This window comes from Photobacterium indicum, from assembly GCF_003026215.1.
In the GTDB taxonomy this organism is placed as follows: Bacteria; Pseudomonadota; Gammaproteobacteria; order Enterobacterales; family Vibrionaceae; genus Photobacterium; species Photobacterium indicum.
Genome location: NZ_PYOC01000012.1, coordinates 1 through 57,671, shown reverse-complemented (window position 1 = coordinate 57,671; position 57,671 = coordinate 1). Strand labels below are relative to the sequence as shown.

The 57,671-nt window shown below is 42.3% G+C and carries 52 protein-coding genes, 1 tRNA gene, 2 rRNA genes and 1 riboswitch (1 of these 56 running past the window's edge); of the genes, 33 read left to right on the top strand and 22 right to left on the bottom strand.

Features of this window, described 5'->3' with window-relative positions:
• On the bottom strand, nucleotides 1-430 hold the beginning of the coding sequence (locus C9J47_RS22245) for an efflux RND transporter periplasmic adaptor subunit (RefSeq protein WP_006228366.1). Its footprint begins 914 nt before the window's first position; only the first 430 of its 1,344 coding nucleotides appear in the window; its start codon is at nucleotides 428-430; its stop codon lies beyond the left edge, outside the window.
• Nucleotides 427-1,071 (bottom strand): TetR/AcrR family transcriptional regulator, encoded by a 645-nt coding sequence (locus tag C9J47_RS22240; RefSeq protein ID WP_006228367.1) that lies wholly within the window; start codon nucleotides 1,069-1,071, stop codon nucleotides 427-429. The genes C9J47_RS22245 and C9J47_RS22240 overlap by 4 nt, the downstream gene beginning before the upstream one ends.
• 650 nt (nucleotides 1,072-1,721) lie before the next feature.
• On the opposite strand from C9J47_RS22240, the gene leuA reads away from it, so the two are divergent.
• The 8 genes from leuA to thiQ all read left to right on the top strand — a co-directional run bounded on the left by leuA (nucleotide 1,722) and on the right by thiQ (nucleotide 11,276).
• Nucleotides 1,722-3,272, top strand: coding sequence for a 2-isopropylmalate synthase (leuA, locus tag C9J47_RS22235; RefSeq protein WP_107255461.1), 1,551 nt, complete (start codon nucleotides 1,722-1,724; stop codon nucleotides 3,270-3,272).
• A 2-nt stretch (nucleotides 3,273-3,274) separates the two neighbouring features.
• A complete protein-coding gene (leuB, locus tag C9J47_RS22230; protein WP_107255460.1) occupies nucleotides 3,275-4,363 on the top strand; it encodes a 3-isopropylmalate dehydrogenase in 1,089 nt (362 codons plus the stop codon).
• A gap of 96 nt (nucleotides 4,364-4,459) precedes the next feature.
• Nucleotides 4,460-5,890, top strand: a complete 1,431-nt coding sequence (gene leuC / locus C9J47_RS22225; RefSeq protein ID WP_107255459.1) for a 3-isopropylmalate dehydratase large subunit — start codon at nucleotides 4,460-4,462, stop codon at nucleotides 5,888-5,890.
• Nucleotides 5,891-5,907: 17 nt separating this feature from the next.
• Entirely contained in the window at nucleotides 5,908-6,510 is a 603-nt protein-coding gene (gene leuD, locus C9J47_RS22220) for a 3-isopropylmalate dehydratase small subunit (protein ID WP_107255458.1), read from the top strand.
• A gap of 172 nt (nucleotides 6,511-6,682) precedes the next feature.
• Entirely contained in the window at nucleotides 6,683-7,465 is a 783-nt protein-coding gene (locus C9J47_RS22215; protein ID WP_107255457.1) for a DUF547 domain-containing protein, read from the top strand.
• Nucleotides 7,466-7,620: 155 nt separating this feature from the next.
• Nucleotides 7,621-7,750: riboswitch (TPP riboswitch) on the top strand.
• A 200-nt stretch (nucleotides 7,751-7,950) separates the two neighbouring features.
• A complete protein-coding gene (gene thiB / locus C9J47_RS22210; RefSeq protein ID WP_425440614.1) occupies nucleotides 7,951-8,895 on the top strand; it encodes a thiamine ABC transporter substrate binding subunit in 945 nt (314 codons plus the stop codon).
• Nucleotides 8,895-10,538 (top strand): thiamine/thiamine pyrophosphate ABC transporter permease ThiP, encoded by a 1,644-nt coding sequence (thiP, locus tag C9J47_RS22205; protein ID WP_107255535.1) that lies wholly within the window; start codon nucleotides 8,895-8,897, stop codon nucleotides 10,536-10,538. The genes thiB and thiP overlap by 1 nt, the downstream gene beginning before the upstream one ends.
• A gap of 12 nt (nucleotides 10,539-10,550) precedes the next feature.
• Entirely contained in the window at nucleotides 10,551-11,276 is a 726-nt protein-coding gene (gene thiQ, locus C9J47_RS22200; protein WP_211321786.1) for a thiamine ABC transporter ATP-binding protein, read from the top strand.
• Between the two features lie 19 nt (nucleotides 11,277-11,295).
• Here thiQ and C9J47_RS22195 read toward each other — a convergent pair whose 3' ends face one another.
• Nucleotides 11,296-12,672 (bottom strand): PhoH family protein, encoded by a 1,377-nt coding sequence (locus C9J47_RS22195; protein WP_107255454.1) that lies wholly within the window; start codon nucleotides 12,670-12,672, stop codon nucleotides 11,296-11,298.
• A 319-nt stretch (nucleotides 12,673-12,991) separates the two neighbouring features.
• Between C9J47_RS22195 and rapA the strand changes: the two genes are divergently transcribed.
• The 3 genes from rapA (at nucleotide 12,992) to C9J47_RS22180 (ending at nucleotide 17,809) form a co-directional block, all read left to right on the top strand.
• Nucleotides 12,992-15,910, top strand: a complete 2,919-nt coding sequence (gene rapA / locus C9J47_RS22190) for an RNA polymerase-associated protein RapA (protein ID WP_107255453.1) — start codon at nucleotides 12,992-12,994, stop codon at nucleotides 15,908-15,910.
• 92 nt (nucleotides 15,911-16,002) lie between these two features.
• Entirely contained in the window at nucleotides 16,003-16,722 is a 720-nt protein-coding gene (gene rluA, locus C9J47_RS22185) for a bifunctional tRNA pseudouridine(32) synthase/23S rRNA pseudouridine(746) synthase RluA (protein ID WP_107255452.1), read from the top strand.
• An 82-nt stretch (nucleotides 16,723-16,804) separates the two neighbouring features.
• Complete coding sequence (locus C9J47_RS22180) at nucleotides 16,805-17,809, top strand: D-2-hydroxyacid dehydrogenase (protein WP_107255451.1); 1,005 nt, start codon at nucleotides 16,805-16,807, stop codon at nucleotides 17,807-17,809.
• Nucleotides 17,810-17,925: 116 nt separating this feature from the next.
• Here the strand turns inward: C9J47_RS22180 and djlA are convergent, their stop codons facing one another.
• Entirely contained in the window at nucleotides 17,926-18,765 is an 840-nt protein-coding gene (gene djlA / locus C9J47_RS22175) for a co-chaperone DjlA (protein WP_107255450.1), read from the bottom strand.
• 173 nt (nucleotides 18,766-18,938) lie between these two features.
• Here djlA and lptD point away from each other — a divergent pair, with 173 nt between their 5' ends.
• The 6 genes from lptD (at nucleotide 18,939) to C9J47_RS22145 (ending at nucleotide 25,811) form a co-directional block, all read left to right on the top strand.
• Entirely contained in the window at nucleotides 18,939-21,305 is a 2,367-nt protein-coding gene (lptD, locus tag C9J47_RS22170) for an LPS assembly protein LptD (RefSeq protein WP_107255449.1), read from the top strand.
• Nucleotides 21,306-21,351: 46 nt separating this feature from the next.
• Nucleotides 21,352-22,656, top strand: coding sequence for a peptidylprolyl isomerase SurA (surA, locus tag C9J47_RS22165; RefSeq protein WP_107255448.1), 1,305 nt, complete (start codon nucleotides 21,352-21,354; stop codon nucleotides 22,654-22,656).
• Nucleotides 22,643-23,635: a 4-hydroxythreonine-4-phosphate dehydrogenase PdxA gene (gene pdxA, locus C9J47_RS22160; protein WP_107255447.1), complete on the top strand. Its 993-nt coding sequence runs from the start codon at nucleotides 22,643-22,645 to the stop codon at nucleotides 23,633-23,635. The genes surA and pdxA overlap by 14 nt, the downstream gene beginning before the upstream one ends.
• On the top strand, nucleotides 23,632-24,447 hold the full coding sequence (gene rsmA, locus C9J47_RS22155; protein WP_107255446.1) for a 16S rRNA (adenine(1518)-N(6)/adenine(1519)-N(6))-dimethyltransferase RsmA: 816 nt from the start codon (nucleotides 23,632-23,634) through the stop codon (nucleotides 24,445-24,447). The genes pdxA and rsmA overlap by 4 nt, the downstream gene beginning before the upstream one ends.
• A 150-nt stretch (nucleotides 24,448-24,597) precedes the next feature.
• Complete coding sequence (gene apaG, locus C9J47_RS22150; RefSeq protein WP_107255445.1) at nucleotides 24,598-24,981, top strand: Co2+/Mg2+ efflux protein ApaG; 384 nt, start codon at nucleotides 24,598-24,600, stop codon at nucleotides 24,979-24,981.
• An 8-nt stretch (nucleotides 24,982-24,989) separates the two neighbouring features.
• Nucleotides 24,990-25,811 (top strand): symmetrical bis(5'-nucleosyl)-tetraphosphatase, encoded by an 822-nt coding sequence (locus C9J47_RS22145; RefSeq protein WP_107255444.1) that lies wholly within the window; start codon nucleotides 24,990-24,992, stop codon nucleotides 25,809-25,811.
• A gap of 84 nt (nucleotides 25,812-25,895) precedes the next feature.
• On the opposite strand, the gene folA is transcribed toward C9J47_RS22145, so the two are convergent.
• The 7 genes from folA to rplU form a co-directional block, all read right to left on the bottom strand.
• The gene (gene folA / locus C9J47_RS22140) at nucleotides 25,896-26,381 is read right to left on the bottom strand and encodes a type 3 dihydrofolate reductase (RefSeq protein ID WP_107255443.1); all 486 of its coding nucleotides are present in this window, start codon (nucleotides 26,379-26,381) and stop codon (nucleotides 25,896-25,898) included.
• A gap of 32 nt (nucleotides 26,382-26,413) precedes the next feature.
• Nucleotides 26,414-26,887 (bottom strand): threonine/serine exporter family protein, encoded by a 474-nt coding sequence (locus tag C9J47_RS22135; RefSeq protein WP_006228388.1) that lies wholly within the window; start codon nucleotides 26,885-26,887, stop codon nucleotides 26,414-26,416.
• Nucleotides 26,884-27,675 (bottom strand): threonine/serine exporter family protein, encoded by a 792-nt coding sequence (locus C9J47_RS22130; protein WP_107255442.1) that lies wholly within the window; start codon nucleotides 27,673-27,675, stop codon nucleotides 26,884-26,886. Before C9J47_RS22130 ends, C9J47_RS22135 begins: the two co-directional genes overlap by 4 nt.
• Nucleotides 27,676-27,860: 185 nt before the next feature.
• Entirely contained in the window at nucleotides 27,861-29,036 is a 1,176-nt protein-coding gene (cgtA, locus tag C9J47_RS22125; protein ID WP_107255441.1) for an Obg family GTPase CgtA, read from the bottom strand.
• Nucleotides 29,037-29,140: 104 nt separating this feature from the next.
• Nucleotides 29,141-30,067 (bottom strand): DMT family transporter, encoded by a 927-nt coding sequence (locus tag C9J47_RS22120; protein ID WP_107255440.1) that lies wholly within the window; start codon nucleotides 30,065-30,067, stop codon nucleotides 29,141-29,143.
• Between the two features lie 64 nt (nucleotides 30,068-30,131).
• Nucleotides 30,132-30,389, bottom strand: a complete 258-nt coding sequence (gene rpmA / locus C9J47_RS22115) for a 50S ribosomal protein L27 (protein ID WP_006228392.1) — start codon at nucleotides 30,387-30,389, stop codon at nucleotides 30,132-30,134.
• Between the two features lie 19 nt (nucleotides 30,390-30,408).
• Nucleotides 30,409-30,720 (bottom strand): 50S ribosomal protein L21, encoded by a 312-nt coding sequence (gene rplU / locus C9J47_RS22110; RefSeq protein WP_006228393.1) that lies wholly within the window; start codon nucleotides 30,718-30,720, stop codon nucleotides 30,409-30,411.
• Between the two features lie 278 nt (nucleotides 30,721-30,998).
• Between rplU and ispB the strand changes: the two genes are divergently transcribed.
• A complete protein-coding gene (ispB, locus tag C9J47_RS22105; protein ID WP_107255439.1) occupies nucleotides 30,999-31,970 on the top strand; it encodes an octaprenyl diphosphate synthase in 972 nt (323 codons plus the stop codon).
• A gap of 144 nt (nucleotides 31,971-32,114) precedes the next feature.
• Entirely contained in the window at nucleotides 32,115-32,306 is a 192-nt protein-coding gene (locus C9J47_RS22100; protein ID WP_107255438.1) for a hypothetical protein, read from the top strand.
• 96 nt (nucleotides 32,307-32,402) lie between these two features.
• Here the strand turns inward: C9J47_RS22100 and mdh are convergent, their stop codons facing one another.
• Nucleotides 32,403-33,341, bottom strand: coding sequence for a malate dehydrogenase (gene mdh, locus C9J47_RS22095; RefSeq protein ID WP_107255437.1), 939 nt, complete (start codon nucleotides 33,339-33,341; stop codon nucleotides 32,403-32,405).
• 352 nt (nucleotides 33,342-33,693) lie between these two features.
• Here mdh and argR point away from each other — a divergent pair, with 352 nt between their 5' ends.
• From argR to C9J47_RS22075, 4 genes are all read left to right on the top strand, one after another.
• On the top strand, nucleotides 33,694-34,164 hold the full coding sequence (gene argR / locus C9J47_RS22090; RefSeq protein ID WP_107255436.1) for a transcriptional regulator ArgR: 471 nt from the start codon (nucleotides 33,694-33,696) through the stop codon (nucleotides 34,162-34,164).
• 291 nt (nucleotides 34,165-34,455) lie between these two features.
• Nucleotides 34,456-35,427 (top strand): TAXI family TRAP transporter solute-binding subunit, encoded by a 972-nt coding sequence (locus C9J47_RS22085; protein WP_107255435.1) that lies wholly within the window; start codon nucleotides 34,456-34,458, stop codon nucleotides 35,425-35,427.
• Nucleotides 35,428-35,533: 106 nt separating this feature from the next.
• Nucleotides 35,534-38,110: a TRAP transporter permease gene (locus tag C9J47_RS22080; RefSeq protein WP_107255434.1), complete on the top strand. Its 2,577-nt coding sequence runs from the start codon at nucleotides 35,534-35,536 to the stop codon at nucleotides 38,108-38,110.
• Nucleotides 38,111-38,183: 73 nt separating this feature from the next.
• Nucleotides 38,184-38,630, top strand: a complete 447-nt coding sequence (locus C9J47_RS22075; protein ID WP_107255433.1) for a universal stress protein — start codon at nucleotides 38,184-38,186, stop codon at nucleotides 38,628-38,630.
• A gap of 56 nt (nucleotides 38,631-38,686) precedes the next feature.
• Here C9J47_RS22075 and C9J47_RS22070 read toward each other — a convergent pair whose 3' ends face one another.
• Nucleotides 38,687-39,307, bottom strand: a complete 621-nt coding sequence (locus tag C9J47_RS22070; RefSeq protein ID WP_107255432.1) for a flavin prenyltransferase UbiX — start codon at nucleotides 39,305-39,307, stop codon at nucleotides 38,687-38,689.
• A gap of 21 nt (nucleotides 39,308-39,328) precedes the next feature.
• Nucleotides 39,329-40,687, bottom strand: coding sequence for a UDP-N-acetylmuramate:L-alanyl-gamma-D-glutamyl-meso-diaminopimelate ligase (gene mpl / locus C9J47_RS22065; RefSeq protein ID WP_107255431.1), 1,359 nt, complete (start codon nucleotides 40,685-40,687; stop codon nucleotides 39,329-39,331).
• Between the two features lie 194 nt (nucleotides 40,688-40,881).
• Here mpl and fbp point away from each other — a divergent pair, with 194 nt between their 5' ends.
• From fbp to C9J47_RS22050, 3 genes are all read left to right on the top strand, one after another.
• Nucleotides 40,882-41,898 carry a class 1 fructose-bisphosphatase gene (gene fbp, locus C9J47_RS22060; RefSeq protein WP_107255430.1) on the top strand — a complete coding sequence of 339 codons (1,017 nt, stop codon included), beginning with the start codon at nucleotides 40,882-40,884 and terminating at the stop codon, nucleotides 41,896-41,898.
• Between the two features lie 219 nt (nucleotides 41,899-42,117).
• The gene (gene ppa, locus C9J47_RS22055; protein ID WP_107255429.1) at nucleotides 42,118-42,648 is read left to right on the top strand and encodes an inorganic diphosphatase; all 531 of its coding nucleotides are present in this window, start codon (nucleotides 42,118-42,120) and stop codon (nucleotides 42,646-42,648) included.
• An 80-nt stretch (nucleotides 42,649-42,728) separates the two neighbouring features.
• Nucleotides 42,729-43,118 (top strand): rhodanese-like domain-containing protein, encoded by a 390-nt coding sequence (locus tag C9J47_RS22050; RefSeq protein WP_245903585.1) that lies wholly within the window; start codon nucleotides 42,729-42,731, stop codon nucleotides 43,116-43,118.
• Nucleotides 43,119-43,184: 66 nt separating this feature from the next.
• Here C9J47_RS22050 and C9J47_RS22045 read toward each other — a convergent pair whose 3' ends face one another.
• The 3 genes from C9J47_RS22045 to tamA are packed head-to-tail and all read right to left on the bottom strand — an operon-like array spanning nucleotide 43,185 to nucleotide 49,066.
• On the bottom strand, nucleotides 43,185-43,553 hold the full coding sequence (locus C9J47_RS22045; protein ID WP_107255428.1) for a gamma-glutamylcyclotransferase family protein: 369 nt from the start codon (nucleotides 43,551-43,553) through the stop codon (nucleotides 43,185-43,187).
• 24 nt (nucleotides 43,554-43,577) lie between these two features.
• Nucleotides 43,578-47,333 (bottom strand): autotransporter assembly complex protein TamB, encoded by a 3,756-nt coding sequence (tamB, locus tag C9J47_RS22040; RefSeq protein WP_107255427.1) that lies wholly within the window; start codon nucleotides 47,331-47,333, stop codon nucleotides 43,578-43,580.
• Nucleotides 47,330-49,066: an autotransporter assembly complex protein TamA gene (gene tamA, locus C9J47_RS22035; protein ID WP_107255426.1), complete on the bottom strand. Its 1,737-nt coding sequence runs from the start codon at nucleotides 49,064-49,066 to the stop codon at nucleotides 47,330-47,332. Before tamA ends, tamB begins: the two co-directional genes overlap by 4 nt.
• Before the next feature lie 168 nt (nucleotides 49,067-49,234).
• Between tamA and msrA the strand changes: the two genes are divergently transcribed.
• Entirely contained in the window at nucleotides 49,235-49,870 is a 636-nt protein-coding gene (gene msrA / locus C9J47_RS22030; protein WP_107255425.1) for a peptide-methionine (S)-S-oxide reductase MsrA, read from the top strand.
• Between the two features lie 43 nt (nucleotides 49,871-49,913).
• Here msrA and C9J47_RS22025 read toward each other — a convergent pair whose 3' ends face one another.
• On the bottom strand, nucleotides 49,914-50,126 hold the full coding sequence (locus C9J47_RS22025; RefSeq protein WP_107255424.1) for a DUF1107 domain-containing protein: 213 nt from the start codon (nucleotides 50,124-50,126) through the stop codon (nucleotides 49,914-49,916).
• Nucleotides 50,127-50,438: 312 nt separating this feature from the next.
• Between C9J47_RS22025 and C9J47_RS22020 the strand changes: the two genes are divergently transcribed.
• From C9J47_RS22020 to C9J47_RS21990, 6 genes are all read left to right on the top strand, one after another.
• A complete protein-coding gene (locus C9J47_RS22020; protein ID WP_107255423.1) occupies nucleotides 50,439-50,993 on the top strand; it encodes a YtfJ family protein in 555 nt (184 codons plus the stop codon).
• A gap of 425 nt (nucleotides 50,994-51,418) precedes the next feature.
• Nucleotides 51,419-52,327 (top strand): zinc uptake protein ZrgA, encoded by a 909-nt coding sequence (gene zrgA / locus C9J47_RS22010; protein WP_107255422.1) that lies wholly within the window; start codon nucleotides 51,419-51,421, stop codon nucleotides 52,325-52,327.
• A 47-nt stretch (nucleotides 52,328-52,374) separates the two neighbouring features.
• Nucleotides 52,375-53,061 (top strand): ATP-binding cassette domain-containing protein, encoded by a 687-nt coding sequence (locus tag C9J47_RS22005; RefSeq protein WP_107255421.1) that lies wholly within the window; start codon nucleotides 52,375-52,377, stop codon nucleotides 53,059-53,061.
• Entirely contained in the window at nucleotides 53,058-54,317 is a 1,260-nt protein-coding gene (locus tag C9J47_RS22000) for an ABC transporter permease (RefSeq protein WP_107255420.1), read from the top strand. The genes C9J47_RS22005 and C9J47_RS22000 overlap by 4 nt, the downstream gene beginning before the upstream one ends.
• Nucleotides 54,318-54,328: 11 nt before the next feature.
• Nucleotides 54,329-54,814, top strand: coding sequence for a DUF3299 domain-containing protein (locus C9J47_RS21995; RefSeq protein WP_107255419.1), 486 nt, complete (start codon nucleotides 54,329-54,331; stop codon nucleotides 54,812-54,814).
• 260 nt (nucleotides 54,815-55,074) lie between these two features.
• Nucleotides 55,075-55,941 (top strand): TIGR03899 family protein, encoded by an 867-nt coding sequence (locus tag C9J47_RS21990; protein WP_107255418.1) that lies wholly within the window; start codon nucleotides 55,075-55,077, stop codon nucleotides 55,939-55,941.
• Nucleotides 55,942-55,986: 45 nt separating this feature from the next.
• Here the strand turns inward: C9J47_RS21990 and metA are convergent, their stop codons facing one another.
• From metA to rrf (C9J47_RS21970), 4 genes are all read right to left on the bottom strand, one after another.
• Complete coding sequence (metA, locus tag C9J47_RS21985) at nucleotides 55,987-56,931, bottom strand: homoserine O-acetyltransferase MetA (RefSeq protein ID WP_107255417.1); 945 nt, start codon at nucleotides 56,929-56,931, stop codon at nucleotides 55,987-55,989.
• Between the two features lie 383 nt (nucleotides 56,932-57,314).
• Nucleotides 57,315-57,430 (bottom strand): 5S ribosomal RNA (gene rrf / locus C9J47_RS21980).
• 7 nt (nucleotides 57,431-57,437) lie between these two features.
• A tRNA-Thr gene (locus C9J47_RS21975) sits at nucleotides 57,438-57,513 on the bottom strand.
• Nucleotides 57,514-57,556: 43 nt separating this feature from the next.
• A 5S ribosomal RNA gene (gene rrf / locus C9J47_RS21970) occupies nucleotides 57,557-57,671 on the bottom strand.

The following is a 57,671-nucleotide window of genomic DNA, read 5'->3' as shown; positions in this document are numbered from 1 at the left end:
AACGATTTTTTTCAATTTTTAACGTGGATTTTAAGTTCACTTCCTCTTGCATCAGCTTGGCTAATTGCGCTTGGCTAGAACGTAAATCAGCCTCTGCTTGTGCTAATGTCAATTCATAATCAAGGGGATCAATTTTTACAATCACCGTTCCCGCATCCATCACTCGACCTTTTTCTAGGTTAGGGTGGCGATAAATTACTTTTCCGGTGACCTCAGCAATAGCTTGCCATTCAACTTTAGGCTTTATTCGTCCAAAACCACTGACTAAAGGCGCCATTGGTTGTTGTTGTAATTGGATAACATCGACAGCACGTTCTCGACTAGCTGCCGCTTTTACAGAAGGGGATGGACGCAACTTTATTGCCAACACTAAAACCATGATGCCAAATAAGATGGCTGGAACTAACAGTAACTTCCTGTTTAATTTCATGCTGAACTGTCCTCTATTTCAGCTAAGATCCCTTGCGTTAATACTCTTACATTATGGTCTGCTAATTCCATTAAGTACGCTTCATCTAATTTAATACCTTGCAATTCAAGCATGGCGGGAGGCGCTACAAATGGAAAGACCATCATGCTAATAAACGTCATTCTGGCTTTATCAGGGTTAATACCTTCTCGCAATTGCCCTTTCAACTTCATAGGCTTAAACATCAATTCCGTTGCCGAATCTGCAATATTACTAAACATATTTTCAATCGTTTGCCGCTGCAATGCACCGGGCTCCATCATCATGGCGCGAGAGATCAACTTAGGCAGGTCTGGGTTTGGTGCCATAATGCGGTAATAAGTTCGCATTAATTCACCAATACTTTCTATGTCTCCCTTGTTTAACACCTTTGCAAATTGACTTTGAATAGGCTCAACAGTTTCACGTAGCATGGTTTCAAACAACCCTGCTTTGTTACCGAAGTAATAACGGATGAGAGCCACATTAACATCAGCACGGGTTGCGATCATACGCGTAGACACTTTACTGTATGGCAGTGCGACAAACAGTATCCTCGCTTGATGAATCAAGCGCTGTCTTGCATCAGACTCTCCCGTCGGACGTCCAGCCTTTCCTGCCATAATCTTTTATCTACCTTTTTGATACTCAAATGCATCAGTCGTTTATGATATCGATATCACACCATAAAAGGACGCCCCTGAATTTATTAATCACTTGATTAATAATTTACTCGATCAGCTGTAATTTCGTTCACTTATTTATTCACTCCAATTTAATCAAATGATTAATTAATGACTGTGACTCCCTTTGCACCCTGAAGATTCCTCACCACTTTCATCACTCAACTGTTACAAGAATGGAAACAATAAAATAAGGTCTTCGTATCAAACTCGGATTCCGATTCATTAAAGTAATACCATGTCAAAATAACCACCTGGTCAAACCTGAATTAAAAACACATTAAAATCATAAGATTAATCATAATCGATAAATAAACAATCAATTAATGGTTGACGACCGTCCTGTCTATTTGGTATTCATTTGTTAATCAATTTTGTGGAAGTCATTTAAAAAATGAAAAATCGTTTCTCTTTACTCTTAAGCCTCCTCCTTATCGTGAATAATTCGCGCGGGTAGCTTATAGGTGAGAAACACCACATAAGAATCTAAAAACCCGCGCAGTCTGCGCGGGTTTTTGCATATTACAGAGCCAGCGCAAGCGGATGCAGACTAAGCCTTACACAGGCAGGCCAATAAAAAGGAAGTAGCAATGAAAGATCAGGTCATTATTTTCGATACCACTCTACGCGACGGTGAACAGGCTCTATCCGCTAGCTTAACGGTAAAAGAGAAACTACAAATTGCCTATGCGCTAGAGCGTTTAGGGGTTGATGTTATCGAAGCCGGCTTCCCTATTTCATCGCCAGGTGATTTTGAGTCGGTACAAACCATTGCCAAGCACATTAAAAACAGCCGCGTATGTGCGCTGTCTCGTGCAGTTGCAAAAGATATTGATGTTGCCGCTGAATCGCTAAAAGTGGCAGAAGCTTTCCGTATCCATACTTTCATTTCTACTTCTACTATCCACGTACAAGACAAACTACGCCGCAGCTATGACGATGTTATCGAAATGGGTATTGCAGCCGTGAAACGTGCGCGTAACTATACCGATGATGTAGAATTTTCTTGTGAAGATGCAGGCCGCACGCCTATAGATAATCTGTGTCGTATGGTTGAAGCGGCAATCAATGCCGGTGCTCGTACCATTAATATTCCTGATACGGTTGGCTACACCCTACCAAATGAATTTGGCGGTATCGTCGCGCAACTATTTGACCGTGTTCCGAATATCGATAAAGCCATTATCTCAGTGCATTGTCATGATGACCTAGGGATGTCTGTTGCCAACTCAATGGCTGCGGTACAAGCTGGTGCCCGCCAGGTAGAAGGGACGATCAATGGCTTGGGTGAACGTGCAGGTAACTGTTCATTAGAAGAAATTGCGATGATCATTAAGACGCGTTCTGATTTCTTGGGTGTCGAAACCAACATCAAGCACGAAGAAATTCACCGTACCAGCAAAATGGTTAGCCAACTGTGTAACATGCCAATTCAAGCCAACAAGGCAATTGTCGGTGCCAATGCTTTTAGCCACTCATCAGGCATTCACCAAGATGGCATTATTAAAAATAAGAACACCTACGAGATCATGACCCCCGAGTCGATTGGTCTTAAAAATCAAGCCTTGAATCTAACCAGCCGCTCTGGCCGTGCAGCAGTGAAGAACCACATGGATACACTGGGTTATATCGATGGTGATTATAATCTAGATACCTTGTATGCCGATTTCTTGAAGCTTGCCGATCGTAAAGGGCAGGTTTTTGATTACGACTTAGAAGCACTGATGTACTTCGCCAATCTACGTGATGAAGATGACCACTTTAAGTTGAACTACCTAAGCGTTCAATCTGGCAGCATCATGGCGACCACCAGCATTAAATTACAGTGCGGTAACGAAGAGAAATGTGAAGCTGCTGTTGGCAATGGTCCTGTCGACGCGTTATACCAATGTATCTACCGTCTAACTGGTTATGAAATTGCGCTAGATAAATTCGACCTTACCGCCAAAGGTGAAGGCGAAGATGGCTTAGGCCAAGCAGACATTATTGCCAACTACAAAGGTTGCAAGTACCACGGTACCGGTTTAGCCACAGATATCGTTGAAGCCTCAGGCCAAGCACTGCTTCACGTCATCAATAGCATTTACCGCGCAGAACAAATTGCAGAAATTAAACAGAAATCAAAAATGGAGACAGTATAACCATGGCAGGTACATATAAAATTGCCGTTTTACCGGGTGACGGTATTGGTCCAGAAGTCATGTTACAGGCGCATAAAGTATTGGATGCGGTTGAAGAGAAGTTCGGTTTTACCCTAGAACGTTCTGAGCACGACGTCGGCGGTATTGCGATTGATAACCATGGTTGTCCATTACCAGAATCAACAATGAAAGGCTGTGAAGAATCGGATGCGATCCTATTTGGCTCGGTCGGTGGCCCCAAGTGGGAACACCTAGCGCCTAATGATCAACCAGAGCGTGGTGCGCTATTGCCACTGCGTAAGCACTTCCAGCTATTTTGTAACCTACGCCCAGCACAAATCCACAGTGGCTTAGAGAGTTTCTCACCACTACGTGCCGATATTTCTGAGCGTGGTTTCGATATCGTAGTGGTTCGCGAACTAACAGGTGGCATTTACTTTGGCCAACCTAAAGGACGTGAAGGCGAAGGCCCGCAAGAGAAAGCATACGATACTGAAATCTACCACCGTTACGAAATCGAACGTATTGCACGTATTGCCTTTGAATCTGCGATGCTGCGTGAAAAGAACGTGTATTCAATTGATAAAGCGAACGTTCTACAAAGCTCGATCTTATGGCGCGAAGTGGTTGAGGAAGTGGCTAAAGACTACCCAGAAGTCACGCTGAACCACATGTACATTGATAACGCGACCATGCAGCTGATCAAAGATCCCTCTCAGTTTGATGTGATGCTGTGTTCTAACATCTTTGGTGACATTATCTCTGATGAATGCGCCATGATCACAGGTTCAATGGGCATGCTGCCTTCAGCGAGCCTTAACCAAGACAAATTTGGAATGTATGAACCAGCAGGTGGTTCAGCACCAGACATTGCAGGCAAAAACATTGCTAACCCTGTGGCACAGATCCTGTCTGCAGCGTTAATGCTACGTTACAGCCTTGATGAAGAAAAAGCCGCACGCGCTATAGAACAAGCCGTATCCCAAGCGCTAGAAGCAGGCGAACTAACCGCTGATCTAGCTGGCAAAGGTGCCGCACTAAGCACTAGCGAAATGGGCGATAAAATCGCAGCTTATATTCGTCAAGCTTAAAGCTTATAGCGAAGTACTCGATATCAATTGTATCTGTCGTTAAACACGCTTCTAAAAAGTGAAACGACAGGTATTAATGACAAGGAACATCGAACAATGTCAGTAAAAACCGGAACATCAAAAACACTGTATGAAAAAGTCTACGATGCCCACGTCGCGGTAGCTGCAGAAGGTGAAAACCCAATACTGTACATTGACCGCCACTTGGTGCACGAAGTGACATCGCCGCAAGCCTTTGATGGTTTGCGTGAGAAAGGCCGTAAGGTTCGCCAAATAGGTAAGACCTTCGCCACCATGGATCACAACGTTTCAACCCAAACCAAAGATATTAATGCATCGGGTGAAATGGCACGTATTCAAATGGAAACCCTAGCAAAAAACTGTGAAGAGTTTGGCGTCACCCTATATGACCTAAACCATAAATATCAGGGTATTGTGCATGTAATGGGGCCAGAGCTTGGCATCACTTTACCGGGTATGACCATTGTTTGTGGTGATTCACACACTGCCACTCATGGTGCATTTGGTTCGTTGGCATTCGGTATTGGTACCTCAGAAGTCGAACATGTACTTGCAACGCAAACACTGAAGCAAGCACGTGCAAAAACCATGAAAATCGAAGTGGTTGGTAAAGTTGCAAAAGGCATTACCGCTAAAGATATCGTACTAGCAATCATTGGCAAAACAACAGCTGCAGGCGGAACAGGTTATGTGGTTGAATTCTGTGGTGAAGCCATTACCGATCTAACGATGGAAGGCCGTATGACCGTCTGTAATATGGCGATCGAGTTAGGTGCTAAAGCTGGCCTTATTGCCCCAGACCAAACGACTTACGACTACATTAAAGATCGTAAATTCTCGCCGACAGATGCAAATTTTGACGCTGCCGTCGAATACTGGAACACGCTGAAAACCGATGATGGCGCCACGTTTGATGCCGTTGTTACACTAGACGCTAAAAGCATCAAACCGCAAGTCACTTGGGGCACAAACCCAGGTCAAGTTATTGCTATTGATGAATTAATTCCTGGCCCTGATAACTTCAGCGAGCAAGTTGATAAAACATCAGCTGAAAAAGCACTGGCCTATATGGGGTTAGAAGCAGGCAAGAAATTATCTGATTTCGATATTGATAAAGTCTTTATCGGCTCTTGCACCAACTCGCGTATCGAAGACATGCGTGCAGCCGCTGCGATTGCCAAAGGGCGTAAAGTTGCAGCAAATGTTCAGGCATTGGTTGTTCCAGGATCTGAGCAAGTAAAAGCACAAGCTGAAAAAGAAGGATTAGATAAGATCTTCATTGAGGCGGGTTTTGAATGGCGCCTACCGGGTTGTTCAATGTGTCTAGCGATGAATAATGACCGCTTAGGGCCTAAAGAGCGCTGTGCTTCAACAAGTAACCGTAACTTCGAAGGTCGTCAAGGTCGTGATGGTCGTACTCACTTAGTCAGCCCTGCGATGGCAGCAGCAGCAGCATGTGCTGGTCACTTTGTTGATATTCGCGATTTAGATAGCACAACGGCTTAATCAGGAAGGAACGAACAATGACAGGTTTTAAACAACACACAGGGTTAGTGGTTCCACTTGATACCGCCAATATTGATACTGATGCCATCATTCCTAAGCAGTTTCTGCAGAAAGTGACACGTACAGGCTTTGGTCAGCACCTTTTCAATGACTGGCGTTTCCTTGACGATGCTGGACAACAAAAAAACCCCGACTTCATAATGAATGCACCCCGCTATCAAGGTGCGAGTATTTTGCTGGCACGTGAAAACTTCGGTTGTGGCTCATCGCGTGAACACGCACCGTGGGCACTGGCTGATTACGGCATTCAGGTGATGATAGCACCAAGCTTTGCAGACATTTTTTACGGCAACTCAATCAATAATCAAATGGTTCCGGTTCGTCTAACCGATCAAGAAGTTGATGAGCTGTTCCAATATGTTGAAGCTAACGAAGGTGCCAAGATCACCGTTGATCTTGAAACGATGCAAGTCACGGCAAATGATAAAACTTATTCATTTGAGATCGATGAATTCCGTCGTCACTGTCTATTAAATGGGTTAGATAACATTGGCTTAACGCTACAACATGCAGACAAGATTGCAGATTATGAAGCGAAAATTCCTGCATTTTTGGTTTAACCATTTTGCTCGAAATACACTAAGCTAATTTCTATAATGAAAAATGAATAACAAAAAAGCACTTCTTAATCGAAGTGCTTTTTTTATACTTCACATTTTTATGCAATATAATCTTCTTATACAAGGTCTTATCAATAACTACTCGACGATGTTTATTAAAAAGAGAACGACAATGCGCTCACTTATTTCTATCGCCTTATTACTGTTTTCAACCCTGACTTTAGCAGCCCCCAAAGCTGAATTATGGGCATATTGGCAACCCAGTAATAACGCTAATTCAGCTCAAATCTCTCATGCTCATTGGCAACAGATATTAGATAAATACTTAATTACTGAGGCTAAACAAACTCTGTTTCGCTACAATGCTGTTACTACAGATGACAAAGACAACCTTGACCTATACCTGCGCGATCTTGCCAGAATCGATCCTCGCCAATACAGTAAAAATGAACAATTTGCCTATTGGGTGAATTTATACAACGCCCTTACTGTACAACTGATCCTTGATAATTATCCGGTAAAATCCATCACTAAACTCGGTGGGTTCTTTAGCTTTGGTCCGTGGGATGACACGTTAATCACCATTGCTAGTCAGCAATTAACTCTCAATGACATTGAACATCGGATTTTACGCCCGATTTGGCGTGATCCTCGCATTCATTACGCGGTGAATTGTGCCAGCTTTGGCTGCCCAAACTTATTAAATACCGCGTTTAATGGGCAAAATAAAAATGCCCTGCTCGAACAAGCAGCGACTGATTTCATTAATAGCAGCAAAGGCGTGAGTATTACAGGAAACCAAGTACGCCTTTCATCAATATATGATTGGTTTAACAGCGACTTTGGTAATCAATCTGAATTACAAACGCATTTAAACCAATATCGAAAAGGACACGACATCCAATTAAATTCGGTAAGTTATGGTTATGATTGGTCACTTAACCAAGCGAAATAAACAAGAAAATAACGATATAACCTAGCAAAGTAATCCAGAAAAATCGTACGATTAAACATCCATTTATCGCACTTTCACACTCATGTAGACGGTGCGATCTCATCATTCCGATGCAATCTACTAGCAACTGCTTACTTGCACGATTACAATAACAACCGTTCTCATTGGGGAGCCCGTATTTATACAGATGCACGTAGCAACTAGAGTACAGGCTGAGATTGCACCGCAGAACCCACAGAACCTGAACCAGGTCATGCTGGCGTAGGAATTGAGAAAAGAAGGTCGCTTCACTTTTTTAGTGCGTGTTTTATGGCTTATCGTATTAAGCATAAAATACACACTTAAAATAATCATACGTAAGAGCATGATGCTCATACCTTCTCATACCTACGCGCATTTGAAATATTTCCCCTCGCAGGATGCAAGGGCATCAGGAGCGTATCTTGAAAAAATCACTACCACTATTATCTCTAGCGTTAATCGCAATGCCAGCGTTAGCAAATGACAACACCCTAACGGTATACACCTACAGCTCATTTGCATCTGATTGGGGCCCAGGGCCTACGATCAAAAAAGCATTTGAAGCCCAATGCGACTGTACTATCGATTTTGTCGCACTGGATGATGGTGTTTCAATATTAAATCGCGTACGTCTGGAAGGTAAGAACACCAAGGCAGATGTGTTATTAGGCTTAGATAATAACTTAATGGCCGAGGCTAAAAAGACAGGGTTATTGGCTGAACATAACATCGATACCAGTAAGGTGAATCTGCCTAATGGCTGGACAGATAAAACATTTGTGCCTTATGACTATGGCTACTTTGCATTTGTCTACGATTCTGAAAAGCTAGCGAATCCACCCAAAAGCTTAGCTGAATTAGTAAAGCGGGATGATATTAGTGTGATCTACCAAGATCCTCGCACCTCGACACCCGGCCAAGGTTTGATGTTATGGATGAAATCAGTATACGGTGATAAAGCCCCAGCAGCATGGCAACAGCTGGCAAAAAATACCGTAACAGTCACCAAAGGTTGGTCTGAAGCATATAATATGTTTCTTAAAGGTGAATCTGACATGGTGCTGTCTTACACCACCTCACCGGCTTACCACATCATTGCAGAAAAAGACGCGAAATATAAAGCGGCTAATTTTAGCGAGGGTCATTATATGCAAGTGGAAGTCGCGGCTAAGCTAAAAGCGACAAACAATCCGAAACTTGCCGATCAATTTATGGCATTCATTTTGAGTGATGATTTTCAATCAGCCATGCCAACGGGTAACTGGATGTACCCCGTTACCAAGCAAGCACTGCCAGATGGTTTCAATCAATTAACCGTGCCAGCACAAGCACTTGAGTTCAATGCAGATGAAGTTGCAGCACAGCGTCGCTCGTGGATCCGTGAATGGCAGCAAGCATTAACCCAATGATGAATAACCGTTTTAGCACCACACTTCCCGGCGTATTCAGCGCCGGGTTGATTCTTCTGTTGGTGATCAGTGCTATTGCAGCATTGATCAGCCAAGCATCCGAGTTGAACCCTTTTCTTATTTGGCAGGATCCTTATCTTCGACATGTCACTGTATTCAGTTTTACTCAGGCATTTCTCTCTACAGTATTAAGCCTGATCCCTGCCATACCCATTGCTTATGCCTTATCACGTCGCCAATTTGTTGGGCGTAACTTGTTGCTCCGTTTATTTGCGATGACCTTAGTTCTTCCCGTATTGGTAGCAGTCTTTGGCTTGCTCGCCATTTACGGGAAAAGTGGCTTACTGGCTGAACTTTTTGGTTTAATCGACCAACCACTTCCTTTTAGTATTTATGGCTTAAACGGTATTTTACTTGCACATGTTTTCTTAAATTTACCGCTAGCAACCCGTTTATTATTACAAAGCCTTGAAGGAATACCGGCCGAACAACATAAACTTGCCGCCCATTTAGGCTTAACAGGTTGGAATAAATTCCGTTTCATTGCTTGGCCGCGTTTACGTCAGCAAATGCCCCATGTAATAGGCTTAGTGTTCATGCTGTGCTTTACCAGCTTCGCCGTTATTATGTCGCTGGGTGGTGGGCCCAAAGCCACCACCATTGAGCTCGCCATTTATCAAGCATTACGCTACGACTTTGATTTAGCCGCTGGCGCTATTCTTGCCATCTGGCAAATGTTGATTTGCTGTAGCTTAGTCTTGTTTACTCAACGCTTTACTAAACCCCTTTCGACTCTGTCAGGCTCAATAGAACAATCGCCACAAAATTACACCGATAGTAAACATGAAAAAATCTGGGATGGCTTCTGGATTAGCTGCATTTTATTGTTGGTGATCCCGCCTCTTTTGGCCGTTATTGGGGCTGGCTTAAATAGCCAACTACTTCAACAATTAAGCCAGCCAGCATTGTGGCAAGCTGTGACTAATTCATTAAAAATTGCCATGCTGGCGTGTTTTTTCGCAACCTCTGCGGGTATCGCTATTTTATTAGCCAGCCGACATTGGCGAATCCAACAACAAAAATTTAAAGCTGATGGTATAGAGTTGCTCGGCACTATGATTTTAGTCACACCCAGTCTGGTGTTGAGTACGGGAATATTTCTTTTGCTACGCCAATATACCGATGTCTTTGCGACAGCATTCTGGGTAGTAGTTACAGTGAATGCGTTGATGGCACTACCCTATGTGATTAAAACCTTAAGCCAACCCATGCTGCACGTTGCTCAACAATATAATCCTTTATGCCACAGCCTTGGGATGAGCGGTCTATCACGCCTGAAGTTGGTCGAATGGAGAGCCTTGCGTAAACCCATCGCGCAGACACTAGCCATTGGTTTTGTTTTATCATTAGGTGATTTAGGGGCAATCGCTTTGTTTGGTAGCCAAGATTTCCAAACGTTGCCCTTGTATTTATTTCAGCTACTGGGTAGTTATCAAATGGACGCTGCGGCTGTTGCTGCTTTGCTATTACTACTGCTGAGCTTAGGATTATTTAGCCTCGTCGAACACGTATTGATAAGCAGCCCTAAAGCACAGAACTCTCACCGTAATCCGTTTAAAAGCACTAAATCAGGACATCGATAAGTGAATACGACCATGATACAGCTCGATCAACTAAATCATTGCTATACCCATCAGGGGAATGGCTCTCACAATGAATCATTATTGATGTCTTTCGATCTTATCGCCAATAAAGGCGATATCATCGCGTTAATCGGCCCAAGTGGCTCAGGTAAAAGTTCATTGCTTGCTATGATTGCAGGTTTTCTTAAACCAGATAGCGGTGAACTGCACCTCAATGGCGATCTCATCACCACACAAGCACCAGCCGAACGTCCGTTATCGATGTTATTTCAAGAACATAATTTATTCCCACACTTAACAGTATTTGAAAATATTGGTCTTGGTATTCATCCTGGATTAAAGCTATCACGCCAAGAGAAAGAGAATATTGTGGTGGCAGCCTCAAGAGTCGGGGTGAATAAGTACCTTGTTCGCCTACCAGAACAACTTTCTGGCGGTCAAAAGCAACGTGTCGCATTAGCGCGTTGTTTAATTCGTCAGCGCCCGTTGTTATTACTGGATGAACCTTTTTCGGCGTTAGATCCCGCGTTGAGAAAAGAAATGCTGGAGTTAGTCAAGCATATTGCACAAGAACAAAAAATCACTGTCTTAATGATCACTCATAGCCCAGAAGATGCGCTAAAAATATCCAATAAATGTGCTTTTATTCATAATGGCCAAATACGTGTGTTTGGCTCAACCCAACAAGTGCTGGGTGAGCCAAAAGATGAAGCTTTAACGCAATATTTAGGATGTTAAATAAAAAACGTTGAGAACATTAAAGATTTTCTTCCGCAAATTCAGCAAGGCGACTGCGGACGACCCCATTAAGGTAGATATTGGCACTACCTTCAAAATTCTTAAAGCGTTCAACAATATAAGTAAGACCCGAGGTGACGGGTGAAAGATAACTGGAGTCGATCTGCGCTAAATTCCCCGAGCAGACCAACTTGGTGCCTTCACCACATCGGGTGATGATGGTTTTAATTTGAGAGGCCGTTAAATTCTGGCATTCATCCAGCAATACAAACGCATTCTGAATAGAACGACCACGCATGAAGTTTATCGATTTGAACTGAATATTGGCTTTATCAAAAATATATTTCATTGAGCCATCAGTACACACATCGTTTTTATGCAATGCTTCCATAGTATCGGTTACCGCCGCTAACCATGGCATCATTTTTTCTTCTTCTGTTCCAGGCAAGAAACCAATCGATTCGGCGATTTCAGGCGTATTACGTGTAACAATTATCTTGTCATACATGCCTTTTTCAATGACCTGTTCAAGCGCGGCCGCCATCGCCAAGATGGTTTTACCACAGCCCGCCGGACCAGTAAGGATCACTAAATCAATATCGGGATCTAACATCGCATCAAGCGCCATACCTTGATACACATTTTTAGGGTGAAGACCCCATGCTTGACGATGCATCAACCGATCATGACCAATATCTTTAACGGTAACGCTATCATCATCAATACTTTGAATTCGACCAGTGAAATCACCACCATCATCTAATAAGTATTGATTAATAAACGGCGTTTCAAATAGGCTTCTCGGTAACGTATGTACCGTTGAACGTCCTCTATTTTCAGAATGGCACTCTGCAACACCTTCCCAAAAAGGCCCTTCAAAGCGATGAAAACCTTTCGTCAGTAACTTAATATCATCAATTAACTGATCGGAACGATAATCATCCACATAACACACACCCGCACCTTTGGCACGTAAGCGCATGTTTATGTCTTTCGTTACGAGCACAACATCACGAGGGGCATGCTGCTCCTGTAAATATAAAACACCATTAAGAATACGGTTATCGCCCGCTTTATCAGAAAAAGCCTGAACCGTTTGTTTTATTTCATAATCAGCAAATATCGCAACCGTGCCTTTTTTGCCTACTTGGTTAGTGAATGGAATACCGGCCGATATTTGTTCTGGGGTTGCGTCGTGGAAAATATCTTCTAATGCCCGAATGGCAACACGAGCATCACGAGAAACATCTCGCTTACTGTCTTTGATGCGGTCTAACTCTTCCAGCACTGTCATTGGAATGACAACATCGTGTTCTTGAAATGAATAAATAGCGAGAGGTTCGTGAAGTAGAATATTCGTATCTAGTACAAAGATTTTCCGTTCATAATCGTCCATAAGCACCTCCTTGGTAACAGTCTGATAGCAATCAAATTACTATCACTCTTAAAGCGTAAGTCAAAATGACTATTGTTAATAATCTAAATTTTGTAGTTACTATTAAAGACCGGAGATTTTAAATAAATGTGACAATAAAAACTGTAAGGCGGATTGATCACTTTCACCGTGACCTTAATCACATCATGCAGTACCATTACTTCCCTTTTTTACCGTGGCGGATTCTGGCTTACACTTAATACCAGTGTAGACCAAAAAAAAATCCGTGCCGGGTTACACATTCTCCTGTATATCAGATAATTAGAAGGCTTTTACTACTATGCCATTTACTTTGGGCCAACGTTGGATCAGTGATACTGAAAGTGATTTAGGTTTAGGTACCGTTGTTGCTGAAGATAAGCGAACAGTTTCCATAATGTTCTCCGCCTGTGAAGAGAGCCGCCTGTATGCACGAAGTGATGCTCCAGTTACCCGTGTAATGTTTAATGTTGGTGATGTAGTTGAAAGCCATGACGGCTGGTCACTAGAGGTAAAAATCGTCGAAGAAAATGGCGGCCTTTTTACTTATATTGGAACACGTACGGACACTGATGAAGAAAACGTAAAGTTACGTGAAATCTTCCTAAGTCACCAAATCCGCTTTAACAAACCACAAGATAAATTATTTGCGGGTCAAATCGATCGTATGGATCGTTTTGCCTTACGCTACCGCGCTCTTACCAATCAATATGAACAACATAAGAGCCCATTACGTGGCCTGTGTGGTATGCGTGCAGGTTTAATTCCTCACCAGTTATTCATCGCGCATGAAGTGGGTCGACGTTACGCACCTCGTGTATTACTCGCTGATGAAGTAGGTTTAGGTAAAACGATTGAAGCCGGTATGATCATCCACCAGCAAGTGCTTGCGGGGCGTGCTGAACGCATTCTGATTGTTGTGCCTGAAACACTTCAACATCAATGGCTTGTAGAAATGATGCGTCGTTTCAACTTACACTTCTCTATTTTTGATGAAGAACGTTGCGTCGAGTCACTTGCTGATGCAACTAACCCATTTGAGACTGCTCAATACGTATTATGTTCGTTAGATTTCTTGCGTAAAAGTCGCCGTCGTTTCGAACAAGCACAAGATGCCGATTGGGATTTATTAGTTGTCGATGAAGCACACCATTTAGAGTGGAGTGAAGATAAGCCAAGCCGCCAGTACCAAGTAGTTGAAGCATTAGCGGAAGCAACACCCGGCGTCTTACTGCTAACGGCAACACCAGAACAACTCGGTCGTGAAAGCCACTTTGCTCGTTTACGTTTACTCGATCCTGACCGTTTTTATGATTACGAAACCTTTGTTGAAGAAGAGCGCCAATACGCCCCTGTGGCAGAAGCCGTCACTCGTTTACTTTCTGGTGAGAAAATCGATGATGACGCCAGAAAAACGTTAATCGATTTACTGTCAGAACAAGATATTGAGCCAAAGCTTCGTCTTATCGAATCTAGCGATGTTGATGATGAACACGCGCAAACCGTGCGTCATGAGTTAATTGATAGTTTGATGGATCGCCATGGTACAGGTCGCGTATTGTTCCGAAATACACGTGCTGCGATTAAAGGGTTCCCTGAACGTCATCTCAACATGTACCCGTTAGAACTGCCTTCGCAATATAAAACGGCGATGCGTGTTTCTAGCATGATGTCAGGCTCTACATCGACAGAACAAAAAGCCATTAAACTGCTTTACCCTGAAGATATTTATCAAGAATTCGAAGGTGAGTCAGCAACATGGTGGAACTTTGACCCGCGTGTAAACTGGTTGCTGGATATGCTAAAAGCAAACCGTAACGAGAAGGTTCTCGTGATTTGTTCTCGCGCACAAACAGCCTTAACCCTAGAGCAAGCATTACGTGAGCGTGAAGGTATTCGTGCGACAGTGTTCCATGAAGGCATGTCGATTATAGAACGTGACAAAGCAGCAGCTTACTTCGCACAAGAAGATGACGGTGCTCAGGTCTTATTGTGTTCTGAGATCGGCTCTGAAGGACGTAACTTCCAATTCGCAAATCAGCTAGTAATGTTTGATTTACCGAATAACCCTGACTTACTTGAACAGCGTATTGGCCGCCTTGACCGTATTGGTCAGCAGCGTGATATTGAAATTCATGTGCCGCACCTAGAAGGTACGTCTCAAGCTTTGCTAGCGCACTGGTACAACGAAGGGTTAAACTCTTTTGAAGAAACTTGTCCTACTGGCCGTGCTGTCTATGAAGCCGTCAGTGACGATCTAATAGCGCTATTAGCATGTGAAAAACATGAACCTGCAGATCTAGAAAACTTGATTGAAAAAAGTGCAGCAATGCACTTGGAGTTGAAATCGAAACTAGACCAAGGTCGTGACCGTCTGTTAGAGATCCACTCAAACGGTGGTGATGCTGCCAATGAGCTCGTGACGAAAATATCATCAAAAGATGGCGATACCAACCTTGTTGCTTTCTCTCTGGGTTTATTTGATACCATTGGTTTGAATCAAGATGATAAAGGTGAAAACGCCATTGTCGTGACCCCTTCTGAGCACATGATGGTAGCAAGCTACCCAGGCTTACCTTATGACGGTTGTACTATCACCTTTGATCGTGAAACAGCGCTATCACGTGAAGACTTGCACTTCATTAGCTGGGAACACCCAATGATTCAAGGTGGTATTGATTTACTGCTATCTGAAGGCGTTGGTGCTACAGCCGTCTCGTTATTGAAAAATAAAGCATTGCCTGCCGGAACGTTACTGCTCGAAATGGTTTACGTGGTTGATGCACAAGCACCAAGATCATCAGGAATTGGTCGATTCTTACCGAAAACACCAATCCGAATTTTGCTGGATGCGAAAGGTAGCAACCTCTCAAACAAAGTCGCATTTGAAGGTTTCAACCGCCAGTTAAGCCCGGTAAATCGTCACCTTGCAAGCAAGCTTGTTAATTCAGTACAGAAAGATATTCACGTTTTAATTGCTCAAGCAGAGCAAGAAGTCGCCAAAGAATTGGTGACCGTTCGCGAATCTGCACAGGCTGAAATGGAAAATAGCCTACAAGCTGAATTAAACCGTCTTCAGGCATTAAAAGCGGTGAACCCTAATATTCGAGATGATGAATTAGAGCTAATTGAAAGCCAAATTCAAGATCTCACGGGTTACATTGGTAAAGCACAAATACAACTGGATTCATTACGTCTCATTGTTGTTAGCCATAACTAATGCAACCCTTTTAATCTAGGTTCAAAAGCCGTGTACCAGTCTATTCTGACGCGGCTTTTGTATTTAATTACCTCTATTTTTCAGAGTAAATAATGAAACCGTTACCGCATTTAGACTACCACCCACCCACTGTTCCTTGGTTAGATATTCTTCATCATGATGAAGACATTATCATGCTAAATAAACCGTCAGGCTTGCTATCCAATCCTGGTCGGAATCCAGAACACTACGACAGTGTGTATAGCCGAGTTTTACGTGATTACCCAGAAGCACACATTGTCCATCGCCTTGATATGTCGACTTCGGGTTTGATTATGTTGGCGGTAAACAAAGATGCTGAACGTCATTTGCATGCACAGTTTCGCGAACGTGCTACCCAAAAAGTCTACTATGCCCGCATATGGGGACATCCTGACCAAGACACGGGGACGGTTGATTTACCCTTGATTTGTGATTGGCCGAATAGACCTAAACAAAAAGTTTGTTACGAAGATGGAAAACCATCAGTAACGCATTACGAAGTAGTTGCTCGTGAAGCGCAGACCACACTAGTTCGTTTACACCCTATCACTGGTCGCTCACACCAGCTTCGTGTACATATGCAAGCTTTAGGTCATCCTATAATTGGTGATGAGTTTTATGCCAATGACGAGGCAAATGCGATTGCCGACCGTCTTCATTTACATGCCGCCGAAATAGCTTTTACACACCCTGGCACCAAAGAACCCATTCACTTTTTTGCACCCTGTGAGTTATTTCCTGATGTGCCGATGAAAACCATCGAATTCCTCTCAGCAGATCAAGAAAAATAATATCAAGCCTTGAGAGTTCATCCAGATTTGGTCTTAATATGAATTATTCACCATTCATTACGATCAAATCGGATTTGCTCCCATGAAAAACCATTCATCCATTGAACAACCGTCAGTCTCTGAAACACCCCTCACTCAAGAAATAGTCTTTCTCGATCGTGCGACCATCCCCAAGCATATTCAACTACCATCGCCTAATTTCCCTCATGAATGGCAAGAATTTGCGACAACAAAACCCGACCAAGTCATTCAACGCCTGCAACATGCGACTATCGCGATCGCTAATAAAGTCATTCTTGATGCCGATGTATTGAGCCAATTACCTCAACTGAAAATGATCGCGATCTCTGCAACAGGTACAAACAATGTCGATTTAGCGTACTGCCACCAGCACAACATTACAGTGGCAAACATTCGAGGGTACGCAACAGATTCAGTGCCAGAGCATGTGATCGCCATGATGTTCGCCTTAAAAAGAAACCTGATGGGGTATCACCAAGATATCCAAGCAGGTGTTTGGCAACAGAAGAAGCAATTTTGCTTTTTTACCCACCCTATTTCTGATATTTCGGGATCTACGCTAGGAATCATTGGTAATGGAGGCTTAGGACAAGCTGTAGCAAAGCTAGCTAAAGCGTTAGGTATGGATGTGCTGTACGCGGAGCATAAAGACAAAGAAACCTGTAGAGACGGCTACAGGCCTTTTAATGAAGTCATAGCTCATGCAGATGTCGTGACTTTACATTGCCCATTAAGTGAACACACTCAAAACCTGATCGGCTGCAATGAATTCAATCGTATGAAAACCAATAGTATTTTGATTAACGCAGGTCGTGGTGGATTAGTCGATGAAGGTGCATTAGTGGATGCATTAAAGAATGGTGATATTGCGGGGGCTGGAGTCGATGTATTTACCCAAGAGCCTGCAGATATGAGCAATCCTTTAATTGCCAACGCAGATTTACCCAACCTTATTCTAACCCCGCATGTCGCTTGGGGTTCAGACTCTGCCATTCAAACACTAGCCAATCAATTAATTGACAATATGAATGCCTACGTCGCAGGCAAACCCAAAAATCTTGTCTAGCTTTTACGCTTAGAGCGTTCGATAGCCGAAAAAACGAGAGCCTTGGCTCTCGTTTTTTTAGGTTACATTCAATAGCAACCATACGATTGATTCGCTACGCTGTTGATTACAGTGTATTACTTAAAGCCTTTCTCTTTACGGATCATATCGTAAGCCGCTTGAAGCTCTTGCGCTTTTTGATTAGCGATTTCCATCATTTCTGGTGGTAACCCTTTAGCTGCAAGCTTATCAGGATGATGTTCATTCATTTGTTTACGGTAGGCACGTTTTACTTCTTGTGACGTTGCACTTTCCGTTACACCCAGTATTTCATAGGCATCAGCTAATTGATCACGGGTTGGGGCTTGGCTAAACCCACCACCATGCTGCTGGTTAAACCCACCTTGCTGAAAACGAAATGCCGCTTCTTGCATGTGTAAACGCTGGTCTAACTGGCGTTCAGAGAAACCTAAACTACGCGCAATAACATGTAATAGCTGGCGTTCATTCTGGTGCAACGAGCCATCAGCAAATGCCGCTTGAATTTGCAACTCTAAGAAGAACTGCAGTAAATCGGCTCGCCCTGCACAATTTTGACGGACCTTTGCTAAAGTTTCCTCTAGAGGGAACGCATCTTCTTTGCCTTCACGAAATGCATTTTGCGCCTGACGACGAGCTTCTCCATGCAAATTCATCCGATCCATAATGGCACTGGCAACACGAATTTCTTCTTCTGTTACGTGTCCTTTGGCTTTTGCCATATGACCCATAACAGCAAAGCCAGCATAAAAGAATTCGGCTTGACGTTCCTCACTGTTCGCTCGGTTGGTGCCGAAACCACCAAAGCTGCCGCCACGATAAACATTTCTTCGTGCCTTATCGAACTTATGCCCTAAAAACAGACCTAATAGCAATCCAAATGGACCACCAAGAAGGAAACCAAAAAATGCGCCTAGAATTTTACCCCACACCTGCATTCTATACTCTCTGGTAATTTATTAAATTTATTCAAGGTTTACTCGACACTGTGGCTTGAAAAGATGCCGTCGAGATAAATTTGCATTATGATAGCTGTCATTTATCGGGAATGCTTGTAAAAAGCGCAACCAAATAGCTATGCGCCATAAACTGAGACAGGAATGTTAACCAGATGTCATTAACCTCCCGCAGCTTACTAGCCACCATGATCAGTCTCGCGCTGTATGGTCCGGCTATGGCAAATGAAAATAATAAATTAAGCGAAGATGTCAATGATGAGCTTGCTCTAACCAGTGACAACGTGGATGAGATCGAGTTGGTGCGTGGTGTTTGTATTGCGCCTCAAGATCGCTCAACCGATCCCAACAATGACCCCATAAAAGTCACTGCCGATCACGCTGAAGCTCTCGACAAAACAAAAGTCACCTACACGGGTGATGTCGTTGTACAGCAAGGAAACCGTACCATTGCGGCCGATCAGGCATCTCTTCGCCAGCCTGAAAATATTGTAGTCGCTGAAGGCAACGTCTATTTTCATGACGGTACGCTAGAAGTCGATTCTGACCGCTTACAAAGCGATCTCGACACCGAAGATTCCGAAATGGATCACGCGGTATATAACCTAACCTGTGAACCTGGCCGTGGTGAAGCACGAAGAATCACCAAAACACACGCTCAAGGCACACAGTTTTATCGCATGAAAGATGGGACTTATACCACTTGCCCTACTGAAGATAAAAGTTGGCGCTTCTCTGCGACCACATTGGAGCGAGAAGGCGATTCACCTTTTGCCGATCTTTATAATGCCCGTTTTGAAGTACTTGATGTGCCCGTTTTCTATTTACCGTACCTTCGCGTACCGGTCGGTAAAGAGCGTTTAACAGGGTTCTTATACCCGTCTGTCAGTTATGGCTCTCGTGATGGTTTCGAGTTTGAAACCCCATTTTATTGGAATATCGCCCCAAATTACGATTTAACCTTAACGCCAAAGTACATGAGTAATCGTGGGCTGCAGCTTAATACTGATTTCCGCTATCTAACGGAATTTGGTCAAGGCTCATTAAAAGGCGAATATCTAGCCAGCGATAAAGCCGCTGATGATAACGACTCTCGCTGGGCATTTAACTACTCGCATAATGGTACGTACAAAAGCCATTGGTTATTTGAGGTTGATTACAGTAAAACCAGTGATTTCGACTATTTTACTGATATTGATTCTAGTATCGGTAACCGTGAAGACAACAACTTATTACAAACCGCTGAAGTGTCTTATCGTGAACAATATTGGGATTCAACCCTACGGGTACGAGACTTCCAACCGCTGACCGAAACCGGCCAAGGTTCACAATACCGTTTAATGCCGCAGCTCGAGTTTAACTATTACCGCCCTAACTTGCCTTACGAATTAGATTTTTCGATGGCGAGCAGCATCAGTAGTTTTGCCAACGATGCTACGAATAAACCAGACGCGACCCGTGTTCATCTTGAACCGACATTAACTTTACCGTTCGCAACACCTTGGTGGTCGTTAACCTCGGAAGCAAAGTTACTTTATACTTATTACAATCAAGATCTTAAAAGCTATTCTCGTGACGGGTTAGAAGAAACAGTATCACGTACCATTCCTACGGCGCGTATTCACAGTGGCTTATACCTGGAACGTGATACATCGATCTGGGGACAGGATTACACCCAAAGTTTAGAGCCTCAAATTCAATACCTTTATGTGCAAGATAAAGACCAAACTGGAATTTACAACCCAGTTAATGATGACGGTGGTGGTTACGACAGCACCCGTTTACAACAAGACTACTATGGCCTGTTCAGTGATAAAACCTACAGCAGCGTCGATTACGTTGCTCCTGCGAATCAATTCACTGTCGGTGCATCAACGCGCTATTTTGATGGTAACTTTAAGGAACGATTTACCCTTTCCTTAGGTCAGATATTCTATATCGATAAACCAACAGTGGATGACGAAGTAGAAAGTTATTCAGCCACAGCCCTTGAAACGGAATTTAATTATGCCGACTGGCTCTTCTTGAAAGGCTCTATGCAATATGATGCCAGCGATAAAGAAGTACAAATAGCCAACGGGGCGATTGAGTACCGAGAAAATGGGGTGTATATCCAGCCCAACTACCGCTATGTATCGAGTAGCTATTTGGATAAATACGTCACCAACCCCAACTCCGTTAATGATAGCGGTGAGCAAGATGGTATATCTCAGTTGGGGCTTTCGACCGGGTTCCCATTACACGGTGGGATCAGCGTACGTGCTGATTACTTCCATGATTTGAATGTAAACAAAATGGTCGAAGGTCAAGTCGGCCTAACATACCGTTCAGCTTGTTGGTTAATTGGTTTGACCTACAACAAGTATGCCTCAAGCTCGTTAGGTTCAAGTAATACCGAGTATGACAATAACGTATCACTCACCTTCAGCCTGCTTGGTTTACAAGGTGCGAAGCCATTTGGTGCATCAAGTGATACGGGTAATGCGATGTCGTACGGCAATTCATTCTCTTTAAATAATTAATTCAATTACGAACTGATTCGTAATTGCAAAAATAGATGGAACGTAGATGAAAAAGTGGAAATCTTCTTTGCTAGGTATAGCAATCTGGAGCTTGGCTGCAAGCAGCATGGCTGCCCCCAAGGAACTTGATAAAGTCGTAACACTCGTCAATGACAGTGTGATCTTACAAAGTGATGTCAATGCGATGCTGCAAACGGTACGCATCAATGCAGCAGAGCAGAATCAACCGCTACCCGATAATGCTTTATTGACTGAACAGGTAATGGAAAAGCTAATCATTGAAACACTGCAACTACAGCAAGCAGAGCAATTTGGTATTCGTATTGACGATACTCGACTTGATCAAGCCATTGCTGAAGTTGCCAAAGAACGTAAGCTAACTATTCCTCAACTTCAGCAAGAGCTAGAGAAAAGTGGAATATCTTACTCTATCTTTCGCGAGCAAATGCGTCGTGATATGACCGCAAGTGAAGCACGTACTATTCAGGTGCGTCGTCGTATCAATATTTTACCGCAAGAAGTTGAAATGCTGGCTGAACAACTCAACAAACAAACATTACAAACCGTTCAATTCAATATTAGTCATATCCAATTACGAGTTGAAGAAGGGGCAACAAAAGAGCAGCGTGAAGAAACTCAACAACAAGCACAACAAATTGTTGATGAATTGAAAAATGGCGCCGACTTCGCAAACCTCGCTTACAGCTACTCTAAAGGGCCAAAAGCACTACAAGGTGGTGAATGGGGCTGGATGCGTCAGGAAGAAATGCCAACAATTTTTGCTGACCAAATTAAATCAAATGGCAAAGGCGCGATTATTGGTCCATTCCGCAGCGGTGTGGGTTATCACATTATTAAAGTAAATGATGTAAAAGGATTAGAAACGGTTTCTGTTACTGAAATTAATGCACGTCATATTCTAATCAAAACGTCGGTTATTTTAAGTGATGAAGGGGCAAAACGTCAGTTAGAAAAAGTCCGCCAAGACATCTTAGCGGGTCGACAGACTTTTGCTGATGAAGCTCAAAAATTAAGTTCAGATCCAGGCTCTGCTGCGAATGGTGGCGAACTAGGTTGGCAAACACCTGACCTATACGTACCTGAGTTTAAAGATAAAATTGAAACACTACCAAAAGATACAATAAGCGAACCATTCAAAACGGTTCATGGTTGGCACATCGTGGAAGTACTTGATCGCCGTAATGTCGACCGCACCGATGCAGCAATGAAAAATCGCGCTTATCGCATTCTCTTTAGCCGTAAATTTAATGAAGAAGCGCAAGCATGGTTACAAGAATTACGTGCAGGTGCTTACATCGAACAACTAGGAACGAATGATGACCAAGGTTAAACGCATTGTTATTACCCCTGGCGAACCTGCTGGAATTGGTCCAGATTTAATCATCGCATTAGTCCAACATGCTTGGTCACACGAGCTTGTTATTTGTGCTAACGCTCAGCTTATGGTAGAACGTGCAGCCCAATTGGGATTACCGTTAGAAGTGAAGCACTACGATGCCACACTTCCAGCGCAGCCACATCAGGCTGGTACTTTGATTGTAGCTAATCACGAATTAAACGCACCCGTTATTACTGGTGAGTTAAATGAACAAAATGGTCACTACGTACTGCAGACATTAGAGCATGCCGCACAAGGTTGTTTAAGTGGTGAATTTGCAGCACTAGTAACAGGGCCTGTTCATAAAGGTGTGATTAACCGCGCAGGGGTATCTTTTAGTGGTCACACTGAATTTTTCGCTCAACAAGCGAATACTGCGCAAGTTGTTATGATGTTGGCAACCGAAGGATTACGCGTCGCATTAGTGACGACACATATTCCTTTGGCGTACGTATCTCAAGCGGTAACTGAAGATCGTTTACAACAAGTAATCCGAATTTTGCATGCCGATTTAGTCAGTAAGTTTGGGATCGAGAATCCAAAAATTTACGTTTGTGGCTTAAATCCACATGCGGGTGAAGATGGATGTTTAGGGCGGGAAGAAATCGAAGTGATTACTCCGGCTCTCGATAAACTTCGTCAACAAGAAGGCATGAATCTAGTAGGTCCATTACCTGCAGATACAATCTTCAATGAAAAATATTTAGCCGATGCAGATACTGTATTAGCTATGTATCACGATCAAGGGCTACCAGTGCTGAAATATAAAGGCTTTGGTAAAGCGGTCAACATTACGCTAGGTCTGCCCTTCATCAGAACGTCAGTAGATCATGGTACCGCACTGGAACTCGCAGGTACTGGACAGGCGGATATCGGTAGCCTTTGGACAGCGCTATCGCACGCCCTCGAATTGGTAGAAAAACAAGCATGAGCAGCGATCAAGTCCACCTAGGTCACCGCGCCCGTAAGCGCTTTGGCCAGAATTTTTTGAATGACCCATACATCATTGACGGTATTGTTTCGTCGATCAACCCGCTACCAGGCCAAAATCTGGTAGAAATTGGCCCAGGCCTTGGTGCTATTACTGAACCTGTTGGTAGGCTTGTAGATAAGTTCTCAGTTATTGAGCTCGATCGCGACCTTGCTAAGCGTTTACGTCATCATCCTGATTTGGCTGATAAGTTAACGATTTATGAAGGCGATGCAATGCGCTTCGACTTCACGCAACTTATTAAACCAAATAATAAATTGCGTATTTTTGGTAATTTACCTTACAACATCTCAACACCGTTGATGTTCCACCTTTTCACTTTCCACGAACATGTGGAAGATATGCACTTTATGTTGCAAAAAGAAGTGGTGAACCGTCTGGCTGCGGGTCCTGGCTGTAAAGCCTATGGACGCTTAACGGTAATGGCGCAGTACTACAGCCGAGTAACACCGGTATTAGAAGTACCGCCAGAATCATTTACACCAGCACCAAAAGTGGATTCTGCCGTTGTTCGTTTAACGCCATATGAAGTATTACCACACCCATGTACTAACCTTAAGTGGCTAGACCGTGTTTGTCGTGAAGGCTTTAACCAGCGTCGTAAAACGATTCGTAACTGCTACAAAGCATTATTAACCGTTGAACAATTAGAAAACTTAGGAGTAAATCCTGGGCTACGTCCAGAAAATATTACTCTTCAGCAGTTTGTTGCGATGGCAAACTGGTTAGATGCGAACCACCAAAACGCATAAAACGACGAGGGAAAGTATCATGCACTCAGCGATACATTTTACAATTCCTCGACTCTACGCTATTTAGCTCAGTTATCTGTATTCACAGATACTGATCTAAATAGCTATGAGATAAATCGTTACCTCCGCCAGAAGAAAGGAAGCATTATTTTGAGCGCGAATTCCCCCCCAACAATAAAATGCAACGTCGTTACTCACTATATTGAGGAACAGTCTGAACCTGACAATCAGCGTTATGTTTTCTCATATACCATCACGATTAGAAATCTAGGTAAGGGTACCGCCAAGTTATTAAGTCGTTATTGGCTAATAACCGATGCGAACGGCAAGCGACTCGTGATTGAAGGTGAAGGTGTGGTTGGTGACCAACCAGAGATAAAGATGAACGAAGAATATACTTATACCAGCGGTACGATCATTGAAACGCCACTTGGTGTAATGCAAGGTCACTACGTCATGGGTACTGAAGATGGCGAAACCTTTAATGCAGAAGTATCTCCGTTTAGGTTAGCAATACCCAATATTCTCCATTAAGGAATTGTATGGCAACCTACCTTGTCGGTGATATTCAAGGTTGTTTAGACGATCTTATTTATCTTCTTGAAAAAGCTAAATTTAACCCTAAACATGATGAACTGTGGTTGGCTGGCGATCTTGTTGCGAGAGGGCCAAAGTCGCTAGAAACATTACGTTTTGTGAAAAATTTAGATCGCTCCGCTACCATTGTTTTAGGCAATCATGACCTGCATTTATTAGCGACAGCTAATGGTATTACCAAGCCTAAGAAGAAAGATAAAATTCAAGCTATTTTAGACGCGCCAGACTCAGTAGAGTTGCTAGAATGGCTGCGGAAACAGCCCCTTTTTGCTAACCACCCAACATTACCTTTTGCCATGTCACATGCGGGGATTCCACCTCAATGGAACTTATCGCAAACGCAACAGTACGCCCGTGAGGTCGAAGTTTGCTTACAGTCAGATGATTACCTATGGCTGCTAAAAAATATGTATGGCAGTGGTCCCGATTTTTGGTCCAACGAACTCATTGGTATTGAGCGATACCGTTTTACGATTAATGCCCTTACTCGGATGCGTTTTTGCTACCCTGATGGGCGATTAGATATGGCATGTAAGTTATCCCCTAACGATCCAGACGTGGGCGAACTTGTGCCTTGGTTTTATCTTCCACGTCACCAAGCATTAAATAAAAAAATAATCTTTGGTCATTGGGCTGCATTATGTGGTCATGAAGATGAGAAAGTCATTGGGCTCGATACGGGGTGTGTCTGGGGAAATAGCATGACATTGTTACGTTGGGAAGATAATGCACGCTTTGAAAAAGCGTGCCCAGTTCATGCGGGTTAATTCATGAAATAAACCTATAATCCAATGAGATAGTCAGCTGTCAGTTTCATATAAATAACACTGACAGCTAATCGCTTAAGTAAGCTAAATGTGACGTTCTAAAATCACAAATTGCATATCATGCGCATTCTTTTCATCAGCAGAATAGTGCTCAGTATGACTTTTAATCCAACCTTCTCCCCAATCTGGGAAGCAGGTATCACCATCAACATCAAGATCGATAAACGTTAAATAAAGACGATCAGCGCTTGGTAAGCACGCCTCATAAATACTGCCACCACCAATGATCATTAACTCTTCAATATCGCCCGCAACACGCTTTGCCGCTTCGATATCAGCAACAACTGTAATACCTTCGGCACTAAACGCAGGATTACGACTAATAACAATATTCAAACGACCAGGTAAAGGGCGACCAATTGATTCAAACGTTTTCCGCCCCATCACAATTGGCTTACCCAAGGTAGATTTCTTAAACCATGCAAAATCTGCTGGTAAATGCCATGGCATCGCATTATCTTTACCAATAACTCGATCTTTGGCCATAGCTGCGATCATACTGATCTTCACTTCATACCTCCTTAAGTAACACCATAGATAATTTATACCACTGACCGGCGACGATAAAACAATAGCCCTGGCATTGCCAGCCCAATAGCTAAAGCAGCTACAATAAATACAGCCTTCAGAACATTTTCTATCATCAAGCCCCATAATTCGACACTGTAGCCACTATGATTAATTTCAACCAATGCGATCATCGCTTTAAACGCAAACACGCCGGGTACCATAGGAATCATTGCTGCAACAGTAAAGACTTTAGGGTGGGCAAGAAAACGATGTGACCAATGCACACCAATCATACCGACTAACGTTGCTGCACCTAAGGTTGCCCATTCAATCGGTACACCCCAGTGCAATAATACAAAGCGGCAGCCATGGCCTAACGCCCCACCAATAGCACAATACTTTAAAGCTTTTTGAGGTACATTAAATACCAGCGCAAAACCAACGGCTGGGATCATAGAGAAAAACATATCGTTAAGTAATGCCATAAAAAAATCAAGATTGATCATGACAACCACCCCCATACACCGAGTACATTCATCGCAGCAACAATCCCCATACTGGTCGATAATGTTAACAAGCTAGCTAAAGTCCAACGTGCTATACCCATATTCGAATATCCCTTCACCATATCAGAAATGGCATTAATTAAAGGGAAGCCAGGAACGAGCATTAATACAGATGATGCCATCGCCAAAAAGGGGGTTTCACCAATTTGGTATACTTGACCTAAGCCCGAAATCAAGGTCGTGACAAAGGCTGTAACACCAAAATTAACAAGCGGATTGAAGTGACAATGGGCAATTTCTTGTCGCACAAACATCCCTACAGAAGAAGCAATAAACGTCAGAATAAATACTGGCCAATCACCACCCGCTAACCGGCTAAACGCAGCACAAGACAAGCCTATCATTACAATAACCAGAAAACGGTTATATCGCAGAGGTTTGATCTTTTCTAAACGATGATGCACGCTGTATATATCTAATAACCCTCGTTCAGCCATAATGCAAACTCGCTGGATATCGGTCACGACTTGCATATTTATCCCACGATCTTGGCAGCGACGTGTCGTGGTAATACAACGTCCGTGATTCAGAGTCGTGATGACCATAGAGCTTGCAGACAGCGACACCTCAACACTCTCAACGCCCAAGGCTACACCTAAGCGACAGGTTACATCAGTGACTAGCGTGCTTTCAGCACCGTGCTGGAGCAGCTTCTGTCCTGCAGCTACAGCCAACCGTGATACTTCTCTTTGTTCAGGCTCTGATAACCGCCTCAATCCCGTTGTCATGCTATTCCCTTAGTTCATTCATTACAGCAGCTATAATGACTCATCAATCATATTCTACTTAAAGTACCATTAAGAATAATTATCAGACAAATCGATTATTGCCTTGTTGATTAGACACAAAAAAACCGCTCATAAGAGCGGCTTTCATTACGATAATCAGTGTAAGCTATTTTGATGGCTAATGATTACGGCTTGTAGATGATCTCTACGTCGTAATCATCTTCATTCCAGTTATCCCAGTCATCATCATCGTCATCATCTTCTTCAGCTTTTTTAATTTGCTCAGCGTGATAATCGTCCCACTTAAATTCAACCTTCTCAACTTTCTCTTCAACTTCGTCAAACTTATTCTGAGGAAGTGATTCGATCGTTGTCATTAGGTCGTAAGTTAGTTCTTTAGTACCGTCACGAGTAAGTGCAGAGATACAGTAGTAATCTCCTTCCCACGCTAACGCTTCTAAAACTTCGCTAATTTTCGCTTGTGTATCTTCTTCTGACAACAAATCAACTTTGTTGAAGATAATCCAACGCGGTTTATTTGCTAACTTATCACTGTATTTGTCCAGCTCGTTAATAATTGTAAATGCATTCTCAATTGGGTCTGAACCATCAGCAGGTAGCAAATCAATCATGTGCAGCAGTACACGACAACGCTCTAGGTGCTTAAGGAAACGAATACCTAGACCTGCGCCATCAGCAGCACCTTCAATCAAACCAGGAATATCAGCAACAACGAAACTACGCTCAGCATCAACACGCACAACACCTAAGCTAGGAATCAAGGTGGTGAATGGATAATCAGCAACTTTCGGCTTAGCAGCAGATACAGAGCGAATGAAGGTAGATTTACCGGCATTAGGTAAGCCAAGCATTCCTACATCAGCAAGTAACAGTAGTTCAAGACGTAAATGACGAATTTCACCTTTACTGCCCATTGATTTTTGTCGAGGAGCACGGTTCACAGATGACTTAAAGCGTGTGTTACCAAGACCGTGGAAACCGCCTTTAGCAACCATCACTTTAACGCCGTGATCCGTTAAGTCAGCAATGACTTCACCCGTCTCTTCGTCGATCGCGCGAGTACCAACAGGAACAGTCAAGATCTTATCTTCACCACGATGACCCGTACAGTTACCACCACGACCATTTTCGCCACGTTCAGCAGCATGGAAGCGCTCAAAACGGAAATCAATCAATGTATTAACGTTTTCATCTGCGAGTAGGTAGACGTCACCACCATCACCGCCATCACCGCCGTCAGGACCGCCTCGAGGCACATACTTTTCAGTACGGAAACTAACGGTACCGTTACCACCGTCGCCAGCATCAGCTCGAATTACCGCTTCATCTACAAACTTCATCTTTTTCTCCGCACTGTGGCGTTTAACATACGAGTCTGACTTACTTACATGCTTTACGCACATTAAATTAATCAGATTGTATTAATCATTGTAATGGACCTTGGCTATTTGTGCTGGCGAATAATTTTATGGCCAATTGCACAAAACATGGCACTGCTCACCACAACCATTGCACCGAGATACCCTAAAGTATTAAGGTCTGCCGCGACAAAAAATTGTGGCCAAATCAAACTAGCAAGGTCTACAAATAATATCGTAAACAAGGGAGCAAGGGTAATAACCGCACTCACTTGTGAGGCTTGCCAACGTGCCATTGCTTCAGCAAATGCACCGTATCCTACAAGCGTATTAATACAGCAGAACATCAACATGCCCAACTGTCTCGAATCCATTAATAAAAGCTGCTCTGGTTGAGCCATCGGCATAAGCATTAATGCACAGATCACATAGATCATTAGTAAGATCTGAGGTGAACTGAACTGCTTAAGCAAGCACTTTTGTGCCAGCGCATAAACAACCCAAACTAAAGCGGCGACGACAGCTAATAATACGCCAAGCGTATATCCTGTAAAACTCGTTAATAAATCAACTAGCTTCTCATTAAAAAACAGGAGCAAACCGAACACCAGGCATGACACACCAATTATTTGGTGTGCGCCTAACTTTTCTTTAAACAGCCATACACTCGACAATAACAAAATGACGGGAGCCAACTGAATAATGACCTGAACCACTGAAGGGTCTAGGAATTTTAATGCACTGTTATACAGTACAAAGTTACCAGCAAGACCAATACTACCCAGCAATAACAGACCAATGTCTGGAAGACTAGCAGATTTAACTTGAGGTAATTGCTTTCGCCAAAATAACCAAGCACCTAAACCAATAGAAGCAGTTACAAAGCGGTACCAAACGATGGTAAAAGGATCCATCACTTCTACAGCTTGTTTCATGGCTATGGGCAAAGCCCCCCAAAAAACAGCCGTTGTCAGTGCTAAAGCCATACCAGCTGCAGGGTTATGAGTAGACATAAACCCTCCATAAATAAAAAGCCCCGCCAGTAGGCAGGGCTTTAAGATTCGTTACGAGGCTAAATTAAGCAGCTTCGATAGTTACGAATTTGCGGTTTTTAGGACCTTTAACTTCGAACTTAACTTTACCGTCAGTAAGTGCGAATAGTGTGTGGTCTTTACCCAAACCAACGTTAGTGCCTGCGTGGAACTTAGTACCACGTTGACGAACGATGATGTTACCTGCAAGAACAGATTCACCACCGAAGCGCTTAACACCTAAACGTTTACTTTCTGAATCGCGGCCGTTATTAGTAGAACCGCCAGCTTTTTTGTGTGCCATCTTTAAATTCTCCTAGTTATTAAGCGCTGATGCCAGTGATTTTGACTTCAGTGAACCACTGACGGTGGCCCATTTGCTTACGAGAATGCTTACGACGACGGAACTTAACGACTTTAATCTTATCGCCACGACCGTGCGTTACAACTTCAGCAGTCACTTTACCACCAGTTACGAATGGTGCACCAACTGTTACTTCTTCACCGTTAGCAACTAAAAGAACGCAATCAAACTCAACGTTTGCGCCAGTTTCAGCTTCTAGTTTTTCCAAGCGCAAGGTTTGACCTTCGCTTACTCGGTGTTGCTTACCACCACTTTGGAAAACAGCGTACATGTCTTACTCCGCTTCTCCGCATAGGCCATTTGCCACGTAAATTTTGGGCAATGGGTATGCGCTTAATCTTGTCATCAATAGGGCGCGAATGTTACGTGAAAATGACGCTTCTGGCAACCCATTAAAGAAAGAAAATTGGTGGAAAGGTGTTCAATAATTTAAGCGGTCTCATTATGATTAATCGGGGTTATGAATAAAGATATAATTTAGTGTAAGATTCCATAACTGTTTTGAATAATTCTCCGCCTTAAGCGGCCAACAATTTTGCTGGATGTATAATGGATTTTAAAGCTATCCAAGCGCTCACCGCCAACGATATGGCGGAAGTTGACGCGAAGATACAAGCACAACTGAACTCAGATGTAGCTCTTATTAATCAACTAGGCTTTTACATTGTAAGCGGCGGTGGCAAACGCTTACGTCCGATGCTTGTCGTTCTTGCCGCTCGTGCTTTGGGCTATCAAGGAGACAAACATATAACGGCTGCTGCATTTGTAGAATTTATTCATACTGCGACATTGTTACATGACGACGTTGTTGATGAATCAGACATGCGCCGTGGTAAAGACACAGCCAATGCTGCATTTGGTAATGCTGCTAGCGTTCTTGTCGGGGATTACATTTATACCCGTTCATTTCAGATGATGACGAGCCTTAGATCATTAAAGATCCTCGATGTCATGAGTGAAGCAACAAATGTGATCGCGGAAGGTGAAGTTCAACAGCTAATGAACTGCAATGATCCTAATACGACTGAAGATAACTATATGCAAGTTATCTACTCTAAAACGGCTCGCCTTTTTGAAGCTGCAACTCAGATTTCTGCGATTATCACAGAATCCTCTACTGAAGTTGAAATTGCACTGCAAGACTATGGTCGTTACCTCGGTACTGCTTTTCAGCTCATTGACGATGTGTTGGATTATGTCGCAGATGGCAAGGAAATGGGTAAAAACGTGGGTGATGACCTTTCTGAAGGTAAACCAACCCTTCCACTGCTACATGCTATGCATAATGGTAATGAAGCGCAGTCAGCCATGATTCGTGAAGCGATTGAAAAATCCAACGGTATGGACAAACTAAACGAAATTCTTGCCGCCATGCACGAAGCTGGCTCTTTGGAGTACACTCAGCAACGCGCGGAAGAAGAAGCCGACAAAGCAATCGCAGCACTAGCACCCATTGCTGAATCTGATTACAAAGAAGCGTTGATCCAACTCGCTCATTTAGCGGTTAAACGTACAAAGTAAAATAGATCTTTCGATAAAAGCCTGCCTCGTGCAGGCTTTTTTATGCCTCAATGATCTTCACTGTGATCTATATGCCAATATCTGATCGTGCCTATACTTGAATGAACGAAGACCGCTTCAGCATGTAAAGTAACAGGAGGCGTTATGCAAATTAAAGATCTAAAGCAGGGGATGTGGATCGAGTGCCAGCAGGGGGTGGCTGAAATCATTTCAATTGATCAAGCGCATAACTCAGTGATCATTGAAAACAGAGACGATCATACTCGCAATACCATAAAATACGATGACATTAGCGATCAACCGCAACTTCATACAGGTTGCGACAGTTACTATTAACGGAGCTAGTCATTAAATTGATGTACATTGCAAATCTTAACGCATAAAAAAGCGGCATATATAATGCCGCTTTTTGATGAACGTTATATGCTACTACTATTTAGCAGCAAACTCTTCACCTAGTGTAATATCTGAAGTCAGAGTATCTAGCATGTTATTTAGTGCTTCTTGTTCAAAAGTACTTAACTTGCCGTAATCCATCACTTCTTCTACACCTTCTTTACCTAATAGAACTGGCTGTGCAAAGAAACGGGCATGCTTACCGTCACCTTCAACATAAGCACACTCAACAATACCTTGTTCGCCTTGTAGGGCGCGAACAAGTGAAAGACCAAAGCGATAAGCCGCTTGACCCATAGATAGTGTTGCAGACCCCCCACCCGCTTTAGCTTCTACTACTTCAGTACCTGCATTTTGAATGCGTGGCGTTAATGCTTTAATTTCTTCTTCAGAAAACTCAACACCTTCAACTTGAGACAATAAAGGTAGAATAGTTACACCTGAGTGGCCACCAATAACAGGTACTTGAATGTCACTTGGTTTTTTACCTTTTAATTCAGCTACAAATGTCTCTGAACGAATAATATCGAGCGTTGTGATACCAAATAAACGACGTTTATCGTATACCCCTGCTTTTTTCAATACATCTGCAGCAATCGCCACTGTTGTATTTACAGGGTTCGTAATAATACCGACGCATGCTTTAGGACATACTACAGCAATTTTTTCAGCTAAAGATTTAATGATACCCGCATTGACGTTGAAAAGGTCAGAACGATCCATTCCAGGTTTACGTGCAACACCAGCAGAGATTAATACAACATCAGCACCTTCCAGTGCAGGCGTTGGATCGACACCGCCATAACCCTTAATAGAAACAGGAGTTGGGATATGGCTAAGATCAGCCGCAACACCAGGAGTTACTGGTGCGATATCATATAGCGCAAGATCAGAACCTGCAGGTAAGCCGTTTTTCAACAGTAAAGCCAATGCCTGGCCAATACCACCTGCAGCACCAATTACAGCAACTTTCATTTTCGTTCTCCTTTACGATAGAAGTATAATTTCAGACCTGCTAAAGACGTTATAGCAAGCAATTGTTAAATACAATCGAACACAATCAGCTTTGCGAAGTCACGCACTCTCATCATAAGGTGGGCTTACTACGTGCGACAAGGAAAAGAATGAATGAATAACACTTACACCACAAAATTTATTCATCGCAACAAACAACAACACTGCATAACAGATCAAATAAGTTGTACGAAAAGATATTGACCGAGCCTATAACAGTGATTGAAACGTCAGTTTCAATGAACACTGTTTGCTACTAACCAACAGGTTATGCAAAAATACGTCACCTCGTCCCTGTACATAAAATTTACTTATGCGAAATTCAGATAAACAAGAACGCTTAATTAAAGCATTCAAAGCTATTCTAAAAGAAGAAAAGTTCAGCTCCCAAGGTGAAATTGTTGATGCCTTGAAAGCTCAGGGGTTCGACAACATCAACCAATCTAAGGTCTCCCGCATGCTGACCAAGTTCGGTGCTGTCCGTACTCGTAATGCAAAAATGGAGATGGTCTATTGTTTACCAATTGAACTAGGTGTGCCGACAACTACAAGTCCTTTAAAGGAACTCGTAATGGAAGTGGGTCATAACAGCGCCCTAGTTGTCATTCATACTGGCCCTGGTGCCGCACAAGTTATCGCTCGCTTACTGGATTCACTAGGTAAAGCAGAAGGTATCCTTGGTGTTGTTGCAGGTGATGATACAATTTTCATCACCCCAACCAACACAACAACAACAGAAGAGCTCTTTAATTCTGTGTGTGACCTTTTCGATTACAGCATCTAATCAAAAATTGGGGGCTTCCGGCCCCCATTAAATGAGATAAAGCTCACAATCAAGAAAACTTATTCCTCCTCGTTAAAACACTACCAAGCAACTGATAAAAAAGACAAATAATAATAAACAGCCAATTCCCCCTCACCTTTTCATCAAATATTTGGTGCATCTTTGTTAACACGGTTTTAAATATTTCCATCATTTTTGCTATTATCTTGCTGATTTACTTCCGCAAGGATGCCTTTCCATGATGGAAAAGATTTCCTAACTGGAGATAACTACAACCAATAAGGGACAAGCATGGCATTTAAAAAACTACTAAAAATGAGTGCACTAGCGGGCGTTGTAATGACAGCTGGCATGGTTAACGCTCAAGAATTCGTAACCATTGGTACTGGCTCTGTTACTGGTGTTTATTACCCAACAGGCGGCGCTATTTGTAAACTAGTCAATAAAAGCAGCAAAGAGCACAATGTTCGTTGTTCTGTAGAATCGACAGGTGGTTCTATCTATAACGTCAATACAATGCGTGCTGGCGAATTAGATTTTGGTATTGTTCAATCAGATTGGCAGTACCACGGTTATAACGGTACAAGTAAATTTGAAAAACAAGGACCGTACAAGAAATTGCGTGCTGTATTCTCATTACATACAGAACCATTCAACATCATCGCCCGTACTGATGCCGGTATTGATAGCGTTGAAGATTTAAAAGGCAAGCGCGTAAATATTGGTAATCCAGGTTCAGGTGACCGTGCAACAATGGGGGTTGTAATGGACGCCCTAGGTTGGACTAACGCTGACTTTAAACTCACGTCAGAATTAAAAGGTTCTGAGCGCTCACAAGCACTTTGTGATAATAAAATTGACGCCTTTGTCTATGTTGTTGGTCACCCAAACGGTTCAATCAAAGAAGCTACAACATCTTGTGATGCGAAGCTAATACCTGCAACAGGCGCTGCAATTGAAAAAATTGTTGCTGATAACCCGTACTACACAACAACAACAGTACCAGGTGGCATGTATAAAGGCTCAAACGAAGATGTAAACAGCTTCGGTGTTGCAGCAACGATGGTTTCTACAACAGATGTTTCTGATGAAGTCGTTTACGAAGTAGTAAAAGCCGTATTTGAAAACTTCAGCACCTTCAAACGTCTACACCCAGCATTTGCTAACTTGAAGAAAGAAGACATGATCAAAAATGGTCTATCTATCCCTCTTCACCCAGGTGCAATCCGCTACTACAAAGAAGCTGGTCTTCTTCCAAAATAATCAAGATTGACTACATTTAAGAGGCACTCCGCTGCCCCCATGCGCCGCGATTGCGGCGCATGTTATTTAACATGCCCATAAAAAATCATAAAAAACAGGATGCTGCATGACGAAAACAACAGACACGTCACCAGATGTTCAAGACATGGTGGCACAAGCAGATACTGGTGCACGAAACCCCGCTGGTATTGCTGGGCGTATTTTATGGTTAGTTCCACTGTGTTGGTCACTATTCCAATTATGGTACGCATCACCACTCCCATTTATTTTTAACTTTGGCATCCTTAACGATACCGAAGCACGTTCAGTACACCTCTCTTTTGCTATTTTTCTTGCGTTTACCGCTTACCCTGCTCTAAAAAACTCGCCACGCAATCATATTCCAGTTGTTGATTGGATCCTGGCGTTAGCGGGCAGTTTTGCCGCTGGTTATATCTACATTTTCTATACCAGCCTCGCTGAACGTTCAGGCGCTCCTACTCAAATAGATATTGTGGTTGCGGTAATGGGCATGATCCTATTACTTGAAGCAACTCGTCGTGCACTTGGTCCGCCTCTAATGGTTGTCGCAGCTGTCTTCTTGCTGTACACCTTTGGTGGCCCACATATGCCAGATGTTATTGCACATAAAGGGGCTAGTCTAAATAAGGCAATGTCTCATTTGTGGCTAACTACAGAAGGGGTATTTGGTGTTGCACTTGGCGTATCAACCTCCTTCGTCTTCTTATTTGTATTATTTGGTGCAATGTTAGAGCGAGCCGGAGCTGGGGCTTATTTCATTAAAGTCGCATTCTCTTTATTAGGTCATATGCGTGGCGGGCCAGCTAAAGCCGCCGTTGTTGCATCAGGTTTATCAGGGTTAGTATCTGGCTCATCAATCGCGAACGTTGTTACCACTGGTACCTTTACGATTCCATTGATGAAGCGCGTCGGATTCTCCGGCGAAAAAGCCGGGGCCGTTGAGGTCGCAGCGTCAACTAATGGACAGCTTACTCCACCAATCATGGGTGCGGCAGCATTCCTAATGGTTGAGTATGTCGGTATTTCTTATGTCGAAGTTATTAAAGCGGCAATTTTACCTGCATTAATTTCGTATATTGCCTTGCTATATATTGTCCACCTTGAAGCCTGTAAAGCAGGTATGACTGGGCTACCACGTCGTTATAAGCCAACCATGGCACAAAGCTTATTATCATTTGTGGTCACGATACTGGGTCTGATAGTGATCAGTGGTGCGGTTTATTACGGTATCGGCTGGACAAAAGATGTATTCGGCACAGCTGCAACGCCAATGATTGCTGTTGCGATTTTAATTGCCTATGTTGCTTTGATAAAAGTCTCGGCTAACTATCAAGATCATACGATGGAAAGCCCAGATGAAGAGCTAACCGAAGTGCCAGAACCAGGCCCTACGATTAAATCTGGTCTGTATTTCTTATTGCCTATCGTTGTACTGGTTTGGTGCTTAACCGTTGAACGCTTTTCTCCTGGTCTCTCTGCGTTTTGGGCAACCGTCTTTATGATTTTCATTTTACTAACACAGCGCCCATTATTGGCACTGTTTAATAAAGAAAAAACATTAACCGATGCCGCACGCGAAGGTGCTAATGATCTCATCGAAAGTCTTGTTTCTGGTGGCAGAAACATGATCGGTATCGGTGTCGCAACAGCAGCGGCAGGTGTCGTGGTAGGCGTAGTTACACTAACGGGTATCGGCTTGGTAATGACTGATTTTGTCGAGTTCATTTCAGGCGGAAACATCATGTTAATGCTGCTATTTACGGCAATTATTAGCTTAATATTAGGAATGGGGCTGCCAACAACCGCGAACTACATCGTAGTATCAACGCTAATGGCACCCGTTATTGTGACGCTTGGGGCACAAAGCGGGCTCATTATTCCGTTAATTGCAGTGCACCTATTCGTATTCTATTTTGGTATTCTTGCCGACGATACGCCACCTGTCGGTCTTGCCGCTTTTGCCGCCGCAGCGATTGCCAAATCTGACCCCATAAGAACTGGTATTCAAGGCTTTACCTACGATATTCGAACCGCGATTTTACCCTTTATGTTTATCTTCAATACGCAATTATTGTTGATCGACATTGATTCCTGGTGGCACCTCACCCTTACTATCGTATCAGCCGTTATAGCAATGTTAACCTTCTCTGCCGCGACACAAGGTTGGTGGTTTACCAAAACGAAATGGTGGGAAGTCGCATTACTCCTCTTAATTACCTTCTCATTATTCCGCCCTGGTTATTGGTGGGATATGGTCTACGATGCCAAGCATGAAATGCCAGGTACATTGATCGTCGACGCTGCAGATAAGTTAGCGGTTGGCCAACCTCTTGAATTACAAGTCAGTGGTGAAAACTTAGAAGGTAAGTTTATTACTAAGCATGTACTGTTACCATTTGATGAAGATGCCATTGATCCCAATGATCGCATTGCATCAACAGGGCTGATGCTACGTCAAGACGGTGAAAAAATGATTGTTGATATGATTGAGTTTGGTAGCTCTGCAGAAGCAGCAGGTATCGACTTTGATTGGGAAATCACGAAAGTGAGCCTTCCGGCAGTCAGACCAATGAAAGAATGGGTTTTTGTTCCCACTTTACTTCTCTTAGGTGCTTTAGGATGGAACCAACGCCGACGAGCAAAAGCTGAATTGAAAAAATAACGACTCAGCATAACGGTCTAAGCTCTAAAGGGAGCATCCATTCCTTTAGAGCCATACAATTATAGAGAATAATATGTATAAGCAAATTTTGGTTCCTGTTGATCTAAATGAAAAAGGTTTCGCAGACAAAGCGGTTGAATTAGCGGTTTGGCATGCAAAACAATCTAACGCGACAATTCATTTATTAAATGTATTACCAGGTATTCACATGTCGTTGGTATCGAGCTACTTCCCCAAAGATGCAGCTCGTAAAATGATGCAAGATACTCAAAAGCAACTCAAAGCATTTTCAGAGCAATATATTCCAGATGAAGTATTACATCACCTGCATGTTTGTGAAGGAAAAACTTGGACAACAATCCTTGAGTATTCAGAGAAAATTGGTGCCGATCTCATCATCATGCCAAGCCATAAACGATCGAAAATCGATCGAGTCATGCTAGGCTCTGTCGCTTCAAAGATCGTTGAAAATTCACCAATTAATGTCTTGGTATTAAAGCCGCAGGCTCACCTTAAATAAGTGAACGAGACAAATAAAAAAGCCCACAATCGTGGGCTTTTTCTCAATAATAATCGCTATTTTTTTCGCTGATCATACCCCCAGCGAGGAACAAGACCTTGCTCAATCCCTAAATGGTCCAGCATTCTTGCGACCATAAAATCAACAAGATCATTGATGGATTCAGGCTGATGATAAAACCCCGGAGCTGCGGGCATTATAGTCACCCCCATTTTTGATAGCTTCAACATATTCTCAAGATGAAGTGTAGAGAACGGTGTTTCTCGTACTACCATTAATAGCTGCCCACGCTCCTTCATAACGACATCGGCTGCACGTTCTAGCAGATTGTCAGACATACCGTGTGCGACAGATGCTAGCGTTCCAGCAGAGCAAGGACATACAACCATTCTCTTCGGTGCCGCAGAGCCTGATGCAACTGGCGAGAACCAATCATCTTTACCACATACTGATAGTTGACTGGCGTCGCACTGTAAATGCTCAACTAAAATAGCCTTCGTAGCATCAGGGCCAGCAGGTAGCTTCAAGCCATGCTCGGTAGCCAACACCACCCTTGCAGCAGACGAAATCAGCAAATACACATGATAATCAGCAGCAAGCAAGCACTCTAATAAACGCAAGCCATAAGGAGCACCAGAAGCGCCAGTCCACGCTAAGGTAATGCGTTTATCTTTCATTGTTCAAACCCTTAATCACCATTATTTAGCCGCTAGAGCAGCAAGTAGCTTGTCATGAATGCCACCAAAACCACCATTGCTCATCACTAGAATAGTGTCGCCATCTTTCGCTTCAGTGACAATTTTATCCACCAGCTTATCGAGGTCAGTATCCGTTGTAGCAGGCTGATAACAACCATCGGCAATTTCATTAACTGACCATGGAATAGTATCTGGTTGATAGATAAACACATAATCAGCAGCATTTAATGCCGGAGCGATATCCCCTTTATGCACCCCTAGTTTCATCGTATTTGAACGCGGTTCTAGTACTGCCAAAATACGTTTTTCATCGCCTACTTTTGCGCGTAATCCACCTAAGGTCAGCTCAATCGCGGTTGGGTGATGGGCAAAATCATCATAGACCTTAACGCCTTTCACTTCGCCTTTTAATTCTAGACGGCGCTTAGTATTAATAAATGTTGCTAATGCTTCACAGCCCAGATCTGGCGTAACACCAACATGACGCGCCGCTGCGATCGCCATTAATGCATTACTCACATTATGATCACCGACTAAATCCCAACGTACTGTACCGATCATTAAGCCATCAAGGTACACATCAAATACACTGCCATCAGCCAGTTGCTTTTTCGCAATCCAATGACCATCGTCTCCGGTAAACTCAAGCTCACTCCAACACCCCATATCAAGGGTCTGCTGAATACTCTCTACACCTTTGGGTGCCAAAATACGCCCATTACTTGGCACGGTTCTCACTAAGTGATGAAACTGACGTTGAATGGCTTTCAAATCATCAAAAATATCAGCGTGATCGAACTCCAAATTATTCATAACAAGCGTTCGTGGGTGATAATGAACAAACTTAGAACGTTTATCGAAAAAAGCACTATCGTATTCGTCCGCTTCGACAACGAAAAACATACTTTCACCTAAGCGGGCAGAGATACCAAAGTTGCCAAGTACTCCCCCCACAAGGAAGCCCGGTTCATACCCACAATCTTCAAGGATCCACGCTAACATGCTGGCAGTTGTCGTCTTACCATGCGTACCCGCGACAGCTAAAACCCAACGATCATGTAATAGAAACTCTTGTAGCCACTGGGGACCAGAGGTATAGCGCAAATTGCTATTCAGTACATGTTCAACGCACGGGTTACCACGGCTCATTGCATTGCCGATAACCACCAAATCAGGCGCAGGGCTTAATTGCGCAGGATCATACCCCTGAATAATTTCAATCCCCTGAGATTCAAGCAAAGTACTCATTGGAGGATAAACATTGGCATCACTGCCAGTCACTTTATGGCCTAATTGTCTGGCTAGGGTTGCTGCCCCGCCCATAAATGTGCCGCATATACCTAAAATATGAATGTGCATAACGTCTGGCTCACTGGCTAAATTAAGGTCATTTCACGCTTTTGTATTACTTCGTTACCATAAAAAAGATCTTTCTATACAATTTGTCATATACAAACAGGTAACACTTTATAAAACAGGTACGCAAAATTGTCCATTCGAGACATTGTACCTGACATAAATGCCCCAGTGACAACTTGATGCAAGGATTGTACATGCCCAATATGAAAACTCTTGGTGAGTTCATCGTAGAGAAACAAAATGACTTCCCCCATGCTAGCGGTGATCTATCATCACTGTTAGGCTCGATAAAACTTGCAGCAAAGATCGTCAACCGTGAAATCAACAAAGCTGGATTAGTTGATATTACAGGTGCCGTAGGCAGCGAAAATGTTCAGGGTGAAGAACAGCAAAAACTTGACCTGTATGCCAACGATAAATTCAAGGCAGCAATGGAAGCTCGAGACCAAGTATGTGGTGTAGCGAGTGAAGAAGAAGATGAAGCGGTTACGTTCAATAAAGATCTAAATCGCAATGCTAAATATGTCATCTTAATGGATCCACTTGATGGATCATCAAACATTGACGTCAATGTATCTGTCGGTACTATTTTTTCTATTTATCGTCGCGTTTCACCGATTGGTACAACACCCACTCAAGAAGATTTCTTACAGCCAGGTAATCAACAAGTGGCTGCTGGTTATGTGATCTATGGGTCATCAACCATGCTGGTTTACACCACAGGTAATGGCATTCATGGCTTTACCTATGATCCATCATTAGGTGTCTTCTGCTTATCGCATGAAAATATGCAGATCCCAGAGGATGGGCAAATTTACTCAATAAACGAAGGGAACTACATTCGTTTCCCACAAGGGGTTAAAAAGTACATCAAGTTCTGCCAAGAAGATGTACCAGCAGATAACCGCCCTTACACTTCTCGTTATATTGGCTCTTTAGTATCAGATTTTCACCGTAATCTGCTAAAGGGTGGTATTTATATGTATCCAAGCACGGCAATGTATCCAAACGGAAAGCTCCGCTTATTGTATGAATGCAATCCAATGGCATTTTTAATGGAACAAGCCGGTGGTGTTGCTTCAGATGGAAAAAATCGCATCTTGGACATCATACCAACCGAGTTACATCAGCGTATTCCCTTCTTCGTAGGCTCAACCAATATGGTTAAGCAAGTTGAATCATTTATAGAAGAATACCCAGAGCAATACTAATAAAATAACAACAGGTTGTGCATTGCAACCTGTTGTACCTCATCACAATACATGTTCAATGAAAGCCTGTTCATCGAATAATATAGAGATAGGTCAGCCTTTTTACTCGTTTCTTTCTAAAGCTAATCGTGAACCACCAATTTTCTTTTTATTTTAGATTCACTGGTTATAATTCTTATATCTACAACATTTTATTAACGTAATATAAGGAAGTTAATCATGAGCCTTAATCAGGTACCTGCAGGAAAGGACATTCCTGAAGACATTTATGTTGTTATTGAAATCCCAGCCAATGCAGATCCAATCAAATACGAAGTCGATAAAGATACTGGTGCCATTTTTGTCGATCGCTTTATGTCATCCCCAATGTTCTATCCATGTAACTATGGCTATATTAATGACACACTATCGTTAGACGGTGATCCTGTTGATGTATTAGTACCAACACCTTATCCATTAGTGCCAGGCGCGGTTATTCGTTGTCGCCCTGTTGGCGTGCTAAAAATGTCAGATGAATCAGGTGAAGATGCCAAAATAGTTGCCGTTCCACACAGTAAATTAAGCAAAGAGTATGATCATATCCAAGATGTACATGACCTACCTGAGCTGCTTAAAGCACAAATCACCCACTTCTTTGAACGCTACAAAGAGCTCGAAGTCGGTAAATGGGTAAAGGTCGACGGATGGGAAGATGCCGCCGCTGCCAAAGAAGAGATAATGACATCTTTTAAACGAGCTCAAGAAAAATAATACTCATATCATTTTCAAGTAAACGCTTCTATTTAGAGGCGTTTATATTCACCCTTAACATTACAGAAAGAGCATTCCCCGTGAGAATATATTCCTCTTTTATATTGGCATTATTGTTGTTAACCAGCCTCACGATAACAAGCGTGCAGGCAGAAGTTGTTACAGCTGAAGAATTTTGGCAGCATTACAATACAGGCAACCCAATATTGATTGATGTCCGTTCTAATGACGAGTTTATGACAGGTCACCTCCCTCAATCTATTAATATCCCCTTCGATAAAATAGAATCAATTACGTCTTTCTCTGATGATAAATCTCAAATCATTTTATTATATTGCCGTTCAGGTCGACGAGCCGAGATAGCGGAGCAAACATTGAAAAAGTTAGGTTATAACAATATTTATAATGGTGAGAATTACGAAAAGCTTCTTGTCGCGATGCCAGCATCTATCAGTCAGGATAAAAAATAAGGCACGATAACTAACGCTATCATGCCTTTAAATTACTGATTATTTATCCGTTAATTCTGCACAAGCTTACTGGCGATGCTTTATATACACATTCCAATCACCAGTCATGATCTGTGGGCAACCTTGAATAGATAATTGGTATACATATACCCATGCTTTACCCCATACCGTAGATACGAGGTGTCGATCGTATAAAGTAGGATATTCCTCTAAACGATCCAGTGCTTGTAACGTCAAATCATCAACGTTATACACCTCGCCATATAAAGGTAAGGTGTAATCATTATTTTCAATTAAAGCCGGATATAGCCCTAAATCATAAAGGGCATAGCCACTATCCAGTTTACAGGCACCAAGAAAACCCGCTGTTTTCAACCAATGATGGTTACTTTGACCCGCTCTTAACGTGCCATAAACCAGTACGTTACACGACATTATCGTTACCACGCCCTAGTACTATTAATTAAATTCAAACTGATATAGTAAATCGACAGCGCTGTCTAACCCCGATACCGCCTCAACGTATAGATCAGTCATTAAACGATAACGAACGGTAAACTCACCAATAGAATCAAAGATCCCGACACCATATTTCACTTGAAGACCAGGGGCAATATACCCCCCAATAGTGACTTGTGAATCATCACCAGATCCTGCAGTCGAGACACTCAGGTCTTGAACCCCTACCGCTTTGCCTACATCACCCACCAGCTGACCACTTTGCGCTAACCCCATGCCAATCAAAGCGGTGGTCATGGCATTATTATTGTCTCCACCTTCACTATCGATATCTTTACCTTGAAGGATATATGACAGTGCATTTTGTTGAGGCATTGCTGGATCTGAAAAAATATCGACTTTTGGTGCATCTGCAGGACCCGTTACTCGAAGACCAGCAACAACATCATCTTCAATATTATCGGGATCACGAATGGCTTCAATAGATAGATAAGGTTGATCAGCAGGACCATTAAATAGTATTTGCCCTTTACGAATCACTAACTCTTGACCAAAAGAACGATAAGACGACCCTTTAGTGATATTAACTTCACCATAAATCAGTGGGCCTTTTCCTTCTTGTCTAACGCTCAGCTTACCAATAAGGCCCGCTTTAAGTCCAAAAGCAGATAACTTCACATCGTTACCAATCTTCACTAAAACATTGGTTTTAATATCAAATGGAATGCTTTCTTCTTTTTTTACAGGTTTAAGGTTATCGCCAAGAATGATTTCATCATCAGACACTGAAACAGCTGACTGTGGTAATTGCTTAACATTAATACGCCCCCAAGGAATACCTATATTACCAGTAATTTCAGCACGTCGTGGTGATGCTGAAATCATCAAATCTGGCGATACTTTTAATGCGACCATAGGGGGAACACTCACTTGAAGTTCCTTACCATTGACATGTAATTCCGTTTTCCATGCCGCCATATCTTGCCAATCACCCGAACCTCGGATAAGCAACTTACCATCAGGTGTTTGCACATTACCTTGTAAGGTTGCGTTATACCCAGCAAACGACGCTGTTATATCGGCATTGGTAACATCTAAAGGGACTTTTCGCCCAGTCGCCGTTACCTTCGTCACCTTGAATAGACCATTAATTGCCGGGTGCTTAATGGGGCCTGTTACCGTTAAGTTCGTATCAATCTGCCCACCAAATTTATGATAATCCTTAATTACAGGTTCAAGAAAATCAAGCGTAAAACGATCTATCTTAACGTTAGCATTTAGCTGTTGATCACTTGTGAGCTGTGTAACAGTTGCTTTACCACTTAAATCACCGTTATTTTTTACAGCGACCAACCAATCCGCATTCAGTACATCATTTTTAACTTCAGCATTTAATGAAATGCTATCCCAACCAACAATAAAGGGCTCTTCATCACGGGTCATTTGTTGTAAAACAGAGCCAGAAGGAAGCTTAATTTGAGCCTTTACATACGGTGATGATTGGGGGGCCCATGTTGCTTCTAAGTTAGCACCCACTTTACCGGTTAACGTTGTATTTTCTGGTATAAATGGTTTTATTAAATCAAAATCAAAATCATTAACTGCAACTTTTGCATGACCAGAAGCTCCTGCCTCTAGGTTTTCAACTAAGCACAATGATGATTTATCTTGTTGCCAACAATGTGTTGCAACATTTGCTAATGCTGTTTTTAAGTTATACCCCAATGCTGTTGGCTTATTCAATGTCCAAGAGCCAACAGGCGTCTCGATTTGGGCTTGATTGAGTAGACCTTGCCAACCAGTACTACGATCAAGCTTACCGGTTAATGCTAAATCAGCACTCACAGGATCGGCATTTAAATCAAGCAACAGCTTATGGTTATCCTCTGTTCCCCGAAATGTAAGATTTAAATCATTGAGCTTAAAAGTATCAAATGTTCCATTTTTGGCATTTAAACGAATATCTGCTTTTAATTGGGGAGCGGGAGTCACTTCACCTGCCAATTCAAAAGACTCTAAAGCCACTTGTTCTTGCCAACCTAATGCATTACCACTTAATGCTAAATCAATTTTAGGCTCTGCCATTTTGCCCGATAAATTAACATGACCTTGCACTCGCCCACGAAGCCCGGGTAATGATTGTGCTAAATCTGGCGCATCTATCTGCGCCGACATAGCCCACTCTTTGGTTAGCTTGCCTTTCGCAGTTAAGCCGTTTGGCCCATGTTTTAGATTCAGTCCGTCGGTTTCTAATTGGACGTTCCCCTTGCCACTTCTATCATCAGCATCAAGCTGACCATTTAAAGTAAAGGACTGCTCCATAATTACGCCATCAATGGCTAACTCAGGCAGCGTTACAAACCAGCCACCTTGTTTGGTTAAGCCCCCCGATGTACGCAATGTCCCACTTAAATCCCCCTGAGCATCAGGCCATTCAATACCAGGTTGAATATGACTGAAATCTAACTGCCCTTGCCATCTGACGGCATCTTTCCAGCTTGCATTCGCATTGCCCGTAATAGAACCACCTAGCGTATCGACCTTCAGGCTTTTCAATGCCAGCTTATTTAAGTCACCGTCACCTTTAAGGTTTACAGCAACTGCTGGCATAGGATCCCCATCGATTTTACTTTTCACATTAAATGTAAAGCCATCCAAACTACCTTCAGCATTCAGTGTGGTATTTGCCACTTCAAATTCCGCTTTAGTATCAATCGGCCATTGAATGTGCTTGCTCGACACTTTCAAGTCAAACGGCAATTTAGGGTCTAATGGTGATAAATCGCCAGCAACAATCGCGTCAAGTGTGCCTTTTAAGCTGGCATTTAATGTCAGTTTAGCTAATGAACCCGATGCTTTTAGAGTAAGGTTATGCCCTTGTAAGGGCTCTAACGCGATATCGGTTACAGCATCAAGCAATAATGGATAATCGCCTGTTAACGTGACATTTGCGGTTGCATCTAGCTTTGCTTGAGGCACCACTAACGCAAGCTTACTTATATCAACATCACTGCCTTTAGCGGTTGCTACTAATTCCAATAAACTAACCGCTTGTGGGGTATCACCATTGAGTTTGAAGTCTTTTATTGTAAAACGCTCAATATCAAAAGACATAGGTAGTACGACTTCCGGCAATACGATTGGTTGAGAGGGGGAATCTGCAACACTCTCAGCCGATTTGCTACTGTCCACTTCAGACGCAGGTGCTAATGTAAGGTCTATCCCTTGCCAGTCTGTTGGCTTCAAAGTGATATGGCTACCTTCAAGCTCAGCAGCTGTTGAAAATTGCTTCCAAGCAACTTTATTGCCTAGAATATCTAGCTCAATATCATCGAGTCGAACTCGATCAATACGGATCGGTAATGGCATTACTATTTCAGTAATTGGATCTGTTTCTGGTTCAACATCAGTATCAGGCTGAGAAGCAGGCAGCTCTGGCATCGTAAAACGTACACCTGTTAGCCCTAAATCTGTCACACAAATTTCAGGCATTAGTAGGCAACTATCATCTAACGTCAAATTCACGTTATCAGCCGACAGGTCAACGATACCGTCTTTATATTGAATTTTATTTAACTGGAAACCCTTAAGTAATGCCCCACTGCTACTTTCAACAGATAATGCAGGTAACGCTTTCATTGCCCCCCATACCGCTATTTTTACACCCGCAGGAGTATAAAGAAGGGATGCTATAGCAATGATAAGTAAGAGGATAAGAGCTAGTAATCCTAATGATACGCGCTTCAGCCAGATCATAATTCAGGTCCCAGAGTAAAGTGGAGCTGGAACTTGTCTTTTTCTTTCTCAAGCCCCCAAGCAAAATCAAGACGAATAGGGCCTACAGGGGATGCCCAACGTACACCAACACCTGTACCACGATACCATTCAGGGTTACTGATCCATGCCGAACCATAATCGTAGAATACAGCCCCCCACCAATCCCCATAAACGCGGTATTGATACTCTAGCGTTGAGGTTGCCATGTATTGCCCACCGACTAACAGACCACCATCATTTCGCGGAGCTATAGATTCATAACCATATCCGCGGATACTGTTATCACCACCAGCAAAGAAACGCATAGACGGTGGCACATCTTCAATTTTCTCGGCTATCACGGCACCACCATCAAGGCGTAAAATACCTCGATGATTTTCACCTGCACTGCGAATCCAAGAGCTACGACCACGAAATCTGGCTAAACGCGTATCAGAACCTAAAGCAGGATCGGCATATTCAATTGATATTAACTGCTTATCACCCCACGTTGGCATAGCACCACCTCTGGCGCGGGTCTTGCTGTAAGTAATGCCTGGAATGATCATACTCAGAATGCCTTTCTCTCCATTTCCTTCCTTATCAACACCTTGCTTATAGTCTTCATATAACCAGCGTAGAGAAGCAACACGCTTCCAATCTGAGTCAAGCCGCCAGTGTCTTTCGAGACCAATGTTATACTCGGTACTTTTCGTATCGTGATTATCAACATAACGAATACCGCCAATAATCTGATAATAATCATTCAGTACATCATCAAGTGGAATTTTATACGCCGCCTCAATTTTAGGCTGTACCTTTGATAGTTCTGTTTTAATACTCAGACTATGCCCGGCACTATTTAGCCAAGGCTTCTTCCAGTTAAGCTTTATACGCGTACCAACATCTGTTGAATAACCGATACCCGTCTCAATTTGATTACGAACTTGAGGAGCTAAATTTACAGCAATAGGCACAGTTCCATCATCTAAATGCTGTACATCTCCACCAACAAAAATCGAAGAAAACCAACCAACGGTGGATAAACGCTGATTAAATTCACCCAACTTAGATGCTAAATACGGTTCATCTTTTTCAAATGGGATCAACGATTGCAATCGATCTTCATCAATTTGGCTACCAGTAAACGTCGTGTCTCCAAAGTTATATCGTCGACCACTAGAAAATTCGATGGTAATAAAAGCCTCATTACGCGAGGGCGCCACTTCCATAACACTCTTAGTTAAAGAGGCATCAAAGTAACCTTTACGCAAAGCTAAACTTGAAAGCGATGATTTGAGGGATTCATATTTGCCGTGATTCAGCGATTCGCCTAACCCTAAGCCGCTACCTTTCACCAATGCAATAAAATCAGGATCACTTTCTGCCATACCTGAAAGCACTATATGGCTTTCCGCAATACGTGTAATTGGTCCCTGATCAACCGTAACGGTAATGGATGACTTCTCATCGTCATCTTTAACCTCATAGCTAAAAATCGGTTGATAGTATCCCAACGCTTTTAATGCTTTTTCAATTTCATCTTCCAATTGCTCTTGAAAACGCAGCGTTGTACTGTAGTCATCTTTAGGGATCGCCGATACATAAGCATCCACATTATCCTGAAGGTTCCCTTTTAATCCCTTAATGGTTAGCGACGTATTTGCGAACACTGGTGTAGTTAAAACCATTGCAACAACGATCAAACCAAACCGTTTTAAAACATCATTCATTATTATTTAGCTTCATTGGTAAAGTTTCATCTCAATCAGATGCCGAAATTATTGTGACAAAACAAAAGACCACTGCCAATCTCTCATCCCTGAAAAGCATTGAATATTGATTGTTGGTAAACAATCCTCTATTTTCTATCTAAAAGACAGTGTAAAAAGGATATAACAATGTCATCAAACAAACATAATTTAATCGTACCTAAAACAGCTTTAATTGGGCGAGCAACATCCATTACCCCATCGTTGCCACATGCAGTGAATGGTACGATATTAAATGATGAGAAGCCTAATAATTGCAGCGAAATCATCCTCGGCATGGGCTGTTTCTGGGGGGCTGAACGCTTATTTTGGAATCAGCCAGGCGTCTATAGTACAGCTGTTGGTTATAGTGGTGGGTTTACACCTAACCCTACCTATGAAGAAGTTTGCTCAGGTAAAACAGGGCATTCAGAAGTTGTCAGAATTGTTTATGATCCTTTAATTATCTCTTTAGAACAGATTTTAACTTTATTTTGGGAAAGTCATAATCCAACTCAAGGTATGCAACAAGGTAATGATATTGGCACTCAATATCGCTCAGTCATTTATACAACAACACCTGATCAGCTCACATATGCTCAGCACAGCAAGCAATGTTATCAACAATCTCTTGAACAACAACAATTAGAAAGTCCTATTACAACGGAAATAGAGCCTACTGGTACATTCTATTTTGCAGAAGATTATCATCAACAATATCTATCAAAGAATCCTAACGGCTATTGTGGGTTAGGCGGTACAGGGGTTTGCTTCATACCTTTATAAGCGCAAGCGAACACATTTACAGCCAGAGACCCACAAACTCTGGCTATGTAGCTCCTTCTAACGCCAAATATTGAATCTCACGATTTACTTCTGAAAGTGTGCTCAATGCTTTCAAATCGTGTTTTGTAGACGGTAATAATCGACCATAATCAAACTCAAAAGCTCCAATACCGACAATGAATAAACGTCCTCGGAAGTAGCTTTTCACATAACGGGCAATTTGATTCGGCCTGTATTGCTTAAATATTCTAAGCATAAATCCCTCACTTAATGATCATAATAGTAGACCTTGGATCATCACTTTTGTTTCAACCAATGTAATTACATATGCAATTTTTTCGCCAGCCCGCATTATTTCAGACTGCAACTCACACGCACTAAACGTATCAATGAGTAAAAAACTTGCAGATACAATAGCTAAACGTTGCTTGTCATGTGTCAGCCCTTCGTTATTTGAATAGAATTCATACCTTTTAGTGATAAAGATCGATTATTCCGCACTGGTTTAACCAGATCACAATAAGTTAACTAAGATAATGGTGCGTCTAACAAAAATGGAATTAAAATAATGAATAAGAAGCCAATGATTGTGCTATTAGCTGCCGCCTTATTACCTGGAATGGTAAGCGCACATAACATTCAATTAGGGCAAAAAACACCTAGCGTCTCAGTAACAGACAAAGGTGAAATTATACTGAACAACGATAACATCGCGTATCAAGAATGGGATAACTCAGCTCTAGTCGGAAAGGTACGTGTGATTCAAGCAATAGCTGGTCGCAGCGCAGCCAAAGAAATGAACGCTGAATTTATTGAAGCAATAAAGGTTGCTCAATTACCTAACGAAAACTATCAAACAACCACAATAATCAACCAAGATGATTCTATGTGGGGCACTGGTGGATTTGTAAAGTCATCAGCTGAAGACAGCAAGCGAGATTTTTCATGGTCATCGATGGTGCTAGATGCTTCAGGTTCTGTACAGTCCACTTGGGATCTACAGAAAGAAAGTTCTGCAATTATAGTGCTAGATAAACAAGGTAATGTTTTGTTTATTAAGGAAGGAAAACTAACATCAACTGAAGTGAAGCAAGCAATAACACTAGTGAAAGAAAATATATAATTGCCCACAGCTCCACTTTTATTTAACAAAGCCATGAACAGTGAAGAAAGTAATGTTATATTATTACATTACTTTTGTTCGTGGCGATTTGATACGTGATTAAACGTCGATACCTTTACTTTTTGCGTACAACAATAAGTGTATTGATTGTCCTAATCTCAGTGATTGGGCCGCTTTCGGCTTTACATAAATTAGAAGCACTAGGCACCGAACACCAAATTCAAGATTGTAATATCTGTCATCTCGCGCATATTGCGACACCGACGGAAACAGATGCTCTAATTGAGAGATATCCCCCTCCTATATCACCATTTATCCCCCCTACTCAGCAAGGCTTCTATACGCCAACAGTTCAACAGGCAAGAGCACCACCTCTGAATTCCTAATCAAAAATAACCTCTTTAATTTTAAACTTAGGAATCATAATGACTTTTCCATCAAACATTTCAGCCCTTGCGATCGCCGTTAGTTCTTTAGTTTCAACTGTAGCTTTTGCTGATGATAGCTTTCGTCAACACGACGCTCATGTCCATGGTGTTGTAGAGCTCAATATTGCGCAAGATGGCAATGATCTTCTTCTAGAGATCACGGCACCCGGGTCCGACATTGTCGGGTTCGAACATGCCCCAAAAAACCAAGAGCAAACTCAAGCATTGCAGCAGGCAACATCAACCCTGAAAAAGGCCACGTCTCTTTTTCAAATTAATTCAGATGCAAATTGCGAATTAACGGATAGCTATGTAAATCAGTCGCTCTCAAAAAATGGGGATGATCATCGCAATCATGACGACCACGACCATAGCAGCCATGACGACCACGACCATAGCAGCCATGACGACCACGACCATAGCAGCCATGACGACCACGACCATAGCAGCCATGACGACCACGACCATAGCAGCCATGACGACCACGACCACAGCAGCCATGACGACCACGACCACAGCAGCCATGACGACCACGACCACAGCAGCCATGACGACCACGACCACAGCAGCCATGACGACCACGACCACCACAGCAATCATGATGACCACGACCACAACAATCATGACGACCACGACCACAACAATCATGACGACCACGACCACAGCAATCATGATGACCACGACCACAGCAATCATGATGACCACGACAGCAATCATGCTAATAAGCATGGTGAATTTACAGCACAGTACAGTTTCAGCTGTAAAAACATCGCTCAATTAAAGGAAATAAAACTGTACTGGTTCAATCACTTCCCATCGACAGAAAAAATATTTGTTCAAGCTATTACAAATAAAAGTCAGCAAGCTAATCAATTAACTGAAAATAACGCTACTTTAAAATTTTAGTCATAATAGGGGGGGGGGAAATATACCCCCTATTCTTGGGAGATATGATGGTAATTATTGAACTTAATAAATTGACGTTTCGCTGGCCAGAGCAACAAACTGACTTACTTAACATCGCTAATTTAAAAATTAATAAAGGTGAAAAGGTCTTCTTAAAAGGCCCCAGTGGTAGCGGTAAATCGAGCCTTCTAAGCTTACTTGCAGGGATCACCCAACCGACGTCAGGCCATGTGAACTTATTAGGACAACCATTCAGTAAATTGAAATCAACGCAACGCGACAAATTTCGGGCACATAACATTGGATATATATTCCAAATGTTCAACCTGCTCCCTTACCTGTCAGTTATCGATAATGTCTTGCTACCTTGTCGATTCTCGAATCAAAGAAAACAAAAAATCCAAGGTCATCTTGAAGCTGAAGCTAAACGGCTTTTACAGCAACTTCACTTACCCGATGATTGCTTATATAGACCTATAACAGAGCTCAGTATTGGCCAACAACAGCGGGTTGCTGCAGCAAGGGCTTTAATTGGCAAACCTGAGCTACTCATCGCAGATGAACCAACTTCAGCATTAGATCATGATAATAGAGAAGCTTTTATTAAATTGCTTATGAATGAATGTAACGATGCAGGTATAACGCTCTTATTTGTTAGCCATGACACCACCCTAGAACCTCTTTTTAGTCGTAGCATCGCTCTAAACGATATTAATCAAGCAGGTGTTCAATGAAGGCTATTTTAAGATTAGCATGGCAAAGTCTAGTGAATAGAAGAACCACTGCCTTGTTAACGTTACTAACCGTTGCAATATCAGTCACTCTATTACTAGGTGTCGAGAGAGTCAGAACACAAGCTAAAGCAAGCTTTGCCAATACGATATCCAATACTGATTTAATTGTTGGCTCTCGCTCAGGACAAGTTAACTTACTACTTTATTCAGTCTTTCGCATTGGCAATGCCACCAATAATATAGACTGGCAAAGCTATCAAGAAATAAGTCATCAACGAGCAATAAAATGGGCAATCCCTATATCTTTAGGAGACTCTCACCGCGGATTTCGTGTAATAGGTACCAATGATAGTTACTTCAAGCACTATCAATATGGACAAAAGCAGCACCTAACTTTTAGTGACGGACGACCATTTAACACCTTATTTGAAACTGTAGTAGGTGCTGAAGTTGCCAAAAAATTAAACTATAAGATCAATGATGAAATCGTTATTGCCCACGGTATAAGTGACAAAAAATTTAATCGCCACGATAACTTACCCTTCAAAGTTGTTGGAATATTAAAACCAACAGGCACACCAGTAGATAGAAGTGTGCATATCTCTCTCGGAGCCATAGAAGCTATTCATGTGGGTTGGGAGTCAGGGGCAAGAATTGGGCAAACACCCGATGCCGCACAACTTGCCGAGTATCAATTCGAACCTAAGCAAATAACCGCCTTCATGCTGGGATTACACTCTAAAATACAGACCTTTGCTTTACAGAGATCCATTAATACTTATAAAAAAGAACCACTCAGTGCCATTATGCCTGGTATAGCGCTACATGAGCTATGGGGGATGATGTCGATTGCAGAGCAAGCATTATTAGTTGTATCAGGGTTTGTAGTCATTGCAGGGCTACTTGGTATGCTAACAAGCTTACTGACAAGCCTGAATGAAAGGCGTCGCGAAATGGCTATTCTAAGAGCAATGGGAGCTCGCCCAAGCCATATATTCTTTCTATTAATAAGTGAAGCTACTGTTTTAACATCTGCGGGGATAGTGCTTGGCACAATACTACTTTACGTAGGGTTGTTTGCACTTCAGCCGATAATACAGCAGCAATTCGGCTTTTTTATTGAGGTAACATTATTGAGTACTTACGAACTAACTTTACTCGCCTTAGTACAAACAGCCGGAATCATCGTGGGAATTATTCCGGCGGTAAGAGCTTATAAGCATTCATTAGCAGATGGTATGACGATCAAAATATAAAGGATTCAAAAATGAAAAGATGGCTCATCGCAATTGTCTTCTGTTTACCAACACTAAGTAACGCCGAAGATGTATTAAAATTAGATTGGATTGATCTTGTACCACAACAAGAGAGAAAGCTGCTAGATCAAAAAAACATGATGCCTTTATTAAATCATGATGGAGAGGCAGTAAAACAATCAATGATCGGCGCAGTAAGAGAAGAACTAAACGGTAGTGAAGTGAAAATACCAGGTTTTGTTATACCTTTAGAAGGAGACGATAAGGTTGTAACTGAATTTTTACTTGTTCCTTATTTCGGGGCTTGTGTACATGTACCGCCGCCGCCGCCTAACCAAATTATCTATGTTAAGTTTGATAAAGGTGCCCCGATTCAACAATTATGGGATGTTGTCTATGTCGTAGGCCGCTTAAAAACACAACACATTAGCCATGATATGGCTGAGGTCGGCTACCTATTAGAAGGAACTGCATTAGAAGAATACGATGATATGTAGTGTCACATTCTAACCTAGTTATTACTTACCTTGCTAATCATACGTGCGTAGCAAGGTAAGCCAACATAGAGACATAACCAAGTATGAGAAAAATATCAGTCATCCGTTTAGTCAATTTATTCATCATCTCCTCTCCCTAAGTACCTAAACATAACCAGGTTAACAAATTTAACCATTAATTAACAATGATATCACGCATCTTGATCTAAGCCACAATTAACTGGTAAAACTATACAGGGCAAACTCGAATTGGATTAGCTATGAAAGCAGGAAAGCAAACAGAACTAATAACTTTAGAAACAAAGACATCAATAGTTAATGAAAAGAAACACCAACTAAAAAGTGCACAAAATAAAGCAGAAGAAATCGCACAAAAACATGCAATAAGTGCCCAAATAAAACAAACAGAACATGATATTCAGCAGCGAACCTCTAACAGAATTTTACTCGAACAAAAAAATGAGCAACGAAACCTTGAAAGAGTTATTAAGGTTACCTATGAGGCATGTAGGGATGAAACTGCAGGAGATCCCGATCCAGACTGGTTAGCTCGGTTCTTTTCGATGGCAAAAAAAATTCACAGTCCATCAATGCAGATATTGTGGGGGAAGATACTAAAACATGAAATATTATTTCCTGGCTCAGTCTCTTTAAAATCACTCACGACCTTACAAAACATGACACAGCGTGAGGCTCAGATCTTCCAGCAAGCAACCTCATTAACGTGTTACTTTGGCAATGATAAAAGCCAGAAAATTTTAACAGGCATAAAAGAGCAGAAAGGAAAGCTATCTTTATTCAAACAAGTAAAAAGTCATAAAATTCAATATGGTGCTTATCAATTATCATATTCAAATTTACTGATTTTAATCGATCTAAGCTTACTGTTGAAAACCGAACTAGAGTCAGGAGAAATAGCCAAACATATCGACCTGCCTTTTGGCTATAAGAATAATGATTACAGCCTACAGCCAATCAGAAAAGGGATTACATTCACATACTATCGACTCTCTCCAACAGGAGAGGAGCTCGCTAACCTATTTGGAAGTAGCATAAATCAACAATATAAAGACATGCTTTCAAACTTATTAAGCCAACACTTCATAGTGCAAAACAACAAAGAATAAGCCCCAAAAAGCAAAATACATTAGTTACGTATTACCTAATAATATTCATTCATCATCTTTAGTGAAATTGGCTTCTGAGAAGTCATCAAGATCATAAGGCGTTTGTTGATAAACACAATAATTTAACCAATTGGAAAACAGCAAATGTCCATGGCTACGCCAACTCGCTACTGGTGTATTACACGCATTATCATCAGGGTAATAATTCACAGGCATATTAGGCTCTATACCTTGCTCACAGTCACGAATGTATTCATGGTGCAAAGTATCAACTTCATACTCTGGATGACCAGTAACAAATACGTTCCGCTTATCTTTTGTCGACGCTAAATAAACACCAGCTACTTCAGAGGTAGCTAAAATATCTAAATCAGTATGTTCTGCAAGATAGCTAGGAGAAAAGTCAGCATAGCGAGAGTGAGGGGCCTTAAATAGATCATCAAAGCCACGCAAAACAGGGTGGTGGCGATCATGAATTTTATGCTCATATACCCCAGATATTTTTTCTTTCCTTGTTCTCTTTGGCAGATCATAAAGTAACTTTAAACCAGCTTGAGCAGCCCAGCATACAAACATTGTCGATGTCACATGCTCTTTTGCCCAATTCATAATTATCTGAATTTCTTCCCAATAAAGAACATCCTCAAATTGAACTAACCCTAAGGGTGCCCCAGTCACAATCAAACCATCAAAATTACGATCTTTCACCATTTCAAACTGACGATAAAATGTATCTAAATGCTCTGTTGGAGTATTTCTTGTCGGACGATTATCGATTCGTAATAACTCAACATCAACCTGTAACGGACTATTAGATAACAAACGTAAAAACTGTGTTTCAGTTTCTATCTTTTTTGGCATCAAATTAAGCAATAGTACTTTTAATGGACGAATCCCTTGCGTCGCAGCACGTGCTTCTGACATAACAAAAATATTTTCACTACGCAGAATATCTGTAGCAGGTAAACGATCAGGAATTTTGATTGGCATCTTGGTTGTTCCTTACCTTTAAGATGTTTAGACGTCTAGATATCTAATTAAAGATATATAATATAAAGATAAGGTGCAAGTCTCAGAGTGCATAAACTAGTGAATAAATTTGATTCGAATTATTGCCATCAAATAAAGAGCATCGGTTCGTGATGAAATAGTAACGCTAGTTATAGTTAATATACGAATACGTACCAGCAGGTTTATCCGCTTTACGCTAATAACTCATTATAGATAAATTAAGAGAAGAGCTTCATCAAAAAGTGAAATTATCTATGGATAACAGGGAGAGATATTCGGCAATTGTAAATAAAGACAATTGTGGTTGATAAGATTGTTTTATAAACGAAAAAACCCAGCCAAAGGCTGGGTCTTAAATAGGTATTCAGCAATGACCTACTCTCACATGGGGAGACCCCACACTACCATCGGCGCTACAACGTTTCACTACTGAGTTCGGCATGGGATCAGGTGGTTCCATTGTGCTATTGTCGCTGAAAAAATAATGGTGCTAGTACCCAGATTCGAACTGGGGACCTCACCCTTACCAAGGGTGCGCTCTACCAACTGAGCCATACCAGCAAATTATTGGTAAAATCCGTATTTACGAACTTTAAAATTGGGCGCCTGGCGATGCCCTACTCTCACATGGGGAGACCCCACACTACCATCGGCGCAACTGCGTTTCACTTCTGAGTTCGGCATGGGATCAGGTGGAGCCACAGCGCTATGGTCGCCAG

Coding starts and splice junctions, on each gene's coding strand:
- thiQ (WP_211321786.1), top strand. CDS start 10,551: ATGATACAGCTCGATCAACTAAATCATTGCTATACCCATCAGGGGAAT.
- ispB (WP_107255439.1), top strand. CDS start 30,999: ATGGATTTTAAAGCTATCCAAGCGCTCACCGCCAACGATATGGCGGAA.
- leuB (WP_107255460.1), top strand. CDS start 3,275: ATGGCAGGTACATATAAAATTGCCGTTTTACCGGGTGACGGTATTGGT.
- thiB (WP_425440614.1), top strand. CDS start 7,951: ATGCCAGCGTTAGCAAATGACAACACCCTAACGGTATACACCTACAGC.
- surA (WP_107255448.1), top strand. CDS start 21,352: ATGAAAAAGTGGAAATCTTCTTTGCTAGGTATAGCAATCTGGAGCTTG.
- C9J47_RS22180 (WP_107255451.1), top strand. CDS start 16,805: ATGAAAAACCATTCATCCATTGAACAACCGTCAGTCTCTGAAACACCC.
- thiP (WP_107255535.1), top strand. CDS start 8,895: ATGAATAACCGTTTTAGCACCACACTTCCCGGCGTATTCAGCGCCGGG.
- leuD (WP_107255458.1), top strand. CDS start 5,908: ATGACAGGTTTTAAACAACACACAGGGTTAGTGGTTCCACTTGATACC.
- C9J47_RS22215 (WP_107255457.1), top strand. CDS start 6,683: ATGCGCTCACTTATTTCTATCGCCTTATTACTGTTTTCAACCCTGACT.
- C9J47_RS22085 (WP_107255435.1), top strand. CDS start 34,456: ATGGCATTTAAAAAACTACTAAAAATGAGTGCACTAGCGGGCGTTGTA.
- C9J47_RS22020 (WP_107255423.1), top strand. CDS start 50,439: ATGAATAAGAAGCCAATGATTGTGCTATTAGCTGCCGCCTTATTACCT.
- ppa (WP_107255429.1), top strand. CDS start 42,118: ATGAGCCTTAATCAGGTACCTGCAGGAAAGGACATTCCTGAAGACATT.
- metA (WP_107255417.1), bottom strand. CDS start 56,931: ATGCCAATCAAAATTCCTGATCGTTTACCTGCTACAGATATTCTGCGT.
- C9J47_RS22130 (WP_107255442.1), bottom strand. CDS start 27,675: ATGACAACGGGATTGAGGCGGTTATCAGAGCCTGAACAAAGAGAAGTA.
- C9J47_RS22070 (WP_107255432.1), bottom strand. CDS start 39,307: ATGAAAGATAAACGCATTACCTTAGCGTGGACTGGCGCTTCTGGTGCT.
- C9J47_RS22075 (WP_107255433.1), top strand. CDS start 38,184: ATGTATAAGCAAATTTTGGTTCCTGTTGATCTAAATGAAAAAGGTTTC.
- rpmA (WP_006228392.1), bottom strand. CDS start 30,389: ATGGCACACAAAAAAGCTGGCGGTTCTACTAATAACGGCCGCGATTCA.
- C9J47_RS21990 (WP_107255418.1), top strand. CDS start 55,075: ATGAAAGCAGGAAAGCAAACAGAACTAATAACTTTAGAAACAAAGACA.
- C9J47_RS22080 (WP_107255434.1), top strand. CDS start 35,534: ATGACGAAAACAACAGACACGTCACCAGATGTTCAAGACATGGTGGCA.
- pdxA (WP_107255447.1), top strand. CDS start 22,643: ATGACCAAGGTTAAACGCATTGTTATTACCCCTGGCGAACCTGCTGGA.
- leuA (WP_107255461.1), top strand. CDS start 1,722: ATGAAAGATCAGGTCATTATTTTCGATACCACTCTACGCGACGGTGAA.
- djlA (WP_107255450.1), bottom strand. CDS start 18,765: ATGCAGGTGTGGGGTAAAATTCTAGGCGCATTTTTTGGTTTCCTTCTT.
- C9J47_RS22045 (WP_107255428.1), bottom strand. CDS start 43,553: ATGTCGTGTAACGTACTGGTTTATGGCACGTTAAGAGCGGGTCAAAGT.
- leuC (WP_107255459.1), top strand. CDS start 4,460: ATGTCAGTAAAAACCGGAACATCAAAAACACTGTATGAAAAAGTCTAC.
- mdh (WP_107255437.1), bottom strand. CDS start 33,341: ATGAAAGTTGCTGTAATTGGTGCTGCAGGTGGTATTGGCCAGGCATTG.
- rluA (WP_107255452.1), top strand. CDS start 16,003: ATGAAACCGTTACCGCATTTAGACTACCACCCACCCACTGTTCCTTGG.
- C9J47_RS22145 (WP_107255444.1), top strand. CDS start 24,990: ATGGCAACCTACCTTGTCGGTGATATTCAAGGTTGTTTAGACGATCTT.
- C9J47_RS21995 (WP_107255419.1), top strand. CDS start 54,329: ATGAAAAGATGGCTCATCGCAATTGTCTTCTGTTTACCAACACTAAGT.
- lptD (WP_107255449.1), top strand. CDS start 18,939: ATGTCATTAACCTCCCGCAGCTTACTAGCCACCATGATCAGTCTCGCG.
- tamB (WP_107255427.1), bottom strand. CDS start 47,333: ATGATCTGGCTGAAGCGCGTATCATTAGGATTACTAGCTCTTATCCTC.
- mpl (WP_107255431.1), bottom strand. CDS start 40,687: ATGCACATTCATATTTTAGGTATATGCGGCACATTTATGGGCGGGGCA.
- C9J47_RS22025 (WP_107255424.1), bottom strand. CDS start 50,126: ATGCTTAGAATATTTAAGCAATACAGGCCGAATCAAATTGCCCGTTAT.
- C9J47_RS22135 (WP_006228388.1), bottom strand. CDS start 26,887: ATGATCAATCTTGATTTTTTTATGGCATTACTTAACGATATGTTTTTC.
- zrgA (WP_107255422.1), top strand. CDS start 51,419: ATGACTTTTCCATCAAACATTTCAGCCCTTGCGATCGCCGTTAGTTCT.
- rapA (WP_107255453.1), top strand. CDS start 12,992: ATGCCATTTACTTTGGGCCAACGTTGGATCAGTGATACTGAAAGTGAT.
- C9J47_RS22195 (WP_107255454.1), bottom strand. CDS start 12,672: ATGGACGATTATGAACGGAAAATCTTTGTACTAGATACGAATATTCTA.
- C9J47_RS22120 (WP_107255440.1), bottom strand. CDS start 30,067: ATGTCTACTCATAACCCTGCAGCTGGTATGGCTTTAGCACTGACAACG.
- C9J47_RS22100 (WP_107255438.1), top strand. CDS start 32,115: ATGCAAATTAAAGATCTAAAGCAGGGGATGTGGATCGAGTGCCAGCAG.
- tamA (WP_107255426.1), bottom strand. CDS start 49,066: ATGAATGATGTTTTAAAACGGTTTGGTTTGATCGTTGTTGCAATGGTT.
- C9J47_RS22005 (WP_107255421.1), top strand. CDS start 52,375: ATGGTAATTATTGAACTTAATAAATTGACGTTTCGCTGGCCAGAGCAA.
- argR (WP_107255436.1), top strand. CDS start 33,694: ATGCGAAATTCAGATAAACAAGAACGCTTAATTAAAGCATTCAAAGCT.
- cgtA (WP_107255441.1), bottom strand. CDS start 29,036: ATGAAGTTTGTAGATGAAGCGGTAATTCGAGCTGATGCTGGCGACGGT.
- msrA (WP_107255425.1), top strand. CDS start 49,235: ATGTCATCAAACAAACATAATTTAATCGTACCTAAAACAGCTTTAATT.
- fbp (WP_107255430.1), top strand. CDS start 40,882: ATGCCCAATATGAAAACTCTTGGTGAGTTCATCGTAGAGAAACAAAAT.
- C9J47_RS22000 (WP_107255420.1), top strand. CDS start 53,058: ATGAAGGCTATTTTAAGATTAGCATGGCAAAGTCTAGTGAATAGAAGA.
- rplU (WP_006228393.1), bottom strand. CDS start 30,720: ATGTACGCTGTTTTCCAAAGTGGTGGTAAGCAACACCGAGTAAGCGAA.
- C9J47_RS22240 (WP_006228367.1), bottom strand. CDS start 1,071: ATGGCAGGAAAGGCTGGACGTCCGACGGGAGAGTCTGATGCAAGACAG.
- rsmA (WP_107255446.1), top strand. CDS start 23,632: ATGAGCAGCGATCAAGTCCACCTAGGTCACCGCGCCCGTAAGCGCTTT.